Source organism: Rhodobacteraceae bacterium LMO-JJ12, assembly GCA_021555075.1.
Lineage (GTDB): Bacteria > Pseudomonadota > Alphaproteobacteria > Rhodobacterales > Rhodobacteraceae > JAKGBX01.
Map to the genome: position 1 here is coordinate 1,375,515 of JAKGBX010000001.1, position 57,494 is coordinate 1,433,008.

54 protein-coding genes (2 of these 54 cut by a window edge) are annotated in these 57,494 nt (G+C 59.0%); 16 read left to right on the plus strand and 38 right to left on the minus strand.

The features are described from left to right. Positions 1-72: the 3' portion of a TrkH family potassium uptake protein gene (locus LZG00_06625; GenBank protein MCF3593669.1), read on the plus strand. 1,377 nt of this gene lie to the left of the window's left edge; the window shows 72 of its 1,449 coding nt (coding positions 1,378-1,449); its start codon lies off the left edge, out of view; it ends in the stop codon at positions 70-72. A gap of 159 nt (positions 73-231) precedes the next feature. Here the strand turns inward: LZG00_06625 and LZG00_06630 are convergent, their stop codons facing one another. Together LZG00_06630 and LZG00_06635 are read right to left on the minus strand one after the other, a co-directional pair. Further along, positions 232-570, minus strand: coding sequence for a hypothetical protein (locus LZG00_06630; protein MCF3593670.1), 339 nt, complete (start codon positions 568-570; stop codon positions 232-234). Between the two features lie 342 nt (positions 571-912). Further along, positions 913-2,661, minus strand: a complete 1,749-nt coding sequence (locus tag LZG00_06635; GenBank protein MCF3593671.1) for a trypsin-like peptidase domain-containing protein — start codon at positions 2,659-2,661, stop codon at positions 913-915. Between the two features lie 186 nt (positions 2,662-2,847). Between LZG00_06635 and LZG00_06640 the strand changes: the two genes are divergently transcribed. From LZG00_06640 to LZG00_06660, 5 genes are all read left to right on the plus strand, one after another. Next, positions 2,848-3,792 (plus strand): glycine--tRNA ligase subunit alpha, encoded by a 945-nt coding sequence (locus LZG00_06640; protein MCF3593672.1) that lies wholly within the window; start codon positions 2,848-2,850, stop codon positions 3,790-3,792. Continuing rightward, on the plus strand, positions 3,789-4,346 hold the full coding sequence (locus LZG00_06645; protein ID MCF3593673.1) for a DUF6446 family protein: 558 nt from the start codon (positions 3,789-3,791) through the stop codon (positions 4,344-4,346). The genes LZG00_06640 and LZG00_06645 overlap by 4 nt, the downstream gene beginning before the upstream one ends. 1 nt (position 4,347) lies before the next feature. Then, positions 4,348-6,600, plus strand: a complete 2,253-nt coding sequence (gene glyS, locus LZG00_06650; GenBank protein MCF3593674.1) for a glycine--tRNA ligase subunit beta — start codon at positions 4,348-4,350, stop codon at positions 6,598-6,600. A gap of 261 nt (positions 6,601-6,861) precedes the next feature. Continuing rightward, complete coding sequence (ppdK, locus tag LZG00_06655) at positions 6,862-9,438, plus strand: pyruvate, phosphate dikinase (GenBank protein MCF3593675.1); 2,577 nt, start codon at positions 6,862-6,864, stop codon at positions 9,436-9,438. A gap of 176 nt (positions 9,439-9,614) precedes the next feature. Continuing rightward, complete coding sequence (locus tag LZG00_06660) at positions 9,615-10,232, plus strand: cell wall hydrolase (protein MCF3593676.1); 618 nt, start codon at positions 9,615-9,617, stop codon at positions 10,230-10,232. A gap of 9 nt (positions 10,233-10,241) precedes the next feature. Here the strand turns inward: LZG00_06660 and LZG00_06665 are convergent, their stop codons facing one another. Then, on the minus strand, positions 10,242-11,240 hold the full coding sequence (locus LZG00_06665) for a DUF2125 domain-containing protein (GenBank protein ID MCF3593677.1): 999 nt from the start codon (positions 11,238-11,240) through the stop codon (positions 10,242-10,244). A gap of 96 nt (positions 11,241-11,336) precedes the next feature. On the opposite strand from LZG00_06665, the gene LZG00_06670 reads away from it, so the two are divergent. The 6 genes from LZG00_06670 to folD all read left to right on the plus strand — a co-directional run bounded on the left by LZG00_06670 (position 11,337) and on the right by folD (position 18,862). Next, on the plus strand, positions 11,337-11,864 hold the full coding sequence (locus LZG00_06670; GenBank protein ID MCF3593678.1) for a gamma-glutamylcyclotransferase: 528 nt from the start codon (positions 11,337-11,339) through the stop codon (positions 11,862-11,864). Between the two features lie 121 nt (positions 11,865-11,985). Beyond that, positions 11,986-13,218 (plus strand): biopolymer transporter ExbB, encoded by a 1,233-nt coding sequence (locus LZG00_06675; protein ID MCF3593679.1) that lies wholly within the window; start codon positions 11,986-11,988, stop codon positions 13,216-13,218. Between the two features lie 3 nt (positions 13,219-13,221). Beyond that, on the plus strand, positions 13,222-15,330 hold the full coding sequence (locus LZG00_06680; GenBank protein MCF3593680.1) for a peptidoglycan -binding protein: 2,109 nt from the start codon (positions 13,222-13,224) through the stop codon (positions 15,328-15,330). Positions 15,331-15,430: 100 nt separating this feature from the next. Further along, positions 15,431-16,033: an MOSC domain-containing protein gene (locus LZG00_06685; GenBank protein MCF3593681.1), complete on the plus strand. Its 603-nt coding sequence runs from the start codon at positions 15,431-15,433 to the stop codon at positions 16,031-16,033. A 171-nt stretch (positions 16,034-16,204) separates the two neighbouring features. Beyond that, entirely contained in the window at positions 16,205-17,881 is a 1,677-nt protein-coding gene (locus LZG00_06690) for a formate--tetrahydrofolate ligase (protein MCF3593682.1), read from the plus strand. A 78-nt stretch (positions 17,882-17,959) separates the two neighbouring features. Continuing rightward, on the plus strand, positions 17,960-18,862 hold the full coding sequence (gene folD, locus LZG00_06695; GenBank protein ID MCF3593683.1) for a bifunctional methylenetetrahydrofolate dehydrogenase/methenyltetrahydrofolate cyclohydrolase FolD: 903 nt from the start codon (positions 17,960-17,962) through the stop codon (positions 18,860-18,862). A 57-nt stretch (positions 18,863-18,919) separates the two neighbouring features. Here folD and pdeM read toward each other — a convergent pair whose 3' ends face one another. From pdeM to LZG00_06770, 15 genes are all read right to left on the minus strand, one after another. Then, the gene (pdeM, locus tag LZG00_06700; GenBank protein MCF3593684.1) at positions 18,920-19,582 is read right to left on the minus strand and encodes a ligase-associated DNA damage response endonuclease PdeM; all 663 of its coding nucleotides are present in this window, start codon (positions 19,580-19,582) and stop codon (positions 18,920-18,922) included. A 73-nt stretch (positions 19,583-19,655) separates the two neighbouring features. Continuing rightward, a complete protein-coding gene (locus LZG00_06705; GenBank protein ID MCF3593685.1) occupies positions 19,656-22,070 on the minus strand; it encodes a ligase-associated DNA damage response DEXH box helicase in 2,415 nt (804 codons plus the stop codon). A gap of 238 nt (positions 22,071-22,308) precedes the next feature. After that, positions 22,309-23,616, minus strand: a complete 1,308-nt coding sequence (locus LZG00_06710; GenBank protein ID MCF3593686.1) for an ATPase — start codon at positions 23,614-23,616, stop codon at positions 22,309-22,311. A gap of 262 nt (positions 23,617-23,878) precedes the next feature. Then, positions 23,879-24,373 (minus strand): prepilin peptidase, encoded by a 495-nt coding sequence (locus tag LZG00_06715; GenBank protein MCF3593687.1) that lies wholly within the window; start codon positions 24,371-24,373, stop codon positions 23,879-23,881. A 13-nt stretch (positions 24,374-24,386) separates the two neighbouring features. Next, positions 24,387-25,244, minus strand: a complete 858-nt coding sequence (locus tag LZG00_06720; GenBank protein MCF3593688.1) for a hypothetical protein — start codon at positions 25,242-25,244, stop codon at positions 24,387-24,389. Positions 25,245-25,281: 37 nt separating this feature from the next. Next, on the minus strand, positions 25,282-25,836 hold the full coding sequence (locus tag LZG00_06725) for a tetratricopeptide repeat protein (protein MCF3593689.1): 555 nt from the start codon (positions 25,834-25,836) through the stop codon (positions 25,282-25,284). A gap of 124 nt (positions 25,837-25,960) precedes the next feature. Then, positions 25,961-26,932, minus strand: coding sequence for a type II secretion system F family protein (locus tag LZG00_06730; protein ID MCF3593690.1), 972 nt, complete (start codon positions 26,930-26,932; stop codon positions 25,961-25,963). A 16-nt stretch (positions 26,933-26,948) separates the two neighbouring features. Continuing rightward, the gene (locus LZG00_06735; GenBank protein MCF3593691.1) at positions 26,949-27,917 is read right to left on the minus strand and encodes a type II secretion system F family protein; all 969 of its coding nucleotides are present in this window, start codon (positions 27,915-27,917) and stop codon (positions 26,949-26,951) included. A 5-nt stretch (positions 27,918-27,922) separates the two neighbouring features. Next, positions 27,923-29,377 (minus strand): CpaF family protein, encoded by a 1,455-nt coding sequence (locus LZG00_06740; GenBank protein ID MCF3593692.1) that lies wholly within the window; start codon positions 29,375-29,377, stop codon positions 27,923-27,925. A gap of 30 nt (positions 29,378-29,407) precedes the next feature. Then, positions 29,408-30,655 (minus strand): AAA family ATPase, encoded by a 1,248-nt coding sequence (locus LZG00_06745; GenBank protein MCF3593693.1) that lies wholly within the window; start codon positions 30,653-30,655, stop codon positions 29,408-29,410. A gap of 340 nt (positions 30,656-30,995) precedes the next feature. Beyond that, complete coding sequence (locus LZG00_06750) at positions 30,996-31,637, minus strand: OmpA family protein (GenBank protein ID MCF3593694.1); 642 nt, start codon at positions 31,635-31,637, stop codon at positions 30,996-30,998. A gap of 23 nt (positions 31,638-31,660) precedes the next feature. Then, complete coding sequence (locus tag LZG00_06755; GenBank protein ID MCF3593695.1) at positions 31,661-33,088, minus strand: type II and III secretion system protein family protein; 1,428 nt, start codon at positions 33,086-33,088, stop codon at positions 31,661-31,663. A 218-nt stretch (positions 33,089-33,306) separates the two neighbouring features. Continuing rightward, positions 33,307-34,164: a Flp pilus assembly protein CpaB gene (gene cpaB / locus LZG00_06760; GenBank protein MCF3593696.1), complete on the minus strand. Its 858-nt coding sequence runs from the start codon at positions 34,162-34,164 to the stop codon at positions 33,307-33,309. Between the two features lie 274 nt (positions 34,165-34,438). Next, complete coding sequence (locus LZG00_06765; protein ID MCF3593697.1) at positions 34,439-34,615, minus strand: hypothetical protein; 177 nt, start codon at positions 34,613-34,615, stop codon at positions 34,439-34,441. Positions 34,616-34,782: 167 nt separating this feature from the next. Further along, a complete protein-coding gene (locus tag LZG00_06770) occupies positions 34,783-34,962 on the minus strand; it encodes a hypothetical protein (protein ID MCF3593698.1) in 180 nt (59 codons plus the stop codon). 372 nt (positions 34,963-35,334) lie between these two features. Between LZG00_06770 and LZG00_06775 the strand changes: the two genes are divergently transcribed. Then, positions 35,335-36,207, plus strand: coding sequence for a lytic transglycosylase domain-containing protein (locus LZG00_06775; GenBank protein ID MCF3593699.1), 873 nt, complete (start codon positions 35,335-35,337; stop codon positions 36,205-36,207). A gap of 82 nt (positions 36,208-36,289) precedes the next feature. On the opposite strand, the gene LZG00_06780 is transcribed toward LZG00_06775, so the two are convergent. The 5 genes from LZG00_06780 to topA form a co-directional block, all read right to left on the minus strand. Continuing rightward, positions 36,290-36,916 (minus strand): CoA transferase subunit B, encoded by a 627-nt coding sequence (locus tag LZG00_06780; GenBank protein ID MCF3593700.1) that lies wholly within the window; start codon positions 36,914-36,916, stop codon positions 36,290-36,292. A 3-nt stretch (positions 36,917-36,919) separates the two neighbouring features. Next, a complete protein-coding gene (locus LZG00_06785; protein MCF3593701.1) occupies positions 36,920-37,153 on the minus strand; it encodes a hypothetical protein in 234 nt (77 codons plus the stop codon). Between the two features lie 13 nt (positions 37,154-37,166). Further along, positions 37,167-37,865: a CoA transferase subunit A gene (locus tag LZG00_06790; protein ID MCF3593702.1), complete on the minus strand. Its 699-nt coding sequence runs from the start codon at positions 37,863-37,865 to the stop codon at positions 37,167-37,169. 119 nt (positions 37,866-37,984) lie between these two features. Next, complete coding sequence (locus LZG00_06795; GenBank protein MCF3593703.1) at positions 37,985-38,563, minus strand: L,D-transpeptidase; 579 nt, start codon at positions 38,561-38,563, stop codon at positions 37,985-37,987. Positions 38,564-38,672: 109 nt separating this feature from the next. Next, the gene (gene topA / locus LZG00_06800) at positions 38,673-41,276 is read right to left on the minus strand and encodes a type I DNA topoisomerase (GenBank protein MCF3593704.1); all 2,604 of its coding nucleotides are present in this window, start codon (positions 41,274-41,276) and stop codon (positions 38,673-38,675) included. A 164-nt stretch (positions 41,277-41,440) separates the two neighbouring features. Here topA and LZG00_06805 point away from each other — a divergent pair, with 164 nt between their 5' ends. Then, positions 41,441-41,893, plus strand: a complete 453-nt coding sequence (locus tag LZG00_06805) for a hypothetical protein (protein ID MCF3593705.1) — start codon at positions 41,441-41,443, stop codon at positions 41,891-41,893. 8 nt (positions 41,894-41,901) lie between these two features. Here LZG00_06805 and dprA read toward each other — a convergent pair whose 3' ends face one another. From dprA to coxB, 12 genes are all read right to left on the minus strand, one after another. After that, positions 41,902-43,086, minus strand: coding sequence for a DNA-processing protein DprA (dprA, locus tag LZG00_06810; protein MCF3593706.1), 1,185 nt, complete (start codon positions 43,084-43,086; stop codon positions 41,902-41,904). Between the two features lie 85 nt (positions 43,087-43,171). Beyond that, on the minus strand, positions 43,172-44,593 hold the full coding sequence (locus LZG00_06815; GenBank protein ID MCF3593707.1) for an FAD-binding oxidoreductase: 1,422 nt from the start codon (positions 44,591-44,593) through the stop codon (positions 43,172-43,174). Positions 44,594-44,723: 130 nt separating this feature from the next. After that, complete coding sequence (locus tag LZG00_06820) at positions 44,724-45,311, minus strand: GNAT family N-acetyltransferase (protein ID MCF3593708.1); 588 nt, start codon at positions 45,309-45,311, stop codon at positions 44,724-44,726. After that, positions 45,311-46,573, minus strand: a complete 1,263-nt coding sequence (locus LZG00_06825) for an insulinase family protein (protein ID MCF3593709.1) — start codon at positions 46,571-46,573, stop codon at positions 45,311-45,313. The genes LZG00_06820 and LZG00_06825 overlap by 1 nt, the downstream gene beginning before the upstream one ends. Beyond that, positions 46,570-47,955 carry a threonine synthase gene (gene thrC, locus LZG00_06830; protein MCF3593710.1) on the minus strand — a complete coding sequence of 462 codons (1,386 nt, stop codon included), beginning with the start codon at positions 47,953-47,955 and terminating at the stop codon, positions 46,570-46,572. Before thrC ends, LZG00_06825 begins: the two co-directional genes overlap by 4 nt. Further along, on the minus strand, positions 47,955-48,647 hold the full coding sequence (locus tag LZG00_06835; GenBank protein MCF3593711.1) for an SURF1 family protein: 693 nt from the start codon (positions 48,645-48,647) through the stop codon (positions 47,955-47,957). Before LZG00_06835 ends, thrC begins: the two co-directional genes overlap by 1 nt. A 79-nt stretch (positions 48,648-48,726) precedes the next feature. Beyond that, on the minus strand, positions 48,727-49,452 hold the full coding sequence (locus LZG00_06840) for a hypothetical protein (GenBank protein MCF3593712.1): 726 nt from the start codon (positions 49,450-49,452) through the stop codon (positions 48,727-48,729). A 144-nt stretch (positions 49,453-49,596) separates the two neighbouring features. Further along, positions 49,597-50,397, minus strand: coding sequence for a cytochrome c oxidase subunit 3 (locus LZG00_06845; GenBank protein ID MCF3593713.1), 801 nt, complete (start codon positions 50,395-50,397; stop codon positions 49,597-49,599). Between the two features lies 1 nt (position 50,398). Further along, on the minus strand, positions 50,399-50,995 hold the full coding sequence (locus tag LZG00_06850; protein ID MCF3593714.1) for a cytochrome c oxidase assembly protein: 597 nt from the start codon (positions 50,993-50,995) through the stop codon (positions 50,399-50,401). Further along, the gene (locus LZG00_06855; protein MCF3593715.1) at positions 50,995-51,180 is read right to left on the minus strand and encodes a hypothetical protein; all 186 of its coding nucleotides are present in this window, start codon (positions 51,178-51,180) and stop codon (positions 50,995-50,997) included. Before LZG00_06855 ends, LZG00_06850 begins: the two co-directional genes overlap by 1 nt. A 1-nt stretch (position 51,181) precedes the next feature. Continuing rightward, entirely contained in the window at positions 51,182-52,120 is a 939-nt protein-coding gene (gene cyoE / locus LZG00_06860) for a heme o synthase (GenBank protein MCF3593716.1), read from the minus strand. 62 nt (positions 52,121-52,182) lie between these two features. Continuing rightward, positions 52,183-53,094 carry a cytochrome c oxidase subunit II gene (gene coxB, locus LZG00_06865; protein ID MCF3593717.1) on the minus strand — a complete coding sequence of 304 codons (912 nt, stop codon included), beginning with the start codon at positions 53,092-53,094 and terminating at the stop codon, positions 52,183-52,185. A 197-nt stretch (positions 53,095-53,291) separates the two neighbouring features. Between coxB and LZG00_06870 the strand changes: the two genes are divergently transcribed. Beyond that, entirely contained in the window at positions 53,292-54,719 is a 1,428-nt protein-coding gene (locus LZG00_06870) for a metallopeptidase TldD-related protein (protein ID MCF3593718.1), read from the plus strand. Between the two features lie 23 nt (positions 54,720-54,742). On the opposite strand, the gene LZG00_06875 is transcribed toward LZG00_06870, so the two are convergent. The 3 genes from LZG00_06875 to LZG00_06885 all read right to left on the minus strand — a co-directional run bounded on the left by LZG00_06875 (position 54,743) and on the right by LZG00_06885 (position 56,897). Continuing rightward, positions 54,743-55,273: an adenine phosphoribosyltransferase gene (locus LZG00_06875; GenBank protein MCF3593719.1), complete on the minus strand. Its 531-nt coding sequence runs from the start codon at positions 55,271-55,273 to the stop codon at positions 54,743-54,745. A gap of 8 nt (positions 55,274-55,281) precedes the next feature. Further along, complete coding sequence (locus LZG00_06880; GenBank protein ID MCF3593720.1) at positions 55,282-55,914, minus strand: LysE family translocator; 633 nt, start codon at positions 55,912-55,914, stop codon at positions 55,282-55,284. A 107-nt stretch (positions 55,915-56,021) separates the two neighbouring features. Continuing rightward, on the minus strand, positions 56,022-56,897 hold the full coding sequence (locus LZG00_06885) for an S-methyl-5'-thioadenosine phosphorylase (protein ID MCF3593721.1): 876 nt from the start codon (positions 56,895-56,897) through the stop codon (positions 56,022-56,024). A 324-nt stretch (positions 56,898-57,221) separates the two neighbouring features. On the opposite strand from LZG00_06885, the gene LZG00_06890 reads away from it, so the two are divergent. Then, positions 57,222-57,494 carry the beginning of a SulP family inorganic anion transporter gene (locus tag LZG00_06890; GenBank protein MCF3593722.1) on the plus strand. 1,356 nt of this gene lie beyond the right edge of the window, so 273 of the gene's 1,629 nt are visible here — the first part of the coding sequence; it begins with the start codon at positions 57,222-57,224; its stop codon lies beyond the right edge, outside the window.

Here is a 57,494-nt window from a genome sequence, read left to right on the forward strand (position 1 = left end):
GCCATGTTCATCGGCCGCCTCGAACTCATGGTGGTTTTTGCCCTCTTCACGGTGGGATTCTGGAGGGTCTGACCATGGTCGGACGTCAAAACACGCCCCTTTGGCGTATGAACAGCGACGCCGGTAATTTTCTGGCCGCGCTTGCCGAAGCGAATGAGACCAATGCCGCGTCCGCATGCCTCCCAAACTGACGGCGTAAGGGGGCGCATTTTTGCGGGGCAATCGTGGGACTCATCCGTCGATCATATAGGGGGGGCGATAGATATGATCGGTCGCCTTCTGTTGAATGAACTCAGGACAGCGCGCTCCCTTCGGCAGCGAGGTGAGAAACCAGACAATCTCGCCGGGACGCCCCGCGCGGGAATACTGACAGCCCGCCGGATGGGTCCACCACTGGCCCTGATGGTTGGCAGGTGGCATTACCCCCGGTGTCGTTCGAACGGATTGGATCTCGATCACCTTCAATTTCAAAGGGCCCGTCTGCGGGGCCTTCAAACCGCTTGCACCCGCCAGAACCGGGAACAGGGCCGCCGCCATCAGCGCCAAGGCGGCGCATGCTGTCTTGAACATGAAACTGGTCTCCTCGCTCACCCGTTTGCCCAACCCCTTGCCGAGCCGACTTCTACGGGATGCGCCTTCACGCATGTTGCCCAGGGTGCTTGGCAAGCCTTGCGAAAAGGTTAATCCGGGCGGAGGAACTGCTAAGGATTTTAGTGAATTTGAAACGCCCGCGCTATCTTCTGAAACTCCGCCCATGCAGCCCACCGTACGGTCAGTTAACTTAACGAAGGGTAAAAACAGACGTCATCGCATGGCAGCCACGCGGCAGCCGTCTGGCAGCCGCGAGTCACCCCCCGTTTTTTCGGCCATACGGCACCGTTAACCCTTTGGAACGCGACGGTTGGGAAACCTTTACCAGCAGCTCACCAGCACGGTCATACCCTCGGCCTGTCGGGACAGGTCTTCGGGCTCTACGAATCCGCTCGGGCTGGCCTGCGACACGGTAACTCCGGCGGAGGTCAAAACGTCGCGAATAGCGTCGGAATCCATTGCAAAGCTTACGTCTTCGGGCAATTTTCGTGTGCCTTCTGATTGCTCCAACAGCATTCCCATCACCGCGCCACCATCATCGAAAACCGGCCCGCCCGCATCTCCTGGCAAGGCATTCAATGCCAGCCGTTTCAATTCGGATTCTCCGTTCAAGCCTTTGACATCACTAAGCTTTCCAAAAGTTAGCGTCGGCGCACCCAAGACCCCCTCATAAGAGAACCCCGACACGGCAACGTCCGATTGCAACCGCGGTGCACCGACCCGCAGCGTCGCGACCGAGGCCGGAGCAAGCTCTTGGGTGGCACGCAGAACGGCAATGCCGCGGGTTGCGTCGTTCATCAACACTTCGGCCTCGTAATCGTCATCCAGCGTGATCTTGCTGCATGTCTGCACCGCTTGTGCCGTGGTCACGACCGTGCCGCGTCCATCGACATAAAACCCCGAGCGCGACAGCTTGGGGCGGCGTATTTCCAGCCCCGCAACCAGATCGATGTCTTGCTCGTTGCCGGTACCGGCCGCCGGGTCCATGACACCTTCCAAGCTCTTGAAACTACTCTGCATTTCTCCCAAAATCCGGGTCCGGCGTTCCTCATCACCGGCGGGCCAGACCAAGGTGAAACCCTTGACCATGCCACCTTCCAGCCGCGCCTCGGTATGGGAAACGAAATCGCTGCCTTCCCCGATCAGAACAAAGGAGTCCTTCTTGCGTTCGCGCGGTCCTGCTTCGGGCACAATCTCAAGCGTTTGCATGATATCGTACAGCCCATAGAGCGTGTTCTGATCGCCCTGCTGACTGATCATCAGGACCTGCGCCGAAACGTCCCCCGTTGGGTCGAAATGGGCAAAAGGCGGGCTGTATTTGCTGAACTGCACCACACCCAAAGGCACCTGCATCTCGATTCCGGCGGTTGTGTCGGCAACTGATCGCAGATCAAGCCCTTCGAGCACAGCGTTGTAATCCTTACGTAAAGCCGCACGCTGCTTGGTGGTCAGAATGCCGGTCGCCTCGAACCCCTTGGCCTCTTGCCAACTGGCCATCGAGCCACGCGTGCCGCGCCCAAAGGCGCCGTCGATAGCGCCCTGATAATGACCGGCCCATTGCAACATCACCTGAAGGTGCATGCGTTCCTCGCGGCTCAACTCGGCTTCGCTCTGGCGCGCCTCGCGCGGGGTTTCGTCGGCAGGTTCAATCTGCTGTGGTACCGCGTCCGCCTCTGGCGTCTGTGCGGCCAGCGGGGTGTTATCCACTTGCGGTTCCGTTGCTTGCGGCAGGTTCAGCAGGTTCGCCCCCACTGGCCAGAATTGCTGTCGGAAGGCACTGGAAAAAGCGATGAAACTGTCACCCGGGATCTCACGTTCCGAGCGATAGACGTTCAACACCCGTTGCGCATCATCGCGCGTATAAGGGCCCAGCACGATCCCGTACCAGCCGCCGCCAAGCGAAAATCCGTTCACATCCGCCAGCCGTCCGGCATAGTCGCGAAGTCGGCTTTGCGCGGTGGCCAGGCTCGGATGCGCCTCGATTTGCACCCAGGCGATATCCTGTTGGGCATGAACCGCTTTGAGATTGAAGAGAAGTATCAGCAGTACCGTTGAAAAAATTCTTGTCATCGTTCTCGTATTGCCCCTGGCCATTCGCGCCTGTCTGATGTGGTTTGCACGTTGAGTTTGCAGGGTCTTTTATCAAATCCCCCGCGCCTTGCACCCAAATAATGCGTGAGCGTGCAATTGACCCTGCCGTGCCTCGCCAGTAAGCATGGCGCGATTTATCATCTGACAAGGAAACAAGGGCGCAATATGGCATCTCAGCTGGCCAAACCTCGCAGCTTTCAGGAGATCATCCTGCGACTGCAAAGCTACTGGGCCGAAAAGGGCTGCGCAGTCTTGCAGCCTTATGACATGGAGGTGGGCGCCGGTACGTTCCATCCCGCCACCACGCTGCGCTCGCTCGGCACGCGCCCTTGGGCTGCTGCCTATGTGCAGCCATCGCGGCGGCCCACTGACGGACGCTATGGCGAGAACCCCAATCGCCTTCAGCACTATTATCAATACCAGGTGATGATCAAACCCTCGCCGCCCGATCTTCAGGCACTCTATCTCGGATCGCTCGAAGCCATCGGAATCGACATGGCGCTGCACGACATCCGTTTTGTCGAGGACGACTGGGAATCACCCACTCTCGGCGCATGGGGTTTGGGCTGGGAAGTGTGGTGCGATGGCATGGAGGTCTCGCAGTTTACCTATTTTCAACAGGTTGGTGGGCATGATTGTCATCCGGTCTCGGGTGAGCTGACCTACGGCCTTGAACGTCTCGCGATGTATGTTCTGGGCATCGACCATGTGATGGACATGCCGTTCAACGCACCGGATGCGCCGATTGCGCTCAGCTATGGCGATGTGTTTCGTCAGACAGAGCAGGAGTATTCGCGTTGGAACTTTGATGTGGCCAATACGGATGTGCTTCTGAAGCAGTTCGAAGAAGCCGAAGCCGAATGTCGCTCGATTCTCGATCAGGATCATGTCGATCCGAAAACCGGCAAACGCATCGTCATGGCGCATCCCGCCTATGACCAATGCATCAAGGCTTCACACATTTTTAACCTTTTGGATGCCCGCGGCGTGATCTCCGTGACCGAGCGTCAGGCCTATATCGGCCGAGTCCGCACGCTTGCCAAGGCCTGCGCCGATGCCTTTGTGCAGACGGAAGCAGGCGGCTATGTGGCCGAGAGCGCCGAGGCATGAGCGGAAAGCTGGTAGGGAGTGTTATCTTGATTTTGGCCGCAATCGCCGGGGCCGCGATATATTATTTGCAGGTCTACGCCTTCTATGACGAGGTGAGCGCGCGTGGCAGTGATGATGTCATGCTCACGACCATGGCGGGCGGCGTGCCTGAACCCATCCTCTATGAGGACTTCAAGGCGATCGATGCCAGTTCCTCACCGCTCCGCTATCGCGCCTGTTTCACCACCAGCCAGAGTCTGGCGATGATGTCGGAAACCTATGAACCTTACGACGACGCGGTGCCGTTGGTCGGCCCCGGCTGGTTTGATTGTTTTGATGCCGTCGCGATTGGACGAGCGCTGGAAGACGACGAGGCACTGGCCTTTCTCGGACAGACCAACATTGAATATGGCATCGACCGCGTGATTGCCGTCCTGCCCGACGGGCGCGGCTACGTTTGGCATCAGATAAATCATTGCGGCGAAAAGGTTTTCGATGGCCAGCCCGCACCCGACGGCTGCCCACCACCCCCACACCAGACCAAACCCGACACCGTCGGACCGGAAAGCGAATGACATGCCTGATCTCCTGATCGAACTCTTTTCCGAGGAAATTCCCGCCCGCATGCAGGCGCGCGCCGCTGCGGATCTGAAGCAATTGATGACTGATGGTATGGTCGAGGTCGGCCTGACCTATGGTGGCGCTCATGCGTTTTCGACACCACGGCGTTTGGTGTTGGCAGTTGATGGCTTGCTGGCGCAAAGCCCGACCGTGCGCGAGGAGCGCAAAGGCCCCCGTACGGATGCACCACAAAAGGCGATCGAAGGCTTTCTGCGCGGGGCAGGGCTCAATCGCGATCAACTTGAGGAACGCGAAACCCCCAAGGGTAATGTGTTCTTTGCCACCATAGAAAAGCCCGGCCGCCAGGCCGAGGATATCGTTGCCGAGGTGCTGGAAAGGACCATCCGCAATTTCCCGTGGCCCAAGTCCATGCGCTGGGGCGCAGGCAGCCTGCGCTGGGTGCGCCCATTGCATTCGATCCTGTGTATCCTGACGACGGAAGAGGGGGCGGAAATTGTCCCTTTCAACCTTGATGGAATTACTGCGGGCAAGGTCACACAGGGCCACCGCTTCATGGGGGGTGCCCCCTTTGCCGTCACTGGCTACGACGATTACGCGGCCAAGCTCAAACGGGATCACGTCATTCTGGACGCTGGTGAGCGCGCCGATCACATCTGGCAGGACGCGACCAACATGGCCTTTGCCTCTGGCCTCGAAGTGGTTGAAGATAAAGGGCTTCTGGCCGAAGTTTCAGGCTTGGTGGAATGGCCTGTGGTGCTGATGGGCGAGATCGGGGCCGAGTTTCTTGACCTGCCTTCGGAGGTGCTGCAAACCTCGATGAAGGAACATCAGAAGTTCTTCTCGGTCAAGAACCCCAAGACCGGTCGCATCGAACGCTTTGTCACCGTCGCCAATATCGAAACCGCCGATCAGGGCGCGACCATTCTGGCGGGCAATAAAAAGGTGCTGTCGGCGCGATTGTCGGATGCGAAATTCTTCTGGGAAAATGACCTGCGGGTGGCCCGTTCGGGCATGGGCGCGTGGCTCGACAAGCTCGACAATGTAACGTTCGAGCGCCAGCTTGGTACCCAAGCGGCGCGCATTGCTCGCATTGCCCGACTGGCTCGTGCGCTGGCGCCTCAGACCGGTGCTGACCCAGACCTGACCGAGCAGGCAGCAAAGCTGGCCAAGGCCGATCTTAGCTCGGAAATGGTCTATGAATTCCCTGAATTGCAAGGGCTCATGGGCCGCTACTATGCCGAAGCTGCCGGCCTTCCCGCCGAGGTCGCCAAGGCTGCCGAGGAACACTATTCGCCGCTCGGCCCGTCCGATGATGTGCCCGAAGGTGCGGTCTCGCGCGCAGTGGCGCTGGCAGACAAGCTCGACACTCTGACGGGGTTCTGGGCAATTGATGAAAAACCCACCGGTTCCAAAGACCCATTTGCGCTGCGACGCGCGGCATTGGGGGTGATCCGGATTATTCTTTCCGGCGAATTGCGGCTCAAGCTCGATCAGGTGATTGATGCCCATCTGGTATTGCACAAGATTGGGCTTAACCGCGTCAAGGCTATGAGCGGCGAGATTGACACGCTGGAAGAGATCATCGACGAGATTTCCGAGCATGGCGTTTTCGGCGCTGCATTTCACTCTGTGCTCGACAGGATAGAGACCCGCGACGGCGCGCCCGATACCGGCGATGGCTCGCTTCTGCGCGCAGTGGGCAATGACATACCAGAGCTCTCCAGCGATCTTTTGGCCTTCTTCCATGACCGGCTCAAGGTTTATCTGCGCGATCAAGGGCTTCGACATGATGTGATCGATGCGTGTCTCGGCTTGGACGGTGGTGGGGATCTGACCATGCTGGTCAAACGGGCCGAGGCTCTGGGCGCGTTCCTCAAGACGGATGACGGCGACAATCTTTTGCAAGGCTACAAGCGTGCAAATAACATCCTGTCACAGGCAGAAGAAAAAGACGGTGTCGAATACAGCTTTGGTGCAGATGTGAAATTTGCAGAAACCGAAGAGGAAAAGGCACTTTTTGCCGCGCTCGATGCCGCACAAACCCAAATCGATGCCGCGATGCAGGCCGAGGATTTTGCTGCCGCGATGGCCGGAATGGCCGGTTTGCGTGGCCCGATCGATGCGTTCTTCGAGACCGTGCAGGTCAATGCTGACAATCAAGTGCTGCGGCGCAATCGGCTCAACCTGCTGTCGCGCATTCGCACAATCTGTTTGCGCGTGGCGGATCTCGACAAGATTCAGAGCTAAGAAGCTGGCCTCGCCGCCTTTGCGGCGGGCCACCTGCGTCATCGGTTTGGTAGCCCGACAGTCACATCGGTGGACCATCGTGTCAAACCAGACATCCGCCCCAAAAGATGCTGGTCCATGCGATGAGTTGAACCCGTGGCGCAGATTGCCGTCTTATAGAGTGGCACCCTTGGGGGCTTATAGAGTGGCACCCTTGGGGCATGAGACAACTTCATCGTCATCATTTCAGAACGCCGTGGGCTTGCCCCTTGTAAGAATGGAATGCGGGCGTATGCTGCGCGCATTCCAGAGGGTGCCGCAGTGCAGCAAGACGACAAGAATATAACCGTGATAACGCCCAGCGCGCCGATAACACCGGCGACACATGGTGGGCGGGCAAAATGCCTTCAACGTTTGGTGCGACTTGATCTGCCTGTGCCTGAGACGGTGGCGCTTTCCTTTAAGGCAGTACACCGGATCGCAGCCGGAACCATGCCAAATATGCAGGCGTTGCTGGAACCATTCGGTTCGACACCGCTATTGTGCGTGCGCCCCTCGTCCGAAGACCCCGATTGGGGTGGGCCGGGGGCTGTGTTGAATATTGGGATGAATGATGCCGCTTATGTGGAACTGGCTGATCTGCTGGGGCCAGAGGCGGCGGCAACGCTCTATATGCGGTTTGTGCAGGCCTATGCCATCCATGTCGCTCGGCTTGATCCGGATGTGTTCGACGACCTGACAGAAACGGGAAAAAAGGGACTTTCCGAGGCCTTGGCGCTCTATGAAAGTGAGGCAGAGGAAGTGTTCCCGCAAGATCCGGCGGTTCAGCTTGCTGCGGTATTGCGTTCGATGGCGCGCGCGTGGGAAAGCACCACGGCTCGGATATTGCGCCAGGCCAAGGGGGCGCCCGCCAGCGCAGGTCTCGGGCTGGTGGTACAGCGCATGGCGTTGGGCTTCGGACAAGGTGAATGTGGTTCCGGTGTGGTCCAACTGGTCAATTCGCAAACCGGACTCGAACTCATGACCGGGCGCTATCTAAGCCAGAGTCAGGGGCGCGATGCTCTGAAGGGCGAGGCATCGCTCTTTCTCGAACGCGATCAGCGTGGGCCTTCGCTTGAAGAATTGGCACCTCAGGCATTTGCCGATCTCATCGCGCATACCCGACTGATGCGTCAGCGTCTGCGCGAAGAAATGCAGGTTGAATTCACTATAGAAAACGGAAAGGTCTGGTTGCTTGATGGTGTGCGCGTCCCGCGTTCGGCCCAGGCGGCGGTGCGGATCGCAGTGCGGTTAGCCGAGGATGGCATCATCTCGAACGACGAGGCTTTGATGCGGATAGAGCCGCGCGCTCTCAATGAGCTCTTGCACCGGCAGGTCGATCCTGCCGCCAAGCGCGACGTGTTGGCCAGTGGTATTGCCGCCAGCCCCGGTGCAGCCTGTGGTAGGATTGTCTTTTCGGCAGCCGAAGCACAAGCCAGCGCTGCACGTGGCGAGGCCTGTGTCTTGGTGCGGCGTGAAACTTCTCCCGAGGACATCCGCGGCATGCATGCGGCCGCTGCGGTTCTAACCGAACGCGGCGGCATGAGCTCGCATGCGGCGGTAATTGGGCGCGGCATGGGGCTACCCTGTGTTGTTGGGGTTTCAGCCATGCAGTTTCAGCTTGGCAAGAAGGTATTGATTGCGCCCGACGGCCGGTCGTTTCGGGAAGGCGACCTGATCACCATCGACGGCACCCACGGTCAGGTGTTGGCCGGCGAACCGCCTTTGCTCGAAACCACTCAGGACGACGCATTTCAAACTCTGATGTCGTGGGCTGATGATGTGCGTGACATCAAGGTGCGCGCCAATGCCGACACGCCGACCGACGCCCAGACCGCCCGCAATTTTGCGGCTGAAGGGATCGGACTTTGCCGCACCGAGCATATGTTCTTTGAACAGGATCGACTGGTGGTGATGCGCGAGATGATCTTTGCCGACACCTCCGAGGATCGCCGTGCCGCATTAGATCGGCTTTTACCGATGCAGCGCGCCGACTTCACCGAGCTTTTTCGGATCATGAGTGGTCAACCAGTCTGCATCCGCCTGCTCGACCCGCCCTTGCATGAATTCCTTCCACATGATCGTGCGGGACACCGTGAATTGGCGGAAGCGCTCGATCTTCCCTTGTCGGACGTGACGCGGCGGGTGGAAGCTTTGAGCGAATACAACCCCATGCTGGGCATGCGCGGCGTGCGTCTTGGGGTCACAATGCCCGAGATCTACGACATGCAGGCGCGTGCAATCTTTGAGGCGACAATTGAAGCCAGCCGAGAGGGCGCCCAAGTGGTTCCCGAAATCATGATCCCGCTGGTTTCAGCCAAGCGCGAGGTCGAGATTGTCAAAGCCCGGGTTGATGCTGTTGCCGCTGCGGTGCGCAACGAGACCGGTCACAACTTCACTTATCGTCTGGGCGTTATGGTCGAAACTCCGAGGGCGGCGCTTAGGGCGGGCGAAATCGCACCGCACAGTGCGTTTCTCAGTTTCGGCACCAACGACTTGACCCAGATGACCTATGGTCTATCGCGTGATGACGCAGGGCGGTTCATGTCAACTTATGTGCAACAAGGGGTCTATCCAGAAGATCCGTTCCATACACTGGATACGGACGGCGTTGGAGAACTCTTGACTATTGCGGCGGAGCGTGGGCGCGCGGTGCGTCCGGATCTGACCTTGTCAATCTGTGGCGAACATGGCGGCAGCCCCGAATCAATAGCATTCTGCCGAAATGCCGGTTTTGACTATGTATCCTGTTCTCCTTTCCGCGTTCCGGTGGCGCGGCTGGCTGCGGCACAGCTCGCTGTGAGCGACAAGATACGGTAGTCATGAACGTCCTGGCTCCAATACTTGGCGGCGCGCCATAGCGCCTGCGGCGCAAACGCCGCCTTGGCAGAATGCGACGAATCACCTCTACTGGACGAAATGTGAAAATTCGATTAAAACCCGTGCTTTAACGGGGTCTTCTGATCCAAAGCTTGACGTTGCTTGGGGGCAAGAAAATGCGGATTGTTCTGACGCTGCTGATCGGTGTTGGCCTAAGCTTGCCTGCGCAAGCCGACACTTCGGTGAAACAACTTGTCAGCAAGGAAAAGCGTGCGCTTGGGATGATCCCATCTGATCAACTCGATTCCTTGCTGAAGCGTCCGAATTCAGCGGGATCGGTTACCTATAGTCAAAATTGGGTTGCCGCTCAGCCAAAGGCAACAGGTGGGGCGCAATGGCGCTGTCTTGCCGAGGCACTCTATTTTGAGGCGCGCGGTGAAAGCATCAAGGGCCAATTTGCGGTGGCGGAAGTGATCCTCAACCGGGTTGATAGCCGCCATTTCCCAAATTCGATCTGCGGTGTCATCAAACAGGGCACGGGGCGAAAATATGCCTGTCAGTTCACTTATACCTGTGATGGTCATGGCGAAGTGATCAACGAACCGGCGGCCTTCTCACGTGTGGGCAAGATTGCCAAGACGATGCTTACCGGTGCTCCGCGTCCCTTGACCAGTGGTGCGACCTACTATCACACCAAGGCTGTGCGCCCGAAATGGTCGCGCAAATTTACCCGGACCGCTACCATCGGCGTGCACCATTTCTACCGTAGTCCGACCCGCCTGTCGCAGAACTGACGCGACACTTTACCGCAAACGGATCCGCGGTGACGGCCCTAACGGAATCGGGCCGAGCGTCACGGCGCCATCTTTGAAATCCAGCGGCAGGTCGAGCGTTTCGGAGTTGCCGGAAAGCTGCGCCGCCAGAGACAGGGCCTGTTCGGCATGGCCCACCAAGCGCTCGGAAAGCCAACCCATCTGGCGTATGATCGCAATGATGTCGCGCCAATTGCGTGCTTTGATCGTCAGCCGTCCTGTGGGCCGCCCGGCATCGTCAATTTCAAGTGTGCCGGCCAAGGCCAGTTCGAGCGCGCCCCATTTCGCTTCGGCTAACCTCACCTGAATGCGCGCGGGTTGCGGGCGTTGTTGTTCCAGCGCGCGCAAGTCCCAGGGGCGGGTGAACTTCACCGACATATCGGCGCGCAGCGCATCAAGCTGGCGCGGCAGGGTGCCGCCCGTGCGCAAAGTGACGCCAGAGGGCTGGGGCGGGATGACCCCATCAGCGTTCAGCGCAAAACGGTAGTCCCCCGTCGCTCCTTCGAGCCGGGAAACAGCAACCTGAATGCTTTCCAGCGTCACAATAGTGTCGCCCGTGCTGATCGCCATTGCGTCGGCAACGAGGTTGGCGCGTTCCAGTGGCAGATTTGATTCCGCAGCCATCACCAGACTCGCACGCATATTTTCGCTGGCGATGTCATATTTCGCATTCGGGGTCGAAAACTGCTGAGATTTTGGCCAAACGGCGATGATGTGGTTGGGTTTGTAGGTTAGTGCGAAGATCTGAAAAAACGGAGCTGCCCATGCCAGGCCGGTTTCCGGATCAGCCAGCATCGGCTTCTCAAAGGTCGTGTCTACCCGGTTGGGAAAGCCTTTGATCTCTAGCGAAGCATAGTCTGCCTGCCAGCCCTCGGCGCGGCGTGTTTCGAACCAAGCTTCGAAGCCTGCCCGTGCGCCTTGCGCTGCCACATACCAATAGCCAGCCCAGAGCGCTGCGCCAACAAGGATGATAACAAGCAAACGTTTCATGCAAAGCCCTCTTTCAAGCCGACGCGCCTTGGTGTTTACAAGGCGGTGCAAGCCGGGGGAAGTGTTAACCGGGGAAACTGGGAGAGGACCTGCGACATGGCCATGTGGGTATTTGGTTACGGATCGCTTATCTGGAACCCAGGGTTTGAAACGGCAGAACGCAGCATCGCTCGGTTACCCGGCTATGCTCGGACCTTCTGTATGCGCTCGATCCATCATCGCGGCACAACAGACAACCCCGGCCTTGTGCTGGCGCTTGATGAATATGAAGACCATGTTTGCGAAGGTGTCGCGCTCAGGGTGCAAAGCGGGCAGGAGGCTGCAGTACTGGACTACCTGCGTGAGCGCGAGTTGATCTCTTCGGCATATCTGGAAAAGCGGCTGCAGGTTATCCTAGCCGATGGGCGAATCGAAGAGGCTCTGGCCTATGTCGTCGATCCTGATCACGTGCAGTATTGCGGCGGGCTTGATCTGGAGGAACAGGCTCAGATCATCGCCCGCGCAGAGGGCGGCATGGGGCCAAACCATGAATATCTTTTGAACACGCAGTCCCATCTCACAGAACTAGGGATAATCGACCCTGAGATTGATTGGCTAGCCCGGCGTGTGCGCGTCATGCTGTGATCAACGCAACCAAGCATGCGCGTGATGCGACCTTGATGGCGTGAACGCTTTTCCTTGGCTTGTCCGTCTCTTACCCTTATCATCGAATGCAAAGAAACAACGTGTCAGGAGCTGTGCCGCGATGGACCAGCCGGACCTCGAGGCCGAGCCGCAATTTTCCCACCCCGTTCGTCAGATCGTGATGATGCTCATCGTGCTGGCGCTCTCTGGTGTTGGCGTGTTCTTTGCCTTGCCGCGGGTATTGCCGGTGTTTCTGGCCAACCCCTATCTTAACGGTTTCATCGGGTTCGTTTTCATCATCGGGATGTTTGCCTGTTTTTGGCAGGTCTATCAGATAAGCCGCTCGGTGCGCTGGATCGAAGCCTTTGCTGGCGGGCGGGCCGAGGCCGAAGGCGTGCGTGCGCCACAGCTTCTTGCACCGCTCGCAACTCTGCTTCGCTCGCGTGGCGCGAGGATGCAGATATCGTCGAGCTCCGCCCGTTCAATCCTCGATTCCGTAGCAACCCGTATAGATGAAGAACGTGAGATCACCCGCTACCTTGTCAGCATGCTGATCTTCCTCGGATTGCTGGGCACGTTCTATGGGCTGGCCACTACAATTCCTGCGTTGGTTGATACGATCCGTTCGCTGGCTCCGCGTGAGGGCGAAGGCGGTGTCGAGGTGTTCAGTCGGCTGATGACGGGTTTAGAGGCGCAACTGGGGGGCATGGGTGTGGCCTTTGCCAGCTCACTGCTGGGGCTTGCCGGGTCGCTTATCGTGGGGCTTCTGGAGCTGTTTGCGGGGCATGGGCAGAACCGGTTTTACCGCGAATTGGAAGAATGGTTATCTTCGATTACCCGGCTGGGGTTTTCCACGGGTGATGGTGACGGTGCAGAGCATTCCATTATCGCCGGGGTCGTTGATAACATGGCCGAACAGATGGAAGAACTGCAGCAGATGTTCACCCAATCTGATGTTAGCCGGGCGATGGTTGATGAGAAGTTGGGCCATTTGGCCGACGCGATCGAACGCATGACCTATCGGATGAGTGATCAAAATCCGGTTAATTCTGCGCTCATGCGCGTGGCCGAGGGGCAGGAGGCGATTCTGGAAGAGATTCGCCGAACCAGAACGGGCGCGGGTGAAGCCGGGATCGACGCCGAAAGCCGCATGCGTCTGCGGTCGATCGACGTCCAGATGCTGCGCATTCTGGAAGAGATCAGCGCCGGGCGACAAGAAACCATGGCTGAGTTGCGCACTGATATCAACGCGCTCGTGCGGGTGCTGAGCGATCCGTCGAAAAACAGGCCGCGCGGAGCAAAGTCACATCCGCTACACACTTCCGGCGACACGTCGACGCGCGAGGAGGGCTGATCCATGGCCCTGTCGCGGCGCTCTGGGCAACGGTTTCAAGCTTCGATCTGGCCGGGTTTTGTTGACGCGATGACTGGCTTGTTGTTGGTGCTGATGTTCGTGCTGACGATCTTTATGGTGGTGCAGTCCGTTCTTCGTGAAACCATCAGCGGCCAAGAGAACGAACTTGATGCGCTTGCTGGCGAGGTGGCAGCGTTAGCCGATGCGCTGGGGTTGGAACAACGCCGCTCCGAGGGGCTTGAAAACCGGGTTGGTGAGCTTTCGGCGACGATTGACAACGCGCGGGATCAGGCCGCACAGCAGGCCGCGCTGATTGCCTCGCTTACAGCCGAGCGCAGAGCGCAGGACGCAGCGCTGGAGCAGGCTCAGGGCCGTATTGCCAGCTTCGAAGAACAGGTGGCCGGGCTCTTGGCTGCGCAGAATGCGGATCGCTCAACGATTTCGGACCTTGAAGCGCGCCAAACTACGCTTCTGAGCGAGCAGGAAGCGCTGAACCTCGCGCTTGCCCAAGCGCGCAGTGAAATCGACGCCGGGGTCGAAGCCGCAAGGCTGGCTGCGGCCAGGCGGAATGCCCTCGAAGCGCTGGTCGCTGATTTGCAAAGCGAGAAATCTGGGCTTGAAGAGCGGCTGAGCGATGAAGAAGCCGGAAGGTTGGTCGAGGCCGCCGCCGCCGAGGCGCTGCGCGAAAAGCTGAAGGAGGCTGATGCCGAACTGACCTCCATGACGCTTGCATTGGAAAAACAGCGTAAAGCCGCGGAAGACACGCTGACCCTTCTTGCCGCTGCTGAGGCCAGCCGCGATGATCTCGACTTGCGCCTTGCCGCGACCTTGTTGGAAGCCGAAAACACGCAGACGGCCAATGAAGCACGCCTTGCAGCTCTTGAGGCGGCTCTGGCCGAAGCAGACAGGAATATCGCAGGGCTTGAAACACGTTTGGCTGCCTCAAAAGGGGCGCTGGATTCGGCGGAGAAAAACCAGCTATCGGAACAGTCGCAATTTGAGGCGCGACTAGCCGCTGTACAGGCAGCGCTTGACGATGCGCTTGACGAAAAGAGGGCATTGGAAACCAACCGCGCCAGTCTGGAAGATCAACTGGCGGCGGCCGAAGCTGCGCTGGCTGCTTCAAAAAACCAGATCAGCGCGTTAGCCGATCAAAGTGCAACCGAACGTGCCGCACTAGAGGCAAGGCTGGTCGCTGCGCTGGCCGATATTGAAACCGCAAATGCAAAAGGGGCAGATCGTGACGCTCTGAGGGAGCAATTGCGCGCCGCATTGGCGGCCAAACTGGCGGCAGAGCAGCAAGCCGAGCGTGTCCTGACGGAATCTGAGACCCGCGCCGCGCTTTTGTCGGCGGCGAAAGACGAACTGGCAAACCAGAAAGATATTTCGACAAAGGCGCAGCGCCAGCAAGCCTTGCTTAATCAACAGGTTGCGGCTCTGCGCGGACAATTGGGCAGCCTTCAGGCGTTGTTGGACGACTATAAGGCGCGGGATCAGGCAGCCCAAGTGCAGCTGCAGTCTCTTGGTTCGGATCTCAACGCCGCGTTGGCGCGCGCCGTATCGGAAGAACGCAAGCGGCGCCAACTTGAAGAGGCCGAGGCCCAAAGGCTGGCGGAAGAAAAACGCAGGCTTGAAGCCGAGAACAAGAATTTGGAGAAGTATCGTTCCGAGTTTTTTGGGCGCTTGCATGATGTGCTGGGCAATCGTGAAGGCGTTCGCATCGTCGGTGACCGCTTTGTCTTTTCCTCGGAAGTGTTGTTCCCGCCTGGGCAAGCGGCTCTGACTTTCGCAGGCGAGGAACAGATCGCCCGCGTTGCGAGCCTGTTACAGGAGGTGGCGCGTGATATTCCCGACGGTATCGACTGGGTCATTCAGGTCGACGGCCATACCGACGATACTCCGCTTTCGGGGTTTGGTGAATTTGCCGACAATTGGGAGTTGAGCCAGGCGCGGGCGCTTTCGGTGGTGCGTTTCATGGTTGATGCGCTGGCCATTCCGCCGGAGAGGCTTTCTGCAAATGGCTTTGGAGAGTTTCAACCCGTGGCGGAGGGAAACAGCGACGAGGCCCGTGCGCAGAATCGACGAATTGAGTTGAAGCTGACCGAGCGTTAAAGGCGCGCATGGCCCGAGTGCTGTTTGGACTTATCAAAACGGCATTTGAATGTCAGTTGGGCAAAGGGCAGGGTGAGCTTTAGCGAAACGGGAGCACGCGATGCCGGCCTTGAAAGCAACTGATTTTTACGGCGAGGTTACTTGGCTCGGCTGTGTCCCTGACAGGCAGGCGGCGCTGTCTTCGAAACCGTTGAAGAAAGCCGAGCTTGATTGGGGAGGGATTGTCGGCGAAGCGCATGGCGGTATGTCGCGCGCGTCCTGTTTGCGGGTATTGGATCAGCATCCGCGCGGCACCGAGATCGGCAACACGCGACAGCTTTCTATCCTCTCGAATGAGGAACTGGCCCAGATTGCTGCGACTATGGAGCTTGAAGGGTTGCTTGATCCGGCGTGGTTGGGCGCGTCAATGGTGATTTCAGGACTGCCTGATTTGACGTATTTGCCCCCCAGTGCGCGGCTACAGGCCCCGTCAGGTGCAACGCTGGTAGTTGATATGGAGAACCGACCCTGCCAATTGCCTGCCAAGGTTATTGACGCAGCGCATCCCGGATTTGGCAAGCGGTTCAAGGCCGCCGGAAAGGGCCTGCGCGGTGTCACCGCATGGGTTGAGCGTCAGGGGAGTATCGCGTTGGGGGATCGGCTGCGTTTGCATGTTCCGGACCAACCTGTCTGGCCGCATCTTGCTGCGGCGCGTGGGCTTTGAATCGCGGGAAAACGTGATCTTCGTGACTTGATGTTTCCAATTGTAAACTGCGACTGCACCGCCGCCGCAACCGAGGCCGAATATGTCGGATTCGAAACGCGCCGAAGGCATGTTCCAACGATATAGCGGTGTGTAACAGTTAATCCTCGCTAGCAGGAGAAGGTGCGCCCCATGAGCTACAAATCCGACATCGAAATCGCCCGTGAGGCCAAGAAGCGGCCGATTCAGGAAATTGGTGCCAAGCTGGGCATCGATTCCGAACATCTGCTGCCCTATGGCCATGACAAGGCCAAGGTCAGCCAAGAGTTCATCAACAGCGTTCAGGGCAACAAGAACGGCAAGCTGATCCTGGTTACGGCGATCAATCCGACGCCTGCGGGCGAAGGCAAGACCACCACGACCGTGGGTCTTGGTGACGGGCTTAACCGGATCGGCAAGAAGGCTGCAATCTGCATCCGCGAGGCCTCGCTTGGGCCCTGTTTTGGTATGAAGGGCGGAGCCGCTGGTGGTGGATACGCGCAGGTCGTGCCGATGGAAGAGATGAACCTGCATTTCACCGGCGATTTTCATGCGATTACGTCGGCCCACAATCTGCTGACGGCGATGATCGACAATCACATCTATTGGGGTAATGAGTTGGAGATCGATGAACGGCGCATCACCTGGCGCCGTGTCATGGACATGAACGACCGGGCGCTGCGCGATATTGTCGTCTCGCTTGGGGGGGTGGCCAATGGGTTTGCCCGTCAGACCGGGTTTGATATCACCGTGGCGTCCGAAGTGATGGCCATTCTTTGCCTCGCAACCAGTTTGCAGGATTTGCAACGCCGGTTGGGCAACATCATTGTGGCCTATACCCGCGAGCGCAAAGCGATCTATTGCCGGGATATTGGCGCCGATGGCGCGATGACTGTGCTTTTGAAAGATGCGATGCAACCCAATCTGGTGCAGACGCTGGAAAACAACCCTGCCTTTGTGCATGGTGGCCCATTTGCCAATATCGCGCATGGCTGTAACTCGGTTATCGCGACGACCACGGCACTCAAGACGGCCGATTATGTGGTCACTGAGGCCGGTTTTGGTGCCGATCTGGGGGCCGAGAAGTTCATGAACATCAAATGTCGCAAGGCCGGTCTGGCGCCTGATTGCGTTGTGTTGGTGGCGACTGTTCGGGCGATGAAGATGAACGGCGGTGTTGCCAAAGCCGATCTTGGCGCCGAAAGCGTTCAGGCCGTGAAGGATGGTTGCGCAAACCTTGGGCGTCACATCGGCAACCTCAAGGCGTTTGGTGTTCCGGTGGTGGTGGCGATTAACCATTTTGTGAGCGACACCGAAGCGGAAGTGCAGGCGGTGAAGGATTATGTCGTTGCGCAGGGTTCAGAAGCGATCCTCTGCCGTCATTGGGAATTGGGGAGTGAAGGCACGCAGGAACTTGCCACCCGCGTGGCCGAGATTGCCGATGCCGGGGTGTCGCAATTTGCGCCGCTCTACCGTGATGAAATGAGCCTGTTCGAGAAAATCGAGACCATAGCCAAGCGCATCTATCGCGCAGACGAGGTTCTTGCCGACAAGAAAATCCGTGATCAGCTGCGCCAATGGGAAGAAGATGGATACGGTCACTTACCGGTCTGCATGGCGAAAACCCAATACAGCTTTTCGACCGATCCCAACTTGCGCGGCGCGCCCATAGGGCACAGCGTTCCGGTTCGCGAAGTGCGGCTCAGTGCGGGTGCCGGGTTTGTCGTTGTCATCTGCGGTGAGATCATGACGATGCCGGGCTTGCCGCGCAAACCTGCCGCTCTCGAAATTGGTCTGAACGACAATGGCGAAATCGAAGGCCTGTTTTGAACTTCCAAGTGGGTTGACACCCGCCCGCCGGGCGGCATGTAAGGTGGGTGCAACGCACCTTTCTGGAAAGGAAAACGAATGACGGCTCAGATCATTGACGGCAAAGCTTTTGCGGCCACCGTGCGCGAGAAAGTGGCGGGGCATGTCGCCCGGTTGAAGCAGGATCACGCGATCACGCCAGGGCTGGCGGTTGTTTTGGTCGGAGAAGATCCGGCGAGCCAAGTTTATGTCCGCTCAAAGGGGAAGCAAACCGTTGAAGTTGGTATGAATTCCTATGAACACAAGCTTGACGCCGACACCTCTGAGGAAGATCTGCTGGCGTTGATCAACAAGTTGAACGCTGATCCGGCGGTTCATGGTATTCTGGTGCAGCTTCCGCTTCCGGGGCATCTCGACGAAGCGCTGGTGATCAATTCAGTTGCACCGGAAAAGGATGTCGATGGTTTTCACATCTCCAATGTCGGCCTGTTGGCGACCGGACAGAAATCCATGGTGCCTTGCACGCCGTTGGGGTGCCTGATGATGCTGCGTGAACATCATGGCTCGCTTTCAGGGCTTGATGCCGTTGTCATTGGGCGCTCAAACATTGTTGGCAAGCCGATGGCACAACTTCTGCTGGGTGATAGTTGCACTGTGACGATTGCTCATTCGCGCACCAAAGACCTGCCTGATGTTGTGCGCCGTGCCGATATTGTTGTGGCCGCCGTAGGGCGCCCCGAGATGGTACCGGGGGACTGGATCAAGCCGGGCGCCACCGTGATCGACGTGGGTATTAATCGCGTCGATGCGCCGGAAAAGGGCGAAGGCAAAACCCGCCTTGTGGGGGATTGCGAGTTTGAAAGCTGTGCAAAAGTGGCCGGAGCGATCACGCCGGTGCCTGGGGGTGTCGGGCCGATGACCATCGCTTGCTTGCTGGCCAATACGGTCACGGCCTGTTGCCGCGCGAATGGGCTGAGCGAGCCAGAAGGGCTGACCGCCTGACGCTGGCCCTTGCGTGATTATTCTGTCTTCCCAATCGTTTGAATGTTGCGCGAGCGGCTAACGCGGCATGGGAATGGGAGCCGGAAAGGGGCCCGTCAGCACTGCCAGCGCCTCTTCGCGCATCAGGTTCGAGAGCACCGCGTCATGGGCGTGCAACCCGCCCGTGTAGGTGCCAAACGCTGGCAGGATGACCCGGTCGTCGTCTATCAGGAAACAGGGGCGCGTGATGCTGCCGCCTTTCGTGCTCAGCCGTGCCTTTGGGTGGTAATGGCCGGAAATTTCACCCGATTGCGTGTCTTGCGCAATGTGGCGAAACAACAGGGGATGCAACGGCAGTTCGGCCAGATGTGTGCCGCCGATATCGAGCGGCCCGGGGTCGTGATTGCCCGCGATCCAGACCCAGCGGCGTCCGGCCTGTAACCGTGCGATCCATAGCTGTTCTTGTTCTGATAGAGAGGAAACCGCTTCGCGATCGTCGAAGGTATCGCCAAGACACACAACGGTTTCAGCGCGCGTTGCAGCCAACTCGGCATCGAGGCGCGAGAGCGTGTCGTGAGTTTCATAAGGAGGCAGGGAGGCCCCCCCGCGCCGCGCAATGCGCTCGGCTTTGCCCAAATGAAGGTCGGACACGCAAAGCAGCTTGCGGGCTTCCCAATAAAGAGCGCCCGAGCCGCGCGCTTCGAGATTGACGCCTGACAGGGTAAATCGATAACCGTTCATGTGTTTGGTTTGCGGCGTATGGTCTTGTATTGCAAGCGGTAATCCGGTTTCGGCCAGATGTGCAAGCGTCGATTTATTGCTTGTCTGTCCCTCGGGCCAGCCCCGCCGCTTGCATCAGGCGTTCGGTTTCTTCCCTGAGCAATCGTTCTTCGGCTGCACCTTTGACGGGCACCTTGCCGATCTCAAGGAAAAGAGGAGCGGCCAGCGGTGTGACGCGGTCGAGACGTAGGGTATCGGTGTGGTCCTGCACGCGAGCGGCCAGTTTTTCGATCCGGGCAAAATCAACCAACCCACGCATTGCCTCGATCCGGGTGATTGCCATCAGTACGTGATCGGGGTCGTATTTCAGCAAGGTGTCATAGAGAATATCGGAGGAAAAAGTCGCCTGCCGTCCGGTCTTGCGTTGGCCCGGGAGATTGCGCTCGATCAGCCCTGCGATGGTTGCGACGCCGCGAAATGTGCGCTTCATCACGGCGTTGCCCGCCAGCCAGCCATCGAGGCCGTCGCGCAGGGCCGTGATGTCGAAAAGCGGCGCAGCGTCAAATACCGGATCGAGCCCCCAGATCAGCGTTGCATAGTCGGTGGCGACGAAACCGAGCGGGGCAAGCCCCGTGTCCTCCATACGTTTGGTAAGCAGAATCCCCAGTGTTTGCTGGGCATTGCGACCGGCGAAACCATAGATGCAGATGTGTTCGCGCCCGTCGTGGGGGAAGCTTTCGACCAACAGTCGGTCGGGCGAGGGAAGACGGGAAACGCGGCGTTGCAGGTGCAGCCAATCACGGGTGTGAACGGGTAGGTCCGGCCAGTCGTCTTGGGCGAACATTCGCAGAATGCGCTGGGATAACTGGGTGGATGTGGAGAACTTTGTGCCCGAGAAAACCGCGACCTTGGGCGCGCGCCCCTTGTCGTGCGAGACCTCGACGGTCATTTCTCTAAGCCCTTCATATCGAACGATTTTACCGCCCATCAAGAAGGTGTCGCCCGACGTCAGAGACGCGGCAAAGGCCTCTTCGACCTCGCCCAGGGCGGGGCCGCGTCCGCGCAGGCGAACCTTCAACAAATCGGCATCCTGAATGGTGCCGATGTTCATGCGTATGCGGGCCGCCGCGCGGGGATCGCGCAGCTGCCATGTTTCGTCACGCGCGATCAGACGCTGCCAGCGATCATAGGCGCGAAAGGCATAACCGCCGGTGGCGACGAAATCGAGGCAGGCGTCGAAATCGGGGCGGGTCAGCGCGGCGTATGGGCCGGCTGTGAGGATTTCCGAAAAGAGTTGATCAGAGGTAAACGGCCCGTTGCAGGCAACGATCAGGATATGTTGGCACAAAACGTCGAGCGGGCCGGGGCCGCGCGGGTCGCCATCAAGGTCGTTTTCACGCGCTGCTTCGAGCGCGGCGCGGCATTCGACCACCTCGAAGCGGTTGGCGGGCACCAAGAGCGCCTTGGAGGGGGCGTTGTAGCGGTGATTTGCGCGTCCGATGCGTTGGACCAGACGTTTGACATTCTTGGGCGCGCCGACCTGCACGACGAGATCGACATCGCCCCAATCGAGCCCGAGATCAAGGCTTCCGGTGCAGACGATGGCGCGCAATTCTCCGCGCACCATGGCTGCCTCGACTTTCTCTCGCTGGGCGCGGTCGAGAGAGCCGTGATGGATTCCGATGGGCAGTGCATCATCATTGGCAAGCCACAGATTATGAAAGAAAATTTCCGCCTGTGCGCGCGTGTTGTGAAAGATCAGCGTGGTGCGATGCGCCTTTACCTGCTCTAATATCGCGGGGATGGCATAAGCCGCGCCACCACCCGACCAAGGAGGCGCCTCTTGGGTATCGAGCATGGCGATCTGGGGGGGCGGACCGGGGTCGGCCATAAGGATCGGACAGGGATCAGGGTGGCGCGCGAGGAAGGTGGCGATGGCGCCGGGATCATCGACCGTGGCCGAGAGGCCGACGCGACGCAGGCCGGGTGCGAGGACCTGTAAGCGCGACAGGGCGAGCATCAGTTGATCGCCACGTTTGGACTCGGCCAGGGCGTGGATTTCATCGACGATAACCCGTTGTAATCCCGCGAAAATATGGGCTGCATCCGGGTAAGAGATCAGCAGCGCGAGGCTTTCGGGGGTGGTCAGCAGAATATGAGGAGGGTCGGCGCGCTGGGCCTTCTTGCGGGTGGCGGTGGTATCGCCGGTGCGATCGTCAATGCGGATCGGAAGTTGCATCTCTTCGACGGGCGCGTGCAGGTTGCGTTTGATGTCTGATGCGAGCGCCTTTAGCGGGGAAATATAGAGCGTATGCAAGCCCTTAGCGGGGGCATCGCCCAATTCGGCAAGGCTGGGAAGGAAGCCCGCGAGGGTCTTGCCGCCGCCGGTGGGCGCGATCAGAAGCTGCGCTGGATCGCCAGAGCGGGCGAGCATTTCAAGCTGATGCGGATGGGGCGACCATCCGCGGGCGGCAAACCATTTCGCGATGGGGGCGGGCAGGGGGTGCATCCCCTATCTTTAGAGAAGCTTGGCCCATCGTGCGAGAGGGTTAATGGCACGGAATGCGTCGAATCGGGGGGGTGACTCGTGTCTGACTCCCGGCTGTCACGCGGCTGCCGGGGAGCGGGGGTTTTGTTAACAGAAATTAAGTTAATGCGGTGTTCGGCCGGTTGAATTGTGCAGCGCAAGCATCTCGCCGGGACTCAATGTGCAGACGACGGGCCGTCGTCTGCATTGATCGGGTAAGTTATTTCACGATCTTTTCGTTTTTGACAAACATGTTGGCCCATGCGCGATCAATCAGTTCGGGCGACATTTTGTAGGGTATACCCTCAAAATCGCAAACCGCGATCATCTGATCGATCAGGAAGATCGGCTGGTAGTTGGCATAAACGTTCTTGATGGTCGGGTATTTCACCTTGAGCAGGTGAATCAACGCGGCTTCGTCAAGTTCTATGCCGCGCTTGCGCGCCACCATGGCGAAGATCTTGAGGAAGTCTTCCTGATTGGGACCGTCGATCTTGATCTTGAAGAAGATCCGGCGCAGGGCCGCTTGGTCAAAAATCTCGTTCGGGTGGAAGTTGGTCGAGAAGATGACAAGTGTGTCGAACGGCACCTCGAATTTCTCGCCTGATTGCAGCGCCAGGATGTCCTTGTTTTCTTCCAGCGGCACAATCCAGCGGTTGACCAGCGCCTGGGGCGGTTCCTGTTGGCGGCCCAAGTCATCGACGATGAAGATGCCGCCGGTCGATTTCAGCTGAAGCGGGGCCTGATAGGTGCGCGCGGTCGGGTTGTAGACCAGATCGAGCATGTCGAGGGTCAGTTCGCCGCCGGTGATGACGGTGGGGCGGTCGCAGCGCACATAGCGCGTGTCGAAGGTGGTGCGGCGGCGCAGGGAATTGGGATCGTCGGTTTCCTGCTCGGCGGCGGAATGCACGATGGGGTCATAGACCGTAATCACCTGCCCGGAATATTCGATGGCGCGCGGCACATAGATCTTGTCGCCCATGGCATCGCGGATGCCGTTGGAGATCGAGGATTTACCGTTACCCGGCGGGCCATACATCAGGATCGAGCGGCCAGCCCCGACAGCCGGGCCAAGATGGTCGAGCAGTTCGCCCGGCAGCACCAGATGGCCCATCGCGCCGACCAGTTGTTCGCGAGTGATCTGGATATTGCGGATTGATTGGCGCTTGATCTGTTCGCGATACACATCAAGCGGCACAGGCATGGCACCGAAATATTCGGATTGGGCGAGAGCATCGAGCGCGCGCGCCTTGCCGGCATCGGTGAGCTGATAGCCCATTTCGCCACCTGCGCTGGCATTGAGCGTGCCGGTGGCCTCGAACAGGCGCTGTTCGCGGCCGATATCGACCAGTTCCTGGGTCACCTGTCGGGGCAGGCAGATGGCCTTGGCCATCTCTGTGACCTCGCTCACGTTCTTGCGAAAGACGGTTTTCAGCAGGATGTCGCGCATCATGATGACGGGAAGATTCATCTCTTCGATCGTGCGCGGCGGCGGCGGGGCCATAACGGCATTGGGCTGCATGTTCATCGCAATACGCCTGTTCTTAACTCGGGGTTTCGGCGCGATGGTTTGCGCCTGGCTGCTCGGGTGCGCATTTTGCGCTTATGCACGGCAGTTTACCGTGAATGCGCGTCACGCCCAAACAAATTCCGTTCACTGGGCATATTGGCCCCAGAAAGTGCAGAATTGATGGAATTAGGGGCCAGATTAAGGACGGACCCAAGGAAAGTTCGCGGCGCAACTGTGGCGATGGCGCCGGTTTGGGCCGCGCGCCCAGCTTTCGCGGCCACTATGATCCGTAATAGAGGCCCAATCCGATGTAGGTGGCCAAAGTGCCACCAAGGGCAAGACCCATCGGGAAATCCCAGCCGCGGTTCCAGCTTTCCCATCCGGGCGCCAGTTGACGCAAGGGGCTGTGGCGGGCCAGACGGTGGGTCACGAAGGCAGCCAGCAAGTTGGCGGCAAAGAGAGGCAGGATCAACCGGATGTCGCCGCCAGCAATGAAGGGCGCGGCGGCGGCGGCGAATTTGGCGTCTCCGGCACCGATCATGCCCGCCGCGTTCATGATGATACCGATAAGCAGAACAATCACCAGATGCGAGAGACGCCACGCATAGTCAGGCAAAGGCATCAGAAAAAGCCCCAGCACGACAAAGACCAGCGCGAGCGCCATCACCGATTTGTTGGGAATGCGCATGGTGGCCATGTCGGACCACGCCGCCCAAGCGCAAATCGGCCAGACGAAAGGTGCAAACCACATCGCCGAAAGCTGGGTGATCTCCATCGGCCTACCCGGATCAGTTGGCTACGTTCGATTCCAGCGCGCGCAGCGAGCGCACGGCGGCTTCGAAATGCTGCGGGTGGGTGTCGATGGCTTCGCGCAGCAGGCCCTTGCCGATTTCGACATCGCCCTGCTTGATCGCAGAGAGCCCGAGCGTGTGCAAAAGCTGTGCGCGCTCTGACTGGGTCATCGTGATGACCGGCAGGTTATAGTTGCGCTGAGCGCCACGGGCGAGAACCATGTTGTTCTTGGCGGTAAACAGCGTCTTGTCGTTCTTGACCGCATCGCCGAACAACCGCTCGGCTTCGGTGAAGTCGCCGCGCGTGAGCTTGGAATAGCCCCAGTTGTTCATCACACCGGCGGGGCGGGTCGTCAGCCCGACGGCGATTTCATAGAAGCTGTCGGCCTTCTTCCATTCCTTGTTGGAGTCCGCGACCATGGCTTCCAGGCGGTAGCGTTTGAAGGTTTCATGGGTGGGCGGCACCTTGTTGAGTGTCGCCTCGGCGCCCTTCCAGTCTCCGGCGCGGATCTGGGCGTCGGCCAGATCAACCCGGTCATCCTCGGTGGCGTCTTTCATTTTCGTCAGCTTTTCATAGGCCACAACGCCTTCGGTCGCGCGTTTGGCGCGGATCAGGGATTGTGCCAAGCCGCGCTGAAGATCGGCGCGCTCGGGCTGATCGCTGCTGGCACGCTGAAAATAAACGACTGCTTCGTTGGGGTCAGCCACGGTGAGCATGATGTCGTTGAGATTACTCTCGTCCACGACGTTCACGTTCTGCAAGGCGCGGTCAACGTTCCCGTTCGCCGATTTGTCACATGCGGTCAGAAAAACCGCACCCGACAGGCACAGGGTTAATATCTTGAGATGGCGCATTTGCCTGCGTCCTTTTACTGCCTCAGCCTCATTTTTCTTATGGTATCTGACGTATCAGGAAGTCGCTGCTTCCCCGCCGTACCAATTTATAGTCTTGCTCTTGATCATCATCATACGCAGGAGTTTCGATTTTTGCGAGTGCCAAGCGCAAATTATCGCGAATTGAGTCACTTTCGCCATTGTCGAGCGCATAGGCGCGGCGAAACACCTGTTCGGCCTCGGAAAAATTGCGCTGTTCCATCAGCACAACGCCGAGATTGTTCCAGTTTTCGGGAATGGATGGATCGGTCTTGATCGCGCGGCGCAAGAGCTTTTCCGCCTGCCCAAGTCGGCCGAGCCCGAGATTGGCGCTGCCGAGTGCCGAAATCACATCGACAGTCAAACCATGTTCGGCGGCGGCGCGGGTATAGGCCTGCAAGGCCAGTTCATGTTCGCCCGCATCCATCAGGCGATGCCCGACGACCAGACCATCCACAGCGGCCGCATTGTTTTTTGCACCGGGCGCAAACGGGCTGTCTTGTGCCGGGCCCAATGGCGCGGAACACGCAACTAACAGCGCAAATGAAAATAGAGAAAATACCGCCCGTGGCATTGCTTGGCTCGATAGGTTGTTTTTTTATCGTTGTGTTGAGTGAGCCATACGGGAAAATCGCAAAATACACGAGAAATTAGGTCGGTCCGGCGGATTTTTCACGCCGGACCGCTACTCGTTTGCATCAGTTGCCGATGGCACCGAGCTGGGAAATGCCATGAACCGATGGGCCGACAAGGATGATCAGCAACGGCGGAACCGTCAACATCATCGTTGCCAGCGTCATCTTGGTTGGCAGCTTGTTGGCAGCTTCTTCGGCCCGCATCACCCGCTTGTCGCGCATTTCGCCAGCGTAGACGCGCAGCGCGTCGGAGATCGGCGTGCCGAAGGATTGCGACTGGTTCAACACGGTCACAAAGCTTGACACATCCTGCACGCCACAGCGTTCTGACATGTCGTTGAGCACTGAAGGTTTGTCCTTGCCGGCCTTGATCTCATGCGCGACCATTTCGAATTCGTCGGCAAGCGAGGGGTAGGACGCGCGGATTTCGCTCGCCACCTTGATGATCGCCTGATCCATCGACTGCCCCGCTTCGACGCAAACCAGCATCATGTCGAGGGAGTCGGGGAAACCGTTGGTGATTTCTTCCTGACGTGAAGCCTGGCGTTTGTTGACCCAATACTTCGGGAGCATGTAACCCGCAGCACCGGGGCCGAGAATATACATCAACGTCTGCTGCGTCGTGACATCGGTGCCCGATTTGACCAGGATGAAATAGATCACCCCGACGATCAGAAAACCGATACCGAGCGCGAATTGGGAGAAGTGGTAATAGCGCACGGCATCGCGGTCACGATACCCCGCCTGCATCAGCTTGAGCTTGATGCCAGCCAGTTCTTCTTCGCTTTGTGGTTCGAGGAAGGTGGCGTATTTTTCCAGCTTGTCGTTACGCTGTTTCGCGCGCAGCTTTTCTTTCACATCCTGGGATGATTTATGCGCGTTGTTGCTCTTCTTGAGCTTGTCCAGCGGGTCTTCCTGTTTTGTCAGGAAGAGCGGCAGGGTGAGCAGGATCATCACCACGCCCAGAAAGCCGACCGCGATCAGTGGTCCCATCGGACCGAGCATGTCGGTCAGGAATTTGTAGAGTGCGTCCATTGTGCGTGCCCTCCGCTCAGACTTTGATGTTCGTGAGCCAGCGCATCACGATGAGGTTGAGTGCCAGGAAACCGCCAACAAAGAGACATGCCGGTATGAACCAGGGGTGTTCCATGACGTCGTCGTAATAGTGCGGGTCCAGGAGCATGATTGCGATCAGGGCAATAACCGGGAAGCCCGACAGGAACTTGCCCGACCATTGCGCCTCGGCGGTGATAGCCTTGACGCGCCGGAACAGGCGGAAGCGGGCGCGGATCACGGCGGCGAGGCCGGCCAGAATCTCGGCCAGGTTACCACCTGATTGCTGCTGAATCGTCACGGCAACCGCGAGGAAACGCAAATCCTGAAGGCCAATGCGTTCGGCCATGTCCTTGAGCGCTTCGCCCATGTCGCGACCATAGGCGCTTTCGTCGGCGATGATGCCGAATTCAGAGGCCAGCGGGTCTTTCACCTCTTTCGAGACGATTTGAATCGCCGAAGAGAAGGGGTGCCCGACGCGCAGGCTGCGCACCATCAATTCAACCGCATCGGGAAGCTGTTCCTCGATCATCGCAAGGCGTTTCTTGGCTTTGCCGCTGACCCAGAAATAGACGCCGCCAACCCCCATTGCCACAGCGATCACCGCGCGGATTTCCACGGCGGTTTCGGTGCCCACGGTCAGCCCGATAAAGGCCAGGCCCGAAAGACCGACCATGATCATCATGAGTTGTGCCGGTGAGAAGGCAATCGCGGCCTTCTGAGCCTTGTCGGCGAGCAGGGAATAGAGCGGAATTTTCCGCGATTTCATGTGCTGGTGCATCTCCTTGCGGAGTTTTTCCATCACTTCTTCGCGGTTGGTGCCTTTTTCCAGCATCTCCAGCCGACGGTTGACCCGGCTGTTGAGCGAAATCGACTTGCCGAAAACCGTGAGATAGAGACCTTCGACCAGCACAAGCACGCCGATGAAGATCAAGCCATAGATAAGTGGTTCTGCACTGATGGACATGAGCTTTACTCCGCTGCCATGGTGGGTTCAAAGATTGCGGGCGGCAAATCATAACCCCAAAGGCGGAAGCGTTCGGAGAAGTGCGAACGCACGCCTGTGGCTGTGTAGTGGCCGATGATCTTGTTGTCTGGTGTCAGGCCGACGCGCTGAAAGCGGAAAATTTCCTGCATCGAGATCACATCGCCTTCCATGCCGGTAATTTCGGTAATTGATGTCATCCGACGCGAGCCATCCTGAAGGCGCGACGCCTGCACGATGAGGTTCACAGCCGAGGAAATCTGTGAGCGCACCGCCTTGAGCGGCATTTCCATCCCGGCCATGGCGATCATGTTTTCCAGACGGCTGATGCCGTCGCGCGCGTTGTTGGCGTGAATCGTGGTCATCGAACCATCGTGGCCGGTGTTCATGGCCTGAAGCATGTCGATGACTTCTTCGCCACGCGTTTCGCCGACGATGATGCGATCAGGGCGCATCCGAAGGGCGTTTTTCAGACAGTCGCGCGGGCTGACCTCGCCTTTGCCTTCGACGTTGGGTGGGCGGCTTTCCATTCGACCGACATGGGTCTGCTGGAGTTGAAGTTCCGCCGTGTCTTCGATCGTCAGGATGCGTTCGTCGTCAGCGATGAAGGACGAAAGAGCGTTGAGGGTTGTCGTTTTACCCGAGCCTGTCCCGCCCGAGACGATGACGTTGAGACGGCAGGCCACGGCGGCCTGGAGGTAGGCGGCCATTTCCTCGGAAAAGGCGCCGAAATTGATCAGATCGTCGATTCCGAGCTTGTCTTTCTTGAATTTCCGGATCGAGACCAGCGAGCCATCCACCGCAACCGGCGGCACCATTGCGTTGAAACGCGAGCCGTCTTGCAAGCGCGCATCGACATAGGGGTTTGATTCATCAACGCGCCGACCCACGGCCGAGACGATCTTGTCGATGATCCGCATCAGGTGCTTTTCATCTTTGAAGGTGATGTCGCTCAGTTGGAGTTTGCCGTCACGTTCGACAAAGATTTGCTTGGGGCCGTTGACCAGAATATCGTTGACTGAATCGTCGGCCAGCAGGGTTTCAAGCGGCCCGAGCCCTTTGACTTCGTCGTAGAGTTCCTTGTTGAGCTGATTGCGGTCCTCGCGGTTCAGCACCATGGCCTTCTGGTTGAGAACCTCGGTGGTGATCTCGTTGATCTCGGCGCGCAGATCCGCCTCGCTTGCGGTGTCGAGCGCGGCCAGGTTGAGGTTTTCCAAGAGCTCGCGGTGCAGTTCGAGCTTCAGCTCACCCATACGCTCCTTGCGCTTTTGTTCCTTGTCTTCATTCGCGGCGCGCGCGGGTTGTTTCGGCGAGGGGCGGCGCAGCGAGACCACCGAATCCGGTGTCGGCTCGGGCGCCTTGGCCTGCTGCAACTGGGTGACATTTCCGCCCCGTTTTGCGGGTTTGGCCTGTCCGTCGTTTTTCTTGTAGCGCGAAAACATTTGGCTCTATCCTTTGTTTCGGGTCGGGTCTCAGGCCGCTTCGGCCTCGTTGCGACCAATCTCGTGCAAGCTCTGGGCCAGTTTTGCGATCTCGCGGCGCAGCGGATTCTTTGCCGCTGAACTGGCCAGCGGCAATCCGTGATCCGCAGCCTGGGTGACGGGCTTGCCGCCATCGGGCAATTGCAGCTCGACCGAGATATCTAGGCTTTCGCTCAGCCGTTTGACCCGCGATTTGCCATTCAGATCGGTGAATTTCGGCGCACGGTTCAGCACATAGCGCATTTTTTCAAAAGGCAGTTCCTCGGCCTGCAACGCACGTTTGAGCCGCAGGGTGTTCTGGGCCGAACGCATGTCGAGTTCGAGCGTGGCGAAATAGACATGCGCCGCGTTCAGAATTACTTCGCTCCACTGAACCAGAGTCGACGGCATGTCGACGATCACATAGTCGAAATGGCTTTTGGCCATGTCGATGATCGCGGTCACATCTTCGGAGGTGATCAAATCAAGCGGCAGCATTTCGGTCGGTGCCGTCAGAACGCTCAGCTTTTCTTCGAAAACCACAAGCGCCTGTTTGAACACGTCGCTATCCATGGTGTCGGTATTGGTGAGCATTTCATAGACCGCTTCACGGCGGGGCAGGTCGAGATAGGTCGAGACCGCCCCGAATTGCAGGTCGAGATCAAGCAGGCAGACGCGTGGCGGGTCGGTCTTGGTGATCGTGGCCAGCTCCCAGGCCAGATTCACCGCCAGCGTGGTCGCACCGGTACCACCGGCAAGGCCGTGTACGGCGATGATCACACCATCGTGCTTGCCCGGACCCGAGCTTTTGGACGGTCCGGCGGGAGCCGCAGCAACGGGCGCGGGGGCTTCGGGTGTATTCAGACGCTCGATTGCCGCCGCCAATTCGTTTTCAGGCAGCGGGTAGGGGATGAATTCATCCGCCCCGTGTCGCAACAACTGGTGCAGCGCTGCCGGGCTCACATCTTCGGCGATCAGGATCACCTTGATGCCCTTGTCTTTGGCCGCCTCGATGATCTCTCCCAGCATGACGAGCTTTTCTTCGTCGCTTTCGTCAATCGCGATGGCGACAAAGACCAGGGATTCCGCTTCGGGTTGGCCGAAAAAGGCTTTCGCTTCGGCAAATCCAAGATCACCCCAGTTTTCGCCCAGAGCTGTCTCCATGTCTTCGATCAACAGGTCGAAATTCTGCACATCCCGGCTGATCGTGCAGGCTTGAAGCGGGCTTAGATCCCCCTGCAGAAGCTCTTTACTGGTCATTGCCTCAGTCCTTTTTGATACGGGCCGCAAAGGCGGCCTGTGCGACGGGAGAAATGGTGTCGCAACAAGCCCGGACCCGGTGGCCGCTTGTCGCGAGCACATTTATTCCATTGAAGCTAATCTCACGCGAAACTGGGGCAACATTAGGGCTAAAAAGCCGAAATTATGCGGAATCTTGCGACGGTGAGGTGGCATATGCGCCGCGAAATTCATCGCCAGAGGCCAGCAGGGCAGGGGCGCGAGGCGGTGTCCGGCTCGGACATAATTGAATCATATTGTCGAGAGGGACCAGAAAACAGGATCTGCAAAAACTTGGGGCGCCCGAAAGCGCCCCGCTGTCTTATTGCTTTGCCAGTGCCGTAGGTATCGTCGAGGGGGGAACCGCGCTGGCGACATATTCGCGATAGATGATGGCGGCATATTTGCCGTCCAGGACGCTGGGATGGTTGCGCACGAAGCCCGAAACTTCGGTCACGGTGCGCCGATTGCGACGATCGCGCCCCTCGGTGGCGATGATCGGTTGGGTTTCGCCGAAAGAAGCCACTGCCTCGAGTCGTGAGCGGCTGATTCCCTGGCTTGTGAGGTATGCGACGACCGCATTGGCGCGACGTAGGCCCAGACGCTTGTTATAGGCGTTCGAACCAGGCGCATCGGCATGGCCATAGACCCGGAACCGGACCTCGGGGAACTGACGGATCCAAATCGCCTGTTGGCGAAGGGTATCGCGAGACCCAGCGTCCAACATCGCTGAATCAAAGGCGAAATTGACCGTAGATGGGACTTCCTGAGCAAATCGGCTGGCCAGGCTGTAAACATAACTGCGTTCGCCTGACATGATTTGCGTGTTGTTCATCGTGGCGTTACCGAAGTAGCCATCGTCGATGTTTGCCCCGGCTTCCCGGAAGAAGGATTGTCCGCCGGGGGTGTCCGCCGCGCAGGCGGTCAGCGCAACCAGGCTGATTGGTGCAATCAGTTTCAACATGTGCTTGTGCCCCCGCATTCGCATCAATCCATTACATAGCCATAAGAGCCGGTGAAGTCCTGTTTGGCAACTTCTCCGGCTGCACCGCGGGTTGGGCGGTTGCTGTTACGGGAAACCTTGCCATTCAGGAAGAGATCTTTCTCAGAAGGTGGGCGCACCCGATCGGTGGGCAGGGCCAGAGCTTCGCCGCGTGTCGGTGTGACGAGATGTGCGGTAATGATGATCACCAACTCGGATTGCGACCGCTGATAGCTTGCCGAGCGGAAAAGAGCGCCCAGAACCGGTACGTCGCCGAGCCACGGCACCTGGCCGTTCAGGTCTTGGAAGTCATCCTGCAAGAGGCCGGCGATGGCAAAGCTTTCGCCGTCGCGCATTTCCACTGTCGTCGATGTTTCGCGGCGCTTGAAGGCGCTGATCTGAAAGTTGTTATAGGTGGCCGAGTTGGTCGGATCGAGCGACGATACCGCCGCCCTCAGCTCGAGGTTGATCAAATCACCATCGACAACCCTTGGTGTGAACTTCAGCTCGATACCAAAGGGTTTGAATTCGACGCTGACCGCGCCGTTATCCTGGCTGATCGGGATCGGATATTCGCCACCAGCCAGAAAATTCGCTTCCTGACCCGAAAGGGCGGTCAGGTTCGGTTCGGCCAGAGTGCGAACAACGCCTTTGCTTTCAAGAGCTTCCAGCAATACGCCGACTTCGACGGCACCGGCGTTGAAGCCGAAGACCATCGCGCCGTTGTTTTCGGATATGCTTGGGATCGCGCCGCCCAGAGAGGTGGCAACGGCGCCCGAGTTGTTATTGGTGTTGGTGCCGCCGTTCACGCCCAGACCACCGCCGAACATATTGCCGTTCAGGGCCAGCGATGTGGAAAGTGATTTCGATACGGAACGCTGCATCTCGGCAAAGCGCACCTTCAGCATCACTTGTTGCACGCCGCCCACGCTCATCAGGTTCGACACCCGTTCGGGGGCGTAGCGTTCTGCGAGATCAAGCGCGCGTTGCAGTTTTTGCGTCGAGGAAATGGTACCCGAGAGCACGATGCCATCGTTGGCGGTGCGCACTTCGACCTGTTCGCCGGGCAGAATTTGCCTCAGGCGTTCCTTGAATTCGGAAATATCCGGTGCGACACGTACATCCACGTTGGTGATCAGCTGGCCATTTGCGTCCAGCAGAGTCAGCGTGGTCATACCGGGCGACTTGCCCAGCACATAGATGCTGCGGTCGCTTAGCGATGAGATGTCTGCAATCGAAGGATTGGCGATCGAAAGCTCTGCAAAAGGTACATCGCTTTCCACGACAACGGCGCGATTCATCGGCACGTTGAGGGAGGAGGATGCACCGCGTTTGACAACGCGCAGAGTGTCGGCAGTGCCAACCTCTGGCACATGTGCCAGTCCGATCGTCAGCCCCAGTAGGGCCGCAGTTAGAAATCTGCTCTTTTTCATTGTGACCTGCCTCTCCGATCACGCCTCGTTGTGGGTCTTGATGCCCATATTTTCAAAGACCATGCGTCATTTTAGGTTTTTTTGCAAGAATCAATGGCTTCTGTCTGTCTGTTTATGTGGATAACCCGCAACAGAATGCGTCTTGACGTCTGGATGCAGGAAGGGGGGCATCATGCCCCCCTTGCGCTATCTTATTGATTAAACGAGCGGTTATCCGCTCAGTTCGTGCAGGGAATCGGGATTTCCACCACGTCGGCACCACGGCGAGTACGGATCGTGCAGATCTCTTTTTGCTCGGGCGCGGGGGCAGGAGCCTCGGCCTGTGCGATGCCCAGAAGGGTGTTTTGGTCAATCTCGATATCCTCGGCAACGGTGTCATCTTCGGACCCCTGGAGCGAGAGGGAAAGGCGACCAGTGGTCTGTGCCTGGGCCAGCCCGGCAACCTGATGCGGCTTGACCGAGACTGTCACGGTGCGCGCAATGGTGGCATTGGGGCTGTCGACATTTGCCGATTGGTCGATTGCCACGATCTGCACTCCGGTCTCGATCAACTTGGTGATCTCGCCGCGTGAATTGCCGTTCTGGCTCATGACCTCGCCGGTCCAGTAGACATCGACCTTGTGACCAGGGCGCAGGAAGCCCGAGACGCCGGAAGACACATCGACCTTGATGGCAAAGGCACGCATGCCGCGCTCGAGCAGGGCGGTGATTCCGGCGATTTCGCCTGGGTTGGTCACTTTCACTGCGGTGATCGCTTCGTTGGTTTCGATCGCCCGCAGCATCACGCGGTCTTCACCGGGCACCGGAAACAGCTGTTCGGCGGTATAGAACACACCCTCGGGCTGAAGCCGCGTCGGCCATTTGACCTTGCGCACGTTTTCCTTGGAAAGTATGTCGCCATATTTCATGGGTTTGCTTGCAACAAAAATCTCGACGGTATCAATCATTCCGCCATTGGCCGCTTCTAGACGCGCCACTTTTGCCTCATAGGTGGAAAACTGATTTTTGATCATATAGACGGCAAAACCGGCCAGACCAAGGCCGACGATCAGGACAAGTCCGAATACAGCTCGCATGGTGCTCCCTTTCTCTGATCTGTTGACCCCGGATGGTTTCCGGGGCGCGCGACGATGTCATCGCGACTGCTCACCGATCTTCCTGACATGTGAATATGTCGAAAAGGGGGAGATCCTTGGGAGCGTTTGTGATTTTTGGTCCTGCGGGGCAGGGGTGGATGCGGCAGCGAGTGAGTTGGCACAAATGCCAAAGGTCCGTCTTTGCAGACGGACGAATGAGATTTTTTGTGACCCTTCAAAAAACCGGCCAGATACGAAGTGCAAGATGCCTGGCTCAGAAGGTGACGCTTTCGAGTTTGCTCACCGTGGTGGCGTTGACGTCGTCTCTTGCTTCCACAATCAGGTAAAAGCTGCTGGCCGCGAGCATGATGACAGAAGCCGTGAGAACAACCCAGTCAACAGTAACCGCACCGGAATCGTCGGGTAGAAAGCGTTGGAACACATTCTTCATGTCGGTCTCCCTGGCGCAGCGTGTTTGCGAATGTAACTGAAATCCCGCATGAAAAAGGTTCTGATAAAAACGGGAAACAATTGGTTTCTCTTTGGTGTCGAGTGGCCGCACCGTCCGGGGTGCGGCCACTGATATCCTGGTATCAGCTGATGCTGAAACCTAGCCTATTATTCGGTCGGGCCAGTGCCCATGTGCGTGGCAGTGTTGTCCACGATGGTCTCGGTGGTGTCGGCAATCGTGGTGATTGCGGCAACTGCGAGGCCAACAACGGCTGCGGTCAGAACGACCCAGTCAACTGTTACGGCGCCGTCTTCGTCATTGCGGAAGTTTTTGATAAAGTTCATCATGGTGTGTCCCTCCAAAGGATCAGTTTGCATAAACACCTTGGCAGCAACTCGATGGACCGTTTCTCTCTCTTTGGCCCGTCGCCGTCTTGGTATGAACATATATAGCCAGCGAATTCGGGCAGGAATTGGGCGCGATTTTAGCGATTCATGTATATTTTCGCGGCATAGAGGCGGTTTCCTTTAACTATTTGATAACAAACTAGAAAAACCTTTAAAAATATTGATTTACCCGAGTTATCGGGGCTTTTCATAGGTTAAGGAGTGGTAAATGTGGCAGCATTTCCGAGGATTTTGCCTGTCTCGCTGGTTTGGAAAGCGGATTTCTGCGATAAATCACCTTAATGAAAACCCGAGGCAGGGCAGATCGCAAACATGCGGCGGATTATTGTAGCAATGGCAGCAGCCCTGATCGGGGCGGCACCGGGATTGGCAGATGCGCCCAAGCCCTTTCAGGATTTTACATTCAAGAAAGTCGGCCCCCCCAAGAAGGGGACGGCCACGAAACGCATCACCGTTTACGTCACGCCCGAAGATATGGCGCGGCAGAATCCCAATCTGGCACGCAAAGCGGAACCGGGCGTTGATACAGAACCCGGTTCCGACCCTGATTCGGCCAAGCCGACGCCCAAGGATCGCCCGGGGCAATATGCCTGGTTCTGGGACATCATCTCGCCCACACTTGATCAGAGCGGGCCGGGGCGGCTTGAGTTGGCGCTGAACCGGATTGCCAATCCGCCAGGCGGGCAGAGGGGTGTGTTGTCGCCCCGCTTGCAGGGCTTGCAGGATATAGCGCGGCTGCGCGGGGCCGATATTTTGCGCGCTACCATCGGGACAGAGGTTTCCCCGGCGCTGGTGCTGGCGGTGATTGCGGTCGAATCCAGCGGCAAGACGGATGCGGTTTCAACTGCGGGGGCGCAGGGGCTGATGCAGCTGATGCCCGCCACAGCGGCGCGGTTTGGCGTGACGGATGTCAACCTGCCCAGTGATAACATCAAGGGCGGTGTCGCGTTTCTCGATTATCTGATGAAGGAATTTGACAGAGACCCGATTCTGGTTCTGGCGGGTTATAATGCCGGGGAAGGTGCGGTGCGCAGCCATGGCGGCGTGCCACCCTTTGCGGAAACCCGCGATTATGTGCCCAAGGTTCTCGCGGCGTTCCATACGGCGCGCGGCTTGTGTCTGACCCAGCCGATGCTGGTGAGTGATGGCTGTGTCTTTAATGTGAAGCTCGCGCAGGGTGATTGAGCGCGCGGGTTTATGGGAAGGACAAAAAGAAAGGCCCTGAGCGATTTGCCAGGGCCTTTGCTTGCATAGAGATGAGCCGTGATCAGACGATCGTGGCCTTGGTCGCAGCGATCATGTCTTCGCGGGTCACGCCCGGCGCCAGTTCAACGATGCTGAGGCCATTTTCACCAACTTCAAGCACGCCAAGGTCGGAGATTATCATATCGACCACGCCCTTGCCGGTGAGCGGCAGAGTGCATTCCTTGAGCACTTTGCTTTCACCATGCTTGCTGGTGTGATCCATCACCACGATAACGCGGCCGACACCGGCCACAAGATCCATGGCACCCCCCATGCCCTTGACCAGCTTGCCGGGGATCATCCAGTTGGCCAGATCGCCGTTTTCGGCCACTTCCATTGCACCAAGGATCGCCATGGCGATCTTGCCGCCGCGGATCATGCCGAAGCTCTGGGCGCTGTCGAAATACGAGGTGGTGGGCAGTTCGGTGATGGTTTGTTTGCCGGCATTGATCAGATCGGCGTCTTCATCGCCCTCAACCGGGAAGGGGCCCATGCCGAGCATGCCGTTTTCCGATTGCAAGGTTACGGTCATGCCGTCGGGGATATAGTTTGATACCAGCGTCGGAATACCGATGCCGAGGTTCACATACATGCCGTCTTCGAGTTCTTGCGCGGCACGCGCGGCCATTTGATTGCGGTCCCAGGGCATGTTTCAGCCTCCTTTTTCGTCGATGTTCTTGGCGATCCGGCGCAGAGAGGCGGCATTGAGCTCCGCCGCTTCGAGCTGGATCATGGCTGTGGCAAGTTGCACCACGAGCAGCGATTGGTCTTGTGTGGATTCGATGCCGAAAGCATCCAGCACCATGCGCTTGGCGCGATGCACATAATCAGCGGTGCGTTCCTCGATCAGGTCGGCACGGCGTCTCAGGGCGTCTTCGCGGTCCATCGGTGTCTCCTGCTCAGGCCGCAGGCCGGGTGGTGCGCTGCTCGATCCGTTTCTCGTGCTCGCCCTGGATCAGACGGTGCACATAGATGCCGGGCAGGTGAATGTTGTCGGGGTCAAGTTCGCCGGGTTGGACGATTTCTTCGACTTCCATGATGCAGACCTTACCACACATCGCGGCGGGCGGATTGAAGTTGCGCGCGGTCTTGCGGAAAATCGCATTGCCGGTGGTGTCGGCTTTCCAGGCTTTGACGATGGCGAGGTCGGCAAAGATGCCTTTTTCGAGGATATAGGTTTCGCCGTCGAAATCCTTGTGCTCTTTGCCCTCGGCAATCACGGTTCCGACACCAGTCTTGGTGTAAAATCCGGGAATGCCCGCGCCGCCAGCGCGCATACGTTCGGCCAGCGTGCCTTGGGGGTTGAATTCAAGCTCAAGCTCGCCCGAGAGGTACTGACGCATGAATTCGGCGTTTTCACCAACATAGGATGAGATCATCTTTTTGACCTGTTTGGTCTGCAACAGGATGCCGATGCCGAAATCATCAACGCCCGCGTTGTTGGACGCAAAAGTCAGGTCTTTGGCGCCGTTCTGCTTGATCGCTTCAAGCAGAAGTTCAGGGATGCCGCACAGGCCAAACCCGCCTGCGGCGATCAACATTCCGTCCCGCAACACGCCATCGAGCGCCGCTGCCGCAGATGAATACACTTTTTTCATGGAAAGCTCCTATCCGGTCTTCGCGCTCGTATGTGACGCCACCGCGATGCGGAGTCAACAATTGAGCAGGCCGCAGGCATGAATACCTGCGGCCTTTGATACGGTGAAGCCTGATAAGGTCAGATGACGCGGACTTGCGTGCCAATCGGTGTGATCGCAAAAAGTTCTTCGATCTTCTCATTATAGAGACCGATGCAACCGTCTGACGACTTGCGCCCGATCTTGCGCGTGTCATGGGTGCCGTGGATGATATAGGCGGGCCAGTCGAGATACATCGCATGGCTGCCGAGCGGGTTGTCCGGGCCGGGGCCCATCGGTTTCCAATCGGGGAAACGCTCTCTCATCGATGCGGTCGGGGTCCAGCTTGGGCCGACTTTCTTACGCACGATTTTGGTATAGCCGCGCTTGGTCAGCTCATCCGTGCGCGGCACGGACGTGGGATAGAGGCGATAGTCGCCATCCTTTGACCAATAATGCAGGGCGCGCGAAACGGTATCGCAGAGAATTGCAGCCTCTCCGAGGGTCTCAAAGTGGTCGTTCCAGTCCTGCGCGCGGAAGGAGGATGCGTTGCGGCGGGTGACTTCCGCAACTTCTTCATCATCGGCAGTCACGATTTGCGCGTGTGCCAGAGTGGGGAGAAGGGTTGTGGCGCCCGCCCCATAGATGAATCCGCGCCGTGTTGTGCTCCAGTTTGCCATAAATCTACTCCTGATCGACTTTTGACGCAGGGCTAGCAGTTTGGCCCGATCAAAGGCCAATCACATCTGTGTGTCAGAATGTTTTGTGCGGAAAGGCGCGGCCAAAGGGTTACTCCTTGGCCGCTGCCTTCTTGGGTGCCGCCTTTTTGGGCGCCGCTTTCTTCTTGGCTGCGGGTTTTTTAGCCGCTGCCTTTTTCTTGGGTGCTGCCTTCTTGCGTCCGCCCGATTTGCTGGCCTTCGCTGCGATCAACTCCACGGCCATGTCCATGGTCACATCCGCAGGTTCGGTCCCGTCGGGGAGAGTCGCGTTGACCTTATCCCACTTCACATAGGGGCCATAGCGCCCATCAAGCACATTGACCGGACCGCCGTTTTCGGGATGTTCGCCCAATTCCTTGAGCGGTTTGGCGGCAGCGCGGCTGCCACGTCGGCCCGGATTGGCGCGTTTCTCGGCCAAAAGCTCGACCGCGCGGTTCATGCCCAGCTCAAAAACGTCATTGGGGTCTTTGAGGTTGGCATAGGTCGGTTTGGCGTCATCCGGTAGCTTGTGCATGACGTAGGGGCCAAAGCGCCCGAAATTGGTGGTGATCATGCCACCTTCGGGATGTTCGCCAATTTGGCGCGGCAAACTCAGCAGGGTGAGCGCCTTTTCGAGGTCCATTGCATCCTTGTCCCAGCCCTTGGGCAGGGAGGCGCGCGGTGGCTTCTTGTTCTCTGGTGTTGGCTCACCACGTTGCACGTAGGGGCCAAAGCGCCCGGCCTTGAGCCAGATTTCGTCGCCCGCATCTTCGCCCAGCAGGCGCTCATCGCCCTCGGCCCCTTCGCCCGCGATGGGGCGGGTATAGGTGCATTCAGGATAGTTGCCACAACCGACAAAACCACCGGTGCGCGAGGATTTGAGGTGCAACTGCCCGGTGCCGCATTTCGGGCAGACGCGTGGATCGCTGCCGTCTTCGCGCGGCGGGTAAAGCTGATCCGAAAGGGCTTCATCCAGCACGTCGAGCACCTGAGAGATGCGCAATTCAGAGGTTTCGGCAATGGCGGCCGAGAAATCCTGCCAGAAACGTTTGAGCACGTTCTTGTAGTCGCGGTTGCCCGCGCTAACGTCGTCAAGTTCGGATTCCAGATTGGCGGTAAACTCGTAACCGACGTAGTTGCGGAAGAAATTGAGCAGGAAGATCGTGACGATCCGGCCCTTGTCTTCGGGGATCAGGCGGTTCTTGTCCTTGCGGACATATTCGCGCTCCTGAATCGTGGTGACAATGCTGGCATAGGTCGAGGGGCGGCCGATGCCGAGTTCTTCCATGCGTTTGACCAATGTCGCCTCGGTATAGCGCGGCGGTGGTTGGGTGAAATGCTGCTCAGGATCGACGGCGGTTTTCTTGGCGGCTTCGCCCTGCATGATCTGGGGCAGGCGTTTGTCGTCGTCATCGACCACCTGATCGTCGCGTCCTTCTTCATAGACGGCCATGAAGCCGTCAAACAAGACAACCTGACCGGTGGCGCGCAGGCCAACCTGACCGTCTTGGCTGCCCACATCCACGGTGGTGCGCTCAAGACGTGCGCTTTCCATCTGACAGGCCAGCGTGCGTTTCCAGATCAGATCATAGAGCTTGCGCTGATCCTCTTCCTTGAGCTTCAGACTGGTGGCATCGGCCTCCATATCGGTGGGACGGATACATTCGTGCGCTTCTTGCGCGTTCTTGGCCTTGTTCTTGTAGATGCGCGGGCTGGCGGGGACGTATTCCTTGCCATAACGCTTGCCAATCGCGTCGCGCGCGGCGGTGACGGCTTCGGGCGCCATGTCGATGCCATCGGTTCTCATATAAGTAATGTGACCCGCCTCATAGAGACGCTGGGCGGTGCTCATGCACTGGCGCGCACCCATGCCGAATTTGCGGCTGGCTTCTTGTTGCAGGGTCGATGTCATGAAGGGTGGGCTGGGATTGCGCGTGGCCGGTTTGGCCTCAACCGACGTAATGCTGAGGTCGCGGCTGTTGATTGCCTGCACGGCCAATTCAGCCTGCGTCGCGTTTTCGATATCGAATTTATCGAGCTTCTTGCCCGCCAGAACGGTGAGACGCGCCTCGTATTCCTTGCCGCGCGGGGTTTGCAGGATCGCCTTGACGCTCCAGTATTCACGCGGGTTGAACGCCTCGATCTCCATTTCGCGCTCGACGATGAGGCGCAGGCAGACCGATTGCACACGACCCGCCGAACGTGCGCCGGGCAGTTTGCGCCAGAGCACCGGGCTGAGATTGAAGCCGACAAGATAATCAAGCGCGCGGCGTGCGAGGTAGGCATCAACCAGGGGTTGGTCGATCTCGCGCGGGTTTTTCATTGCTTCGGTGACGGCGGATTTGGTGATGGCGTTGAACACAACGCGGCTGACATGGCTGTCTTTCTTCAGCGCGCGGCGTTTTCTGAGCGCTTCTTCAAGATGCCAGCTGATCGCTTCGCCTTCGCGGTCGGGGTCAGTTGCGAGAATGAGGTCGGGGTCATCTTTCAGCGCATCGGCGATGGCTTTCATATGGCTGCGCGAATCCGCGCCAACCTCCCACTTCATTTCGAAGTCATTTTCGGTGTCGACCGAGCCATCCTTGGGCGGCAGGTCACGGACATGCCCGTAGGACGCGAGAACGACGTAATCCTTGCCAAGATACTTGTTGATGGTTTTGGCCTTGGCCGGAGATTCGACGACAACAACTGGCATGAAATTCCTTTCGACTCGACCGCGTCACACTGGCGGCGGAACATGGGCGGGGGATGGGGGTATTGTCAATGCGATGTGAATAAAGGAACCTTGCGCAGAGGTTTCAGGAGCGCAACGACTGTGCCTGAATGCCAGTTTATGGGAATATATGGAAGGGCTCTGCCATGTTTCGCCCCGTCATTTTAGCACTCGTCTTCTGCGCCAGTGCGCTGCGTGCTGACTTTGTCGAACCGGCGCGCGGCACGGCGGTGCGCGCGGCGTTGATGGACGCACTTCGCCCGCATGTTGAATGGCAGCTTGGTAAACCGGTCGAATTTGTTGTCCATGATCTGCGGCTGGCCGAGAATCAGGGGCTGCCAGATACGGTGGGATTCGCCTCTCTTAGCGCGCAGCGACCGGGCGGCGCGGCCATTGATTACCGCCAGACGCCGGGCTATGAGCGCGGCCATATCGACCCCGACTTCATGGACGGGATGACCGTGCAGGCGCTTTACCGCAAGGTGGGCGATACCTGGGTGGCGGTGCATTGGGCGATTGGCGCCACGGATGTCTGGTACGCCGACAATGCATTCTGCGAAGAATATTTTGCGGTGATTCCTGAATTTTGTGCAGGTTGAAGCCTGCTTCAGTTGTCTTTTCTCTCTGACCCCACCGTCAGGCTCAACAGCCCGCCGGGCTGTCGGGCAACGTGCCCCTGCAATTCCAGATCCAGCAGTGCCGGGGCCATGCAATTTGCCGACGTTTTGAGATCGCGGATCAACTGGTCTTCGGCCACCGGGGAGGGGCCGAGCCGATCAAGGATCTGCTGGTGCAACTGTGCAGTTTCGCGCAGTGACCGGCGCTCGGGTGGCGGAGCAGCCATGTCGGACATCGACAGGGGCATTTCGGCCTGAGCCTTGTCAGTGGCCATCGGGGCGATCGGCGCCAGCGCCTCGATCACATCATCAGCATTACGCACAAGGCGCGCACCGTCCCTGATCAGCATGTTGCAGCCCGAAGCCCGCGCGTCAAAGGGATGGCCCGGCACAGCCAGAACCTCGCGCCCCTGGTCGAGCGCGTTGCGCGCGGTAATGAGAGAGCCAGATTTTGCCGCCGCTTCGATAACCACAACCGCCGCCGCCATCCCGGAGATCAGCCGATTGCGTCGTGGAAAATGCCGCGCAGTCGGTTGCATGCCCATGGGTTGTTCCGAGAGCCGCAGCCCGGTCACGTCGATCTCGCCAGCCAATCCGGCGTTTTCCGCCGGGTAGATCACGTCGATTCCCCCCGCCATCACCGCAATGGTGCCGTCTTGCACGCAGGCCTTGTGCGCCGCAGTGTCGATTCCGCGTGCCAGCCCCGAAACGATGATAAAGCCGCGCTCGGCCAATTCGCGCGCCAGGGATTTGGCCATGCGCATGCCAAGCGATGAGGCATTGCGCGCGCCCACAATGGCAATCATCGGGCGCTGCAGCACCGCGTCTTGCCCCTTGAGCCACAAGAGCGGCGGCGCATCTTCGAGATCGCTCAGCTGAGCGGGGTATCCCGCTTCGCCAATCGCCACCAAACGCGCGCCGACCCGATGGCCCGCGCGCATCTCGCACAGGGCGGTGCTTTCCGGGCAGGTGGCGTAATCCTTGATCCCGGCGCTTTGGGCCATCCGGGGCAATGCCTCCAGAGCCTCGCGGGCCGAGCCGTGTTCGCCCATCATTCTGTAGAACGTGGAAATCCCAACCCGCCTGGAACGCAGCAAACGGAGCCACGAAAGCTTTTCATCTTCCGTGGTGGGTGGGAGTGGGGGGTGAGTGGAAGAGTGAAACTCTTGCGCCATCGTGACTCCGCTTGCTTGCAGAACCATCTCTAGCGCACGGATGGTTAACGGCCGGTAAACCACTGTAGAATTTTTTGCCCAGCCGTCATTTTCCTCGCAAGACCGCCCCCGGGTTCATGATTCCCACCGGGTCGAGCGCGGATTTGATCGCGCGCATCGCCGCCAGCCGCGCGGGATCGCCATAACGCTCAAGATCGCGTGTTTTCAAGCGCCCGACACCGTGCTCGGCGGAAAATGATCCGCCCAGAGCAACGACCATGTCATGCACCATTTCCTGAACTTTTGACGCCATCCCGGGATAATCGCCTCGTTGCCGCCCCCGAACCGGAAACACGTTATAGTGCAGGTTTCCATCGCCCAGATGTCCGAAACAATTGATGCGAAACTCCCCCAATTTGGCCAGCGCCACGCCGGCCCGGTCGATGAACGGCGCAATTTCGCTGAGTGGCAGCGCTATGTCATGGCTCGAAATCGCGCCCACCAAGCGGTTGGCTTCGGGGATTTGCTCGCGCAATTGCCAAAGCGTGTCGCGCTGGGCGCCCGATTGGGCCACCATCCCGTCGCGCACCAACCCCGCCTCCAAACCAGCTTCAAAGAGCTGCTCGAGCGCGGTCTGTGGGTCCGACGCGCCCCCCGAGAGGCCCAGTTCGATCAACACCATCCATCCGGGGGTCGAATCAAAGGGGCGGCGCAGGTCTGGCAAGGTCTCGGCCAAAAACTCCAGCCCCTGCCCGGAAATCAACTCAAAGGCGCTGACAGCTTCGCCGACCTGAGCGCGGGCCAAGGACAAGAGCCGCAGTGCGGCTGCCGGGCTTTCTACATCAAGCAATGCGGTTCCCGACGCAGCAGGAACAGGTGCCAGCTTCAATGCGGCTTGGGTGATGACGCCCAAGGTGCCCTCTGCACCGATCAGAAGATTGCGCAGGTCATAGCCGGTGTTGTCTTTGCGCAGCCGGGTCAGCCCGTGATAGATCGCGCCATCTGGCAAGACGGCCTCGATCCCCAGACAGAGATCGCGCGCATTGCCATAACGCAGCACATTCACACCGCCCGCGTTGGTCGATAGAATACCGCCGATCCTCGCCGATCCCTTGGCAGCGATGGACAGTGGAAACAACCGGTCATGCGCCTCGGCGGCGGTGTGGACATCCTCCAAGATCGCCCCCGCCTCGGCGATCAGCACGTTCTCATGCGGATAAATCTCGCGCACCCGATTCATCCGTTCCAGCGACAGGATCATCGGCATTGGCCCATCGGGCATGACCTGCCCGCCAACCAGCCCGGTTCCCCCGCCATATGGCACGACCCCGACGCGCGCCTCGCCAGCCGCCCTTATGGCGCGCGCAACTTCCCGGGTGTCGGCAGGCGCCACCACGAAAGCGGCCTGACCGTGCCAGCGGCCGCGCGGCTCTTCGAGATAGCGCGGCGCCACATCACGCAGGGCCGCCTCGGGCAGCACGTCGCGAAGGCGGGCGCGAAAACTCTCGTCAGCGGGGTTCAGGTTCATGCCGTTTCATACCAAGTCGCGCCGGGGTTTCGAACAGAAATCCGACCTGTTCCTTCATCTTGCTGAAAAATATCCAAAATCCTGTCGTCAACCCCGACGCAGCGTCCGCAGGCCGGGCGCAGCGGACACCTCAGCCCACGTCGGTGCGCCCGCGCCGATCACCGCGCAGCGCGGCATAGAGCACATGGCTGCGCCAGCGCCCGGATATCTGAAGATAGCTCTGTGCCACGCCTTCGTATTTGAACCCGGTCTTTTCCAGCAACCCCCGCGAGGCGGTGTTTTCCGGCAGGCAGGCGGCTTCGATGCGGCTGAGATCCATGCGTTGAAAGGCATGGTGGACCACGGCCTCGATGGCTTCGCGCATATACCCTTGCCGGGAAAACGGTTCGCCCACCCAATAGCCCAGAGTGCCCGCCTGCGCGGGGCCGCGGCGGATGTTGTCGAGCGTGATCGCCCCGATCAAGGTTTCGTCCTCGCGCCGCACCAGAAATAGGGGCAAGGCCGTTTCACCGTTGATCGAGCGCTGCGCCCAGTAGACCCGATTGGTGAAGGCGCGACGTGTCAGGTGATCGCTGGCCCAGGCCGGCTCCCAGGGTTGCAGGAAATCGGCGCTGTCATGGCGCAGACCTGTCCAGGGATGAAAATCCGCGTGCTGGGGCGCGCGCAGGGTCAGGCGCTCGGTTTCGAGCCGGATCTTTCTGCGATTACGCAGCAGCATCACGCTGCACGCCTTTTATTGATGGCCTCCAGCGAGGGCGCGCCAGCCACAGGACCATAGAGCGCCAGGGCGGAGCCTGCCTCTACGGCCATATGCCCGGCGAAGTCGCGCAGGTCAGACAGTTTTACCGCATCGATCCGCTCGACAATCTCGTCGACGCCGGGCACCCGGTTCCAGAGTTGGATCATGCGCGCCAGCCTCTCGGCCCGGTTTGACGGGCTCTCCAGCCCCATGAGCAGGCCGGCCTTCATCTGCGCGCGCGCGCGTGCCAACTCGGCTTCGCTCATGTCGTCCGAGGATCGGTGCATTTCGTCGATGGTGATCTGTGCCAGATCGGCGATCTGTTCGCCGGATGTGCCAGCGTAGATGGTCATCAAGCCGGTATCGCAATAGGCGCCGGACTGGGCGAAGATGGTATAGCAGAGGCCGCGCCGCTCGCGGATTTCCTGAAACAGGCGCGAGGACATGCCGCCGCCGAGCGCATTGGCATAGATCTGGGCGGTATAGATCGACGGATCGCTCACCCCCGGTGCCTCGAATGCCAACGCGAAATGCGCCTGTTCAAGCTGCTTTTCGTGGCGTGTTTCGCCGCCTGCAAAGCGCGCGGGGTCGGTCTTGGCGGTGGTGCCGGGTTGCAGGTCGCCAAACATCGCCTCGGCCTGCTTGACGATCTCACCATGATCGACATCGCCCGCCGCAGCCAGGATCATCTGTTTGGCGCAGTAATGCTCGCTGACGAAGCGGCGCAAATCGTCCTGGCCAAAGGCTTTCACCCGTTCAGGCGGGCCGAGGATGGTGCGGCCGAACGGCTGATCGGGATAGGCGCATTCCTGTAGCCAGTCAAAGATCACATCGTCGGGCGTATCCAGCGCCTGGCCGATCTCTGACAAGATGACATGGCGTTCGATCTCGATCTCGCCGGGGTCGAGCGCCGAGTTGCGCAGGATGTCGCCAATGACGTCGATGGCAAGCCCGACATCCGCGCCCAGAACCCGCGCGTAGTAGGCGGTTGCCTCGCGGCTGGTATAGGCGTTGATATAGCCGCCGACATCTTCGATGGCTTCGGCAATCTCAACGGCGGTGCGCCGCTTGGTGCCTTTGAAGGCCATATGTTCGAGAAAATGCGCGATGCCGTTTTGTTCGGGGCGTTCATGGCGCGCGCCAGCGGTGATCCAGATGCCGACGCTGGCCGATTGCAGGCCCGGCATGTGTTCGGTGACGATGCGAAACCCGTTGGCGAGGGTGGTTATTTCAACGCTCAAAGGCGGCGCTCCTCGATCAGGGCTTCGATAGTGGCAAGGTCGTTTTCAACCCGCGTGACCCGCTCGGGGCGTTCGAACAGGTCGGCCATGCGTGGTGGTAGGGGCGGGCGCGTGCCTGTTGCGGCTTCGACCGCGTCGGGGAACTTTGCGGGATGTGCCGTGGCAAGCGTGATCATCGCGGTTGCAGGGTCACGCATTTCATTTGCCACTTTCACACCGACGGCGGAATGCGGGCATAGAACCTCGCCCGTGGTTCTTGCCATATCTGTGATCGTGGTGCTGGTCTCTTCTTCAGAGCAACGCCCGCTGTCATAGCTCTCGCGCAGCGCTTCCAGCGCGCCCTGACTGACCGAGAAACCACCCGCTTTCAATTCGTCCATCAGTTGCGCCACGGCTTTGCCATCGCGCCCGTAGGCCTCAAACAGGGCGCGTTCGAAATTCGAGCTGACCTGAATATCCATCGAGGGGCTGATCGAGGGCGTGACGCCATCGGGTTTGTAATCGCTTGTCGAAAGGCATCGATGCAGGATGTCGTTTTGGTTGGTTGCGATCACCAGACGGTCGATGGGCAGGCCCATGCGTTTGGCGAGGTAACCTGCAAAGATATCGCCGAAATTTCCGGTCGGCACTGTGAAGCTCACCTTGCGATCCGGTGCGCCGAGGCTGACGGCGGAATAGAAATAATAGACCACCTGGGCCAGAACGCGCGCGAAGTTGATCGAGTTTACCCCGGCGAGGCCGACGGCATCGCGGAATTCGAAATGGTTGAACATGTCTTTGACGCGGGCCTGACAATCGTCGAAGTCGCCGGTCATGGCGAGGGCGTGCACGTTGCTCTCGGGTGGCGTGGTCATCTGGCGGCGTTGCACTTCGCTGACCCTGCCATGCGGGAACAGGATGAAGACATCGACATTATCGAGGCCCTTGAAGGCTTCAATCGCCGCGCTTCCGGTGTCGCCGCTGGTGGCGCCGACGATGGTGACGCGTTTGCCGTTGCGCTCAAGGGCTGCCTGAAACAGTTGACCGATGAGTTGCATGGCGAAATCCTTGAACGCCAGCGTCGGGCCGTGAAACAGCTCCAAGAGGAAATGGTTCGGGGCGAGCTGCACGAGCGGGGCGCGTGCGGCATGGCCGAAACCGTCGTAGGCGCGTGCGATTATGGCGCGGAATTCTTTGTCGGTGAATGTGTCGCCAAGATAGGGGCGCATGATGCGAAAAGCGATATCTTCATAGCTTTGCCCGGCCAATGCCGCGATGTCGGCGTGGCTGAGTGTCGGGATGGTTTCAGGCAGATAAAGCCCGCCATCGCGTGCAAGACCGGTCAGCATGGCCTCTTCAAAGCTGAGCACCGGTGCGGTGCCGCGTGTCGAGATGTATTTCATCACATTATGCCTTTGTCAGTGCCGTCATTTTTGCCGCGGCGGCGGCGCAGAAAGTAGAGGCTCATTAGCACCCAGGTCAGGGCGAGACCATACCAGGTGAGAACGTATTCAAGGTGGCGGTTGGGAATGCTTGCCGTGTCGACGGGCAGGGGGGATATGTGCGGATCGGAGGGTGTGGTTTCGCGCGCGATGATCATCACCTCTTCGGTATCGAGCGTGCGTGCGAGCGCAGGCACGTCGCGGGCATACCAGATGTTGGCGGCGAGATCGGTTTCGGGGGTATAGCCATCAATCTCATCGGGCCAATAAAGATTGCCGGTCACGCTGAGTGGGCCGGTGGGGCGGCTGGTGGATTTGTCGGTGGTGCGGATAAAGCCGCGGTCAATCAGAAGGCGGCGACCGTCTGTTTCAAACGCCTGAATGATACGAAAGCCCGCCCCGAAATCGCGGGTTGAGACCAGCATATGAATCTCCGGGCCTACAAGGCTGCCATCGGCCTTGACCGCTAGAAAGCGATCTTGTTCAGGGTCGGGGGTGTCTGGAACAGCCACGGGCGGGGCGCTGATCTGGGTGTCGATTTCGGCCAGATAGGCGGTTTTTTCGCCCAGTCGGCGAAGCTGCCAATTGCCCAACGCAATGAAGATTGCCAACACGAGGGCGGCGAAAATCAGAAAGGGCAGGTTGCGGCGCAAGGGTGACCTCAAGCAAAGGGTGCGGCGCTTGGTTTAGGCGGGAAACGGGTCGGGTTGCAAGGGCGCGCGGCGGTTGTGCTCAGAAGAGGTTTTGCAGGGCAATCGCCAGCAGCACGATGAGCGCGCCGACGGTGGCCACTGTGCCAGTGCGCCGCGCCCTTCGGGTTAGCATCTCGGCGCGGGCAGGCTCTAGGGCTGGGGCGTCCCAATCGGCGGGGCGCGCGAAGGCGACGCCGAGCAAGCCGCCGCTGCCTTCGGACATACCCAGATCCTGCATCGTGATCCCACGATCGACAAGCGCTTGCGCGGTATCGGCGACATGGTGGTGTGCCATGCTGGTGTTCTGGGCGCGATCTTCGCCGAGGATGATGGCGCTGCCATCCTTGAGGCGCAGGGCATAGCTGCGGTTCATGTTGGCCATGCCAAGGCTGCGATAGCTTTCCAGCCGGGTTTCAATCACCGCGATCTCTGACAGAGGCAGCAGGCGATCAATTGACGTGAGTGGCCGCGTGAGCGAGCGGGCGGCGGGCAGGTTGAGTCGCAGGTTTTCGCCCGCAAGTGTGACGCGCCAGCCCCCAAGGCCGCGCGTGTTGCGCAGCACTTGGCGCAGAAGCACGACAAAGAAGGCAGCCAGCAAGACAAAGAAGGCCCCGGCCAGCGGATAGCCGGTCATGAAAAGACCAATGCCGAGACCGAGAACCAGAAGAGTGAGGAAGACGAGGAGGACCAGCGTGAGCAGGCTAAGCCACCAAAGGCCGCGCGGTGCAGTAAAGACCGTTTGGCCGTCGCGTGCCACATGTGCCAAATCAATTCCTCCACCAATGGATGACGGGCAGCATAACAGGGTTGTTTCAAAGGACATAGCGGGGCTAGCGAAGTGTATGTGGCATGAAAGCAAAACGCCCCGGCGTGAACCGGGGCGTTTCAAATAATTCAAATGGGTTTGCGCTTAGCTGCCCCAAATATAGATCGCAGCAAAGAGGAACAGCCAGACCACATCGACGAAGTGCCAATACCAAGCCGCCGCTTCAAAGCCGACATGGCTTTCTTGGGTGAAATGCCCCGCTTGCAGACGCATCAGGCAAACAAACAGGAAGATGGTGCCGATGAGAACATGGAAACCATGGAACCCAGTGGCCATGAAGAATGACGCGCCATAGATGTTGCCAGCAAAGCCGAACTGCGCGTGGCTGTATTCATAAGCCTGAAACACGGTGAAAAGAATGCCCAGAGCAACGGCGAGGATCAGACCCCATTTCATGTCTTCGCGGTTGTTTTCATGGGCAATCGCATGGTGTGCCCATGTCGCGGCCATGCCCGAGCAAAGCAGGATCAGCGTGTTGATCAGCGGCAAATGCCAAGGGTCGAAAGTTTCGATCCCTGCGGGCGGCCAGACGCCATCGACCATCGGGCTTTCGGGGCCCATCGGATACATCGCGTGTTTGAAGAAGGTCCAGAACCAGGCGGCGAAGAACATTACTTCCGAGATGATGAACAGCACCACGCCATAGCGTAGACCGATCTGAACCACTGGCGTATGATCGCCGACTTTTGATTCTGCCACTACTTCGGACCACCAGCCAAACATGACGTAGAAGGTGAAGAGGAAGCCTATGATCATGACCCAAGGGGTCACACTATGGAAATAGAGCACCGCCCCGAAGAGCAGAATAAACCCGGCCAGCGCCCCCATCAGGGGCCAGATGGAAGGGCTCAGAATGTGATAATCGTGATTTTTTTCGTGCGCCATATTATCCCTCGTTGGAGGCTTCTTTGGTTGTGTTGATGGTGGTGTCGACACGCGCGGCCGTTTCGGCTTCGGGTATGTCGATTTCGTAGAAAGTATAGCTTAGCGTGATGGTGTGAACGTATTTTGCATCGCGATCATCGACCATTTCGGGATCGACATAGAAACTGACGGGCATTTCCACACGCTCGCCGGGCTGCAAGACCTGTTCGGTAAAGCAGAAGCATTCGATCTTGTTGAAGAAATAACCCGCTTCATAGGGCGTCACATTATAGCTCGCCTGACCGGCAATTGCCCGTTTGGTCGGGTTGTAAGCCTCATAAAAAGCCAAGCCGGTTTCGCCGATCCTGAGTTCCATCTCTTTTTGCAGCGGCTTGAATTCCCAGCCAAATCCGCGTGCTTGCGAGGCATCAAAGCGCACTTTGACAGTGCGATCCAGTATCTGATCGCTGCCCGCGATTGCGGTACCGGGCGTGCCGCCAAAGCCGGTGACCCGGCAGAACCAGTCATAAAACGGCACCGAAGCCCAAGCCAGCGCCCCCATGACGATCACAACGCTGATCGTCTGGGCCAATGTCTTATGCTTGCCTTGAAGCGCCATCAGTTGCCGCCTTCTTGCGTTTGCGTGGCTGCTGCGGGTTCGGGTGCAACCTGAAAGTCGCCGCGTTTGGTCTTGGCCAGTGTCAGCGCGAAGATCAACACCACGAAGGCCACCAGCACCAGCCCGAGGCCGACATTACGCCCAAGTCGGCGGTGGTGCAGTTCGTGTTCGACTTTCAATGCCATGTTACCAGCCCCCCATGCCATAGGCCCGCAGCACGGCTTGTGCCAGAATTGCAAGGAAATGGCCGAAGAGATAGACGAGCGACAGGCGGAAGACCTTTTTTTCGACGCGGTAGTCATCGGCTTCTGCCACCGTTTCATCGCGGCGCCAGATCGCCCAGGCACCCCGCAGGAAGAGCGCGTTCAGCACTACGGCAACCGCGAGATAAAGAGGCCCACCAATCGAGGTGGCGGCAATGCCAAGCGCGATTGGCGTGAGCAAAATGGTATAGACCAGAATGTGGTTGCGTGTGACGCGCCGACCGTGGGTCACGGTCAGCATGGGCACGCGGGCCTTGTGATAGTCGGACTTCATGAACAGGGCCAGCGCCCAGAAATGCGGCGGTGTCCACATGAAGATCAGAGTGAACATCAGAATGGATTCGGTGGAGATGCCACCCGTGGCCACGGCCCAGCCGATCATCGGGGGAAAGGCACCTGCGGCCCCGCCGATCACGATGTTTTGCGGGGTCGAGCGTTTCAGCCACATGGAATAAACCACGGCATAAAAGAAGATGGTGAAGGCCAGAATCGCGGCGGCCACCCAATTGCTGGCCAGCCACAGCATCACCACCGAGAAGCCTGACAGGAAGACCCCAAAGCCCAGGGCTTCGCCCTCGCTCACCCGGCCTGCGGGGATCGGGCGGTTTTGGGTGCGCTTCATGATCCGGTCGATATCGGCGTCCCACCACATGTTGAGCGCGCCCGACGCGCCGCCGCCCAATGCGATGAACAAGATTGCCGTAAAACCGATCACCGGATGCACGCCCTGCGGCGCAGCCAAGAGACCGACCAACGCGGTGAACACAACCAGAGACATCACGCGCGGCTTCAGGAGCGCGAAGAAATCGCCAAAGCCGGCGTCACCCGTCGTGGTTTGTGTCTGAATGTTGGTATCGGTCATTTCGGGGCCTTTCGACAAAGTCGCCCCCAACCGACGGGGGCGACTGTTCTTGCCGGATCAGTTTAGTTCAGGGAAGCAACATCGACGTATTCGTCGGCTGCGGTCACTTCTGCCAGCCATTTGTCATAGGTTTCCTGGCTCACTACTTTTACAGTGATTGGCATATAGGCGTGGTCCTTGCCGCAAAGTTCAGAGCATTGACCAAAGTAAATGCCTTCACGCTCGGCCTTGAACCAGAGTTGGGCCAGCCGCCCGGGAACCGCATCCTGCTTCACGCCAAAGGCGGGAATGGTCCACGAGTGGATCACGTCATCGGCGGTGACGGTCATCACGACGACCTTGTCTACAGGCACGACCACGGCCGTGGTCGTGGCGAGCAGGAATTCATCTTCGTTATAGCCCGCATCAACCAGTTTGGCGCGCATGGCGTCGGTCAAAACAAAAGGTGTCACATCGGCATCAGCCGGGCGTTCGTCTTCATCCAGACTTGCGAAGTTGCCAATCATGTGGCTGTCGAAGGCAAAATTGTCTTCGGTATCGGTGTATTCATAGCTCCAATACCATTGGTGTCCGATAACCTTGATGTTGACTTCGCCAACCGGAATTTCCTGTTGTTTGAACAGCACCGGCAACGAAAACGCACCGATGAACACCAAGATCACAATCGGCCCGATGGTCCAGATAACCTCGATCGGTGTGTTGTGTGTGAAGCTGGATGGGTTCGGATTGGAACGGCGGTTGTAACGCACGATGATGTAAGCCACCAAAACGAACACCAGCAGGCAGATCGCAAAGATGATATAGTTGATCATGGTGTCAAGGAAATGGATGTCGCGGGCCAGCTCGGTCGCGGCGGGCTGAAAATTCAGCGCGCCGTTAACCGGCTTGCCGACGGATTCCAAAGTCGCCTGTGCCATCGCCGGAGCGGCGGAAATGGTGGCTATCACTGTGGAGAGCTTGGAGAAAAGTCGCATATGTCACCCCGGTCGGTTTGAGTGGTCTTCATTTTTTGTTTGTCCGAACTTTCCGCAGTTGGCGAAAAACCCGTTGTTTTACCGCAAGTAAAAACCATATTCACTGTGAGTGATATAAGAATTCCGCTTGCGGCGAACTGACGTCTTTTTTGACATAGATCAAATTGCCGGGGCATGGAAGAGAGGATGAAAGCCAAATGAGTGAACTTTCTTTTCGCCCCTTCGAGCAGGCGCTCGATTTCGGCAAGGCCCTTGATTTGTTGCGCCGCGCCACCGATGGCGCCGATGATGGTGAGATTTTCCTGGAACGTCGCCGGGGTGAGGCGCTGGTTTTTGATGACGGGCGGGTGAAAACCGCCAGCTATGATGCATCCGAGGGATTCGGCCTGCGCGCTGTGAAAGGCGATGTGGCGGGATATGCCCATTCTACCGAAATTTCCGAGGCCGCGCTGACCCGTGCGGTCGATACTGCGCGTCTGGCGGTCGGGGCGGGGGGGGGCACCATGGCCGATGGCCCGGTTGAAACCAATCGCCGAATGTATGGGGATCTTGATCCGATTTCCGATGCTGAATTCCCCGTGAAGATCGAAACATTGCGCGAGATTGATGCTTTCCTGCGGGATCTCGATCCGCGGGTTGTGCAGGTTTCGGCGGTGATTGCAGCCTCATGTCAGGAGATCGAAATCCTGCGCCCAGATGGGCAGCACCTGCGCGATGTTCGCCCGATGACGCGGCTCAACGTGTCGGTGATCGTTGATCAGGATGGGCGACGTGAAAGCGGCTCGGCGGGGGGCGGTGGGCGGCTTGGTCTTGCCGGGCTGATTGATCCTGCCGACTGGCAGGCCAAGGCGCGCGAGGCGTTGCGCGTGGCGTTGGTCAATCTCGAAGCGGTGCCTGCGCCTGCGGGGCAAATGGATGTGGTGTTGGGGCCGGGATGGCCCGGCATTTTGCTGCACGAGGCCATTGGTCACGGGCTGGAAGGGGATTTCAACCGCAAGGGCAGCTCGGCCTTTGCCGGATTGATGGGCCAGCGGATTGCCGCGCCGGGCGTAACCGTTCTGGATGATGGCACGATCCCGGATAGGCGCGGTTCGCTTTCGTTTGATGATGAAGGCACGCCGAGTTCCAAGACCACGCTGATTGAGGACGGTGTTCTGGTCGGCTTTATGCAGGACCGTCAGAATGCCCGGCTGATGGGGGTCGCACCCACCGGCAACGGGCGGCGCGAAAGCTATGCCCATGCGCCAATGCCGCGCATGACCAATACCTATATGCTGGGCGGCGAGGCCGATCCCGGAGATCTGGTGGCCGGTATGAAGGATGGGATCTGGGCTGTGGGCTTTGGGGGCGGGCAGGTCGATATCACCAACGGCAAGTTCGTGTTCTCCTGCACCGAGGCGTACAGGGTGCAGAACGGCAAGGTTGGTGCGCCGGTCAACGGTGCCACCTTGATCGGGGATGGGGCCACCGCGCTCAAGAATATCCGGGGCCTCGGCAATGACATGGCGCTTGATCCCGGTATGGGCAATTGCGGCAAGGCCGGGCAATGGGTGCCGGTGGGTGTGGGCCAGCCGACCACGCTAATTGGTGGGCTGACCGTGGGCGGCTCTGCCGCCGGAGCCTGACGGGGCGCGGATTTTAGCGGCGCTTAAAGGCCCTCGAAATCACAGAGGGCCTTAACGTCCATCCCTAGACCTTCGAGTTTGGCCCGCCCGCCAAGTTCGGGCAGGTCGATGATGAAGGAACAGCCGACAATCTCGCCGCCCAGCCGTTCGATCAGCTTGATCCCGGCTTGCGCCGTGCCACCGGTGGCCAGAAGGTCATCAACCACCAGGATTTTCTCGCCCGGTTGGATCGCGTCATCATGAATTTCAACCACGGCCTCGCCATATTCGAGGGTGTATTCTTCGGAAATCACCGGCCCGGGCAGTTTGCCTTTCTTGCGGATTGGCACGAACCCGACGGTCAGTTGATGGGCAATCGCCCCGCCCAAAATAAACCCGCGCGCTTCGAGTCCCACGACCTTGTCGATTTCAACTCCGGCATAGGGATGCAGCATCTGGTCAATCGCCATGCGAAAGCCGCGCGGATCGGCAAACAGCGTGGTGACATCGCGAAACAAGATCCCTTCATGGGGAAAGTCGACGATGGTGCGGATATAGTCTTTGACGGTTTTCATATGTATCCTCAAGAGGTTGCGCGGCGCAAAGTGGCTGTCATAACGCCCATCGCGATCAGTGCCACTCCGCCAGTGCGTGTAAGCCATGTGATGACGTTGGGTCGTCGAATAGTGGCACGTAGACGATCCGCCAGCAGGGCATAGGCGAGCGAATTGATCGCGGCAAGCCCTACAAATGTTGAGATCAGAATGGCGAATTGCGGCAAGAGCGCCTGATCAGGGCGGATGAATTGCGGCACGAAAGCGATGAAGAATGCAATGGATTTCGGGTTGAGCGCGGTCACGGCGGCGGCGTGCCAGAAGACCGAGCGGGCGTGGATCGAGCCCGGTGCGTCAGGCAGACTCAGGCCTTGGTTTGGGGCCGTGCGCAGGAGTTTGAGGCCCATCCAGACCAGATAGGCGGCACCGATCCATTTCAACGCGGTGAACAGCATGGCCGAAGTCAACACCAGCGCGCCGAGCCCGGCCAGCGACGCGCTCATCGCGACAAGATCGCCGAGCGCCACACCGGTCGCCGAGGCAACGGCAACGCGCCGCCCCTGGCTGAGCGCATAGGATAGCACCAAGAGCACTGTCGGGCCGGGGATGAGCAACAGCGCCGTGGAGGCGGCGACGAAGGTGAACCAGAGTTCGAGGGCCATGGGGCGGGACCTTTCTTATGTGGCGTGCGAGGCGATTGCGAGAAACGGCGGCGTATTGAGAATGGCGAAAAATGCAAGAAAGTGTGCAATGTCAACGCTATGCAGCCTCACCCCAGCACACGGCCCATGATGGCAGAGAGCTTTTGCACAAGCGCGGGATCGCGCGCTTGGGGGGCGGTGAGGATGGCATATTCAAGGGCGCGGTCGCAGCCATGCGGACAGGGTGCGCGCTGATCGCCCAAGAGGGCTGGAAGGCGACCCACCAGGCTTCGGCCCTTGTCGGCATTGCCCGTTAAAGTGGCAATGATTTCAGACACATCCACCTCGCCATGATCGGGATGCCAACTGTCGTAATCGGTCACCATCGCGACGGAGGCATAGCAAAGCTCGGCTTCGCGGGCGAGTTTGGCTTCGGGCATGTTGGTCATGCCGATCACATCCGCGCCCCAGTGTTCGCGATACATTTTGGATTCCGCCAGAGTGGAAAACTGCGGGCCTTCCATGGCGAGATAGGTGCCGCCCTGATGCATGGTGATCCCGGCGTCGCGCCCGGCCGCAAGGCAAGCGGCAGAGAGACGCGCACAGGTCGGATGCGCCACGCTGACATGGGCCACGCAGCCTTCGCCGAAGAAGCTTTTCTCGCGGGCGAATGTGCGGTCAATGAATTGATCTACAACGACAAAATCGCCCGGCGCCATTTCTTCGCGAAAGCTGCCGCAGGCCGAGACCGAGATCACATCCGTCACCCCGATCCGCTTGAGCGCGTCGATATTGGCGCGGTAGGGCACCGAGGAAGGGGAATGCACATGGCCGCGCCCGTGACGCGGCAGAAATGCCATTTTCACGCCATTCAACCTGCCCGTCAGGATCTGATCGGACGGTGCCCCCCAGGGGGTTTCAACAGCGGTCCATTCGGCGCCATCCAGCCCGTCGATGTCATAAATCCCCGAGCCGCCGATCACGGCAATCATGGTGTCGGTCATGTTATCCTCAACGCTGCTGTTCAGGGCGCATTTGTGACCGCCGTCGCGGCGAAAGGCAAGTCGGCGTGCGCCGTGTTAATGCCGCATTTTTGGGCAGATTCGAGGGGGTGACATTCGGCTGCCGCCCGGCTGCGCCGCGGCTGTCGGGGACGTTATGCGCTGCAAGGGGCGCGAATCGTTAACCTTTATTGCGCCATGCGCAAGAAAACCTGAATCAACGCGGCCCGCAGTGTCGGGCAGGATCGGGAAAAAGGCTGGCCAAGACCGCGCAGTGCCGTTAGAGGGCGCACTCCCATACATTATGACTCGGAAACAGGATTCCTGATGCGCTCGAACTTTTTCACCCAGATGGCCAGCCGTCTGGATATGCCTGATTTGCGCCGCCTGCCGCCCGAACCGATGAGCCTGTCGCGCATCCGGATCGAGGTTCTGGCGGGGCTTACTGTTGCGCTGGCGCTGGTGCCGGAAGCGGTGGCTTTTGCTTTTGTCGCCGGGGTGCATCCGTTGGTCGGGCTCTATGCGGCCTTCATGGTCGGATTGATCACCGCGCTGTTTGGCGGGCGGCCGGGGATGATTTCGGGCGCGACCGGGGCCTTG

Excerpts from the sequence above, each read along its gene's own strand:
- LZG00_06665 (MCF3593677.1), bottom strand. The coding sequence starts at position 11,240 with ATGAAACGTTTGCTTGTTATCATCCTTGTTGGCGCAGCGCTCTGGGCT.
- LZG00_06770 (MCF3593698.1), bottom strand. The coding sequence starts at position 34,962 with ATGATGAACTTTATCAAAAACTTCCGCAATGACGAAGACGGCGCCGTA.
- LZG00_06765 (MCF3593697.1), bottom strand. The coding sequence starts at position 34,615 with ATGAAGAATGTGTTCCAACGCTTTCTACCCGACGATTCCGGTGCGGTT.
- LZG00_06640 (MCF3593672.1), top strand. The coding sequence starts at position 2,848 with ATGGCATCTCAGCTGGCCAAACCTCGCAGCTTTCAGGAGATCATCCTG.
- LZG00_06855 (MCF3593715.1), bottom strand. The coding sequence starts at position 51,180 with ATGGCATTGAAAGTCGAACACGAACTGCACCACCGCCGACTTGGGCGT.
- LZG00_06660 (MCF3593676.1), top strand. The coding sequence starts at position 9,615 with ATGCGGATTGTTCTGACGCTGCTGATCGGTGTTGGCCTAAGCTTGCCT.
- LZG00_06880 (MCF3593720.1), bottom strand. The coding sequence starts at position 55,914 with ATGGCCCTCGAACTCTGGTTCACCTTCGTCGCCGCCTCCACGGCGCTG.
- LZG00_06670 (MCF3593678.1), top strand. The coding sequence starts at position 11,337 with ATGGCCATGTGGGTATTTGGTTACGGATCGCTTATCTGGAACCCAGGG.
- LZG00_06645 (MCF3593673.1), top strand. The coding sequence starts at position 3,789 with ATGAGCGGAAAGCTGGTAGGGAGTGTTATCTTGATTTTGGCCGCAATC.
- LZG00_06755 (MCF3593695.1), bottom strand. The coding sequence starts at position 33,088 with ATGAAAAAGAGCAGATTTCTAACTGCGGCCCTACTGGGGCTGACGATC.
- LZG00_06675 (MCF3593679.1), top strand. The coding sequence starts at position 11,986 with ATGGACCAGCCGGACCTCGAGGCCGAGCCGCAATTTTCCCACCCCGTT.
- LZG00_06715 (MCF3593687.1), bottom strand. The coding sequence starts at position 24,373 with ATGGAGATCACCCAGCTTTCGGCGATGTGGTTTGCACCTTTCGTCTGG.
- coxB (MCF3593717.1), bottom strand. The coding sequence starts at position 53,094 with ATGCGACTTTTCTCCAAGCTCTCCACAGTGATAGCCACCATTTCCGCC.
- LZG00_06630 (MCF3593670.1), bottom strand. The coding sequence starts at position 570 with ATGTTCAAGACAGCATGCGCCGCCTTGGCGCTGATGGCGGCGGCCCTG.
- cpaB (MCF3593696.1), bottom strand. The coding sequence starts at position 34,164 with ATGCGAGCTGTATTCGGACTTGTCCTGATCGTCGGCCTTGGTCTGGCC.
- LZG00_06735 (MCF3593691.1), bottom strand. The coding sequence starts at position 27,917 with ATGTCCATCAGTGCAGAACCACTTATCTATGGCTTGATCTTCATCGGC.
- dprA (MCF3593706.1), bottom strand. The coding sequence starts at position 43,086 with ATGGCGCAAGAGTTTCACTCTTCCACTCACCCCCCACTCCCACCCACC.
- LZG00_06845 (MCF3593713.1), bottom strand. The coding sequence starts at position 50,397 with ATGGCGCACGAAAAAAATCACGATTATCACATTCTGAGCCCTTCCATC.
- LZG00_06745 (MCF3593693.1), bottom strand. The coding sequence starts at position 30,655 with ATGACCAGTAAAGAGCTTCTGCAGGGGGATCTAAGCCCGCTTCAAGCC.
- LZG00_06780 (MCF3593700.1), bottom strand. The coding sequence starts at position 36,916 with ATGCCCTGGGACCGCAATCAAATGGCCGCGCGTGCCGCGCAAGAACTC.
- folD (MCF3593683.1), top strand. The coding sequence starts at position 17,960 with ATGACGGCTCAGATCATTGACGGCAAAGCTTTTGCGGCCACCGTGCGC.
- LZG00_06785 (MCF3593701.1), bottom strand. The coding sequence starts at position 37,153 with ATGGACCGCGAAGACGCCCTGAGACGCCGTGCCGACCTGATCGAGGAA.
- pdeM (MCF3593684.1), bottom strand. The coding sequence starts at position 19,582 with ATGAACGGTTATCGATTTACCCTGTCAGGCGTCAATCTCGAAGCGCGC.
- LZG00_06820 (MCF3593708.1), bottom strand. The coding sequence starts at position 45,311 with ATGCTGCTGCGTAATCGCAGAAAGATCCGGCTCGAAACCGAGCGCCTG.
- LZG00_06870 (MCF3593718.1), top strand. The coding sequence starts at position 53,292 with ATGAGTGAACTTTCTTTTCGCCCCTTCGAGCAGGCGCTCGATTTCGGC.
- LZG00_06790 (MCF3593702.1), bottom strand. The coding sequence starts at position 37,865 with ATGAAAAAAGTGTATTCATCTGCGGCAGCGGCGCTCGATGGCGTGTTG.
- LZG00_06690 (MCF3593682.1), top strand. The coding sequence starts at position 16,205 with ATGAGCTACAAATCCGACATCGAAATCGCCCGTGAGGCCAAGAAGCGG.
- LZG00_06795 (MCF3593703.1), bottom strand. The coding sequence starts at position 38,563 with ATGGCAAACTGGAGCACAACACGGCGCGGATTCATCTATGGGGCGGGC.
- LZG00_06685 (MCF3593681.1), top strand. The coding sequence starts at position 15,431 with ATGCCGGCCTTGAAAGCAACTGATTTTTACGGCGAGGTTACTTGGCTC.
- topA (MCF3593704.1), bottom strand. The coding sequence starts at position 41,276 with ATGCCAGTTGTTGTCGTCGAATCTCCGGCCAAGGCCAAAACCATCAAC.
- LZG00_06775 (MCF3593699.1), top strand. The coding sequence starts at position 35,335 with ATGCGGCGGATTATTGTAGCAATGGCAGCAGCCCTGATCGGGGCGGCA.
- LZG00_06680 (MCF3593680.1), top strand. The coding sequence starts at position 13,222 with ATGGCCCTGTCGCGGCGCTCTGGGCAACGGTTTCAAGCTTCGATCTGG.
- LZG00_06705 (MCF3593685.1), bottom strand. The coding sequence starts at position 22,070 with ATGCACCCCCTGCCCGCCCCCATCGCGAAATGGTTTGCCGCCCGCGGA.
- glyS (MCF3593674.1), top strand. The coding sequence starts at position 4,348 with ATGCCTGATCTCCTGATCGAACTCTTTTCCGAGGAAATTCCCGCCCGC.
- LZG00_06730 (MCF3593690.1), bottom strand. The coding sequence starts at position 26,932 with ATGGACGCACTCTACAAATTCCTGACCGACATGCTCGGTCCGATGGGA.
- LZG00_06815 (MCF3593707.1), bottom strand. The coding sequence starts at position 44,593 with ATGAACCTGAACCCCGCTGACGAGAGTTTTCGCGCCCGCCTTCGCGAC.
- thrC (MCF3593710.1), bottom strand. The coding sequence starts at position 47,955 with ATGAAATACATCTCGACACGCGGCACCGCACCGGTGCTCAGCTTTGAA.
- LZG00_06720 (MCF3593688.1), bottom strand. The coding sequence starts at position 25,244 with ATGCGCCATCTCAAGATATTAACCCTGTGCCTGTCGGGTGCGGTTTTT.
- LZG00_06805 (MCF3593705.1), top strand. The coding sequence starts at position 41,441 with ATGTTTCGCCCCGTCATTTTAGCACTCGTCTTCTGCGCCAGTGCGCTG.
- LZG00_06725 (MCF3593689.1), bottom strand. The coding sequence starts at position 25,836 with ATGCCACGGGCGGTATTTTCTCTATTTTCATTTGCGCTGTTAGTTGCG.
- ppdK (MCF3593675.1), top strand. The coding sequence starts at position 6,862 with ATGCGGGCGTATGCTGCGCGCATTCCAGAGGGTGCCGCAGTGCAGCAA.
- cyoE (MCF3593716.1), bottom strand. The coding sequence starts at position 52,120 with ATGACCGATACCAACATTCAGACACAAACCACGACGGGTGACGCCGGC.
- LZG00_06635 (MCF3593671.1), bottom strand. The coding sequence starts at position 2,661 with ATGACAAGAATTTTTTCAACGGTACTGCTGATACTTCTCTTCAATCTC.
- LZG00_06885 (MCF3593721.1), bottom strand. The coding sequence starts at position 56,897 with ATGACCGACACCATGATTGCCGTGATCGGCGGCTCGGGGATTTATGAC.
- LZG00_06850 (MCF3593714.1), bottom strand. The coding sequence starts at position 50,995 with ATGGCGCTTCAAGGCAAGCATAAGACATTGGCCCAGACGATCAGCGTT.
- LZG00_06710 (MCF3593686.1), bottom strand. The coding sequence starts at position 23,616 with ATGAACATGCAGCCCAATGCCGTTATGGCCCCGCCGCCGCCGCGCACG.
- LZG00_06875 (MCF3593719.1), bottom strand. The coding sequence starts at position 55,273 with ATGAAAACCGTCAAAGACTATATCCGCACCATCGTCGACTTTCCCCAT.
- LZG00_06750 (MCF3593694.1), bottom strand. The coding sequence starts at position 31,637 with ATGTTGAAACTGATTGCACCAATCAGCCTGGTTGCGCTGACCGCCTGC.
- LZG00_06740 (MCF3593692.1), bottom strand. The coding sequence starts at position 29,377 with ATGTTTTCGCGCTACAAGAAAAACGACGGACAGGCCAAACCCGCAAAA.